At 49.7% G+C, this 49808-nt stretch carries 42 protein-coding genes (1 of these 42 cut by a window edge); 26 read left to right on the top strand and 16 right to left on the bottom strand.

Annotated elements, in window-relative coordinates:
* Nucleotides 1-483: 483 nt before the first annotated feature.
* Entirely contained in the window at nt 484-1011 is a 528-nt protein-coding gene (locus BMX58_RS02060; protein WP_068621552.1) for a type II toxin-antitoxin system HicB family antitoxin, read from the bottom strand.
* Between the two features lie 288 nt (nt 1012-1299).
* Here BMX58_RS02060 and BMX58_RS02055 point away from each other — a divergent pair, with 288 nt between their 5' ends.
* Genes BMX58_RS02055 through BMX58_RS02045 form a run of 3 tightly spaced genes read left to right on the top strand, consistent with a single transcriptional unit; the run spans nt 1300 to nt 6558 of the window.
* Complete coding sequence (locus tag BMX58_RS02055; RefSeq protein ID WP_068621550.1) at nt 1300-3162, top strand: tellurite resistance TerB C-terminal domain-containing protein; 1863 nt, start codon at nt 1300-1302, stop codon at nt 3160-3162.
* Nucleotides 3155-4483 carry an ATP-binding protein gene (locus BMX58_RS02050; protein ID WP_068621547.1) on the top strand — a complete coding sequence of 443 codons (1329 nt, stop codon included), beginning with the start codon at nt 3155-3157 and terminating at the stop codon, nt 4481-4483. Before BMX58_RS02055 ends, BMX58_RS02050 begins: the two co-directional genes overlap by 8 nt.
* Nucleotides 4483-6558 carry a DEAD/DEAH box helicase gene (locus BMX58_RS02045; RefSeq protein ID WP_068621545.1) on the top strand — a complete coding sequence of 692 codons (2076 nt, stop codon included), beginning with the start codon at nt 4483-4485 and terminating at the stop codon, nt 6556-6558. Before BMX58_RS02050 ends, BMX58_RS02045 begins: the two co-directional genes overlap by 1 nt.
* A 459-nt stretch (nt 6559-7017) precedes the next feature.
* Here the strand turns inward: BMX58_RS02045 and BMX58_RS02035 are convergent, their stop codons facing one another.
* The gene (locus BMX58_RS02035; protein ID WP_068621541.1) at nt 7018-7962 is read right to left on the bottom strand and encodes an acetylxylan esterase; all 945 of its coding nucleotides are present in this window, start codon (nt 7960-7962) and stop codon (nt 7018-7020) included.
* Nucleotides 7963-8441: 479 nt separating this feature from the next.
* Between BMX58_RS02035 and BMX58_RS02030 the strand changes: the two genes are divergently transcribed.
* The 8 genes from BMX58_RS02030 (at nt 8442) to BMX58_RS01995 (ending at nt 17760) form a co-directional block, all read left to right on the top strand.
* Nucleotides 8442-9329: a carbohydrate ABC transporter permease gene (locus tag BMX58_RS02030; RefSeq protein WP_068621539.1), complete on the top strand. Its 888-nt coding sequence runs from the start codon at nt 8442-8444 to the stop codon at nt 9327-9329.
* A 24-nt stretch (nt 9330-9353) separates the two neighbouring features.
* On the top strand, nt 9354-10232 hold the full coding sequence (locus tag BMX58_RS02025) for a carbohydrate ABC transporter permease (protein ID WP_068621536.1): 879 nt from the start codon (nt 9354-9356) through the stop codon (nt 10230-10232).
* Between the two features lie 19 nt (nt 10233-10251).
* The gene (locus tag BMX58_RS02020; RefSeq protein WP_068621533.1) at nt 10252-11535 is read left to right on the top strand and encodes an ABC transporter substrate-binding protein; all 1284 of its coding nucleotides are present in this window, start codon (nt 10252-10254) and stop codon (nt 11533-11535) included.
* Between the two features lie 87 nt (nt 11536-11622).
* Entirely contained in the window at nt 11623-12270 is a 648-nt protein-coding gene (locus tag BMX58_RS02015) for a DUF624 domain-containing protein (protein WP_068621531.1), read from the top strand.
* 63 nt (nt 12271-12333) lie between these two features.
* Nucleotides 12334-14559 (top strand): alpha-galactosidase, encoded by a 2226-nt coding sequence (locus tag BMX58_RS02010; RefSeq protein ID WP_068621639.1) that lies wholly within the window; start codon nt 12334-12336, stop codon nt 14557-14559.
* The gene (locus tag BMX58_RS02005) at nt 14556-16016 is read left to right on the top strand and encodes a glycoside hydrolase family 1 protein (RefSeq protein WP_068621529.1); all 1461 of its coding nucleotides are present in this window, start codon (nt 14556-14558) and stop codon (nt 16014-16016) included. Before BMX58_RS02010 ends, BMX58_RS02005 begins: the two co-directional genes overlap by 4 nt.
* A gap of 119 nt (nt 16017-16135) precedes the next feature.
* Nucleotides 16136-16849, top strand: coding sequence for a GntR family transcriptional regulator (locus BMX58_RS02000; protein WP_068621526.1), 714 nt, complete (start codon nt 16136-16138; stop codon nt 16847-16849).
* Nucleotides 16850-16884: 35 nt separating this feature from the next.
* Entirely contained in the window at nt 16885-17760 is an 876-nt protein-coding gene (locus BMX58_RS01995; RefSeq protein WP_068621524.1) for an ROK family protein, read from the top strand.
* 246 nt (nt 17761-18006) lie between these two features.
* On the opposite strand, the gene BMX58_RS01990 is transcribed toward BMX58_RS01995, so the two are convergent.
* Nucleotides 18007-18423, bottom strand: coding sequence for a bis(5'-nucleosyl)-tetraphosphatase (locus BMX58_RS01990; RefSeq protein WP_068621522.1), 417 nt, complete (start codon nt 18421-18423; stop codon nt 18007-18009).
* Nucleotides 18424-18734: 311 nt separating this feature from the next.
* Between BMX58_RS01990 and BMX58_RS01985 the strand changes: the two genes are divergently transcribed.
* Nucleotides 18735-20048 carry a uracil-xanthine permease family protein gene (locus tag BMX58_RS01985; protein ID WP_068621520.1) on the top strand — a complete coding sequence of 438 codons (1314 nt, stop codon included), beginning with the start codon at nt 18735-18737 and terminating at the stop codon, nt 20046-20048.
* Between the two features lie 132 nt (nt 20049-20180).
* Here the strand turns inward: BMX58_RS01985 and BMX58_RS01980 are convergent, their stop codons facing one another.
* Nucleotides 20181-20561, bottom strand: coding sequence for a VOC family protein (locus BMX58_RS01980; protein ID WP_068621517.1), 381 nt, complete (start codon nt 20559-20561; stop codon nt 20181-20183).
* A gap of 151 nt (nt 20562-20712) precedes the next feature.
* Nucleotides 20713-22083 carry a guanine deaminase gene (gene guaD, locus BMX58_RS01975; protein WP_068621515.1) on the bottom strand — a complete coding sequence of 457 codons (1371 nt, stop codon included), beginning with the start codon at nt 22081-22083 and terminating at the stop codon, nt 20713-20715.
* A gap of 139 nt (nt 22084-22222) precedes the next feature.
* On the opposite strand from guaD, the gene BMX58_RS01970 reads away from it, so the two are divergent.
* The 6 genes from BMX58_RS01970 to BMX58_RS01945 all read left to right on the top strand — a co-directional run bounded on the left by BMX58_RS01970 (nt 22223) and on the right by BMX58_RS01945 (nt 29880).
* Nucleotides 22223-22864: a pentapeptide repeat-containing protein gene (locus BMX58_RS01970; RefSeq protein ID WP_068621512.1), complete on the top strand. Its 642-nt coding sequence runs from the start codon at nt 22223-22225 to the stop codon at nt 22862-22864.
* A gap of 31 nt (nt 22865-22895) precedes the next feature.
* A complete protein-coding gene (locus BMX58_RS01965) occupies nt 22896-23552 on the top strand; it encodes a DUF6198 family protein (RefSeq protein ID WP_068621510.1) in 657 nt (218 codons plus the stop codon).
* Nucleotides 23553-23848: 296 nt separating this feature from the next.
* A complete protein-coding gene (gene licT, locus BMX58_RS01960; RefSeq protein WP_068621508.1) occupies nt 23849-24688 on the top strand; it encodes a BglG family transcription antiterminator LicT in 840 nt (279 codons plus the stop codon).
* A 133-nt stretch (nt 24689-24821) separates the two neighbouring features.
* Nucleotides 24822-26780: a beta-glucoside-specific PTS transporter subunit IIABC gene (locus tag BMX58_RS01955; protein ID WP_068621506.1), complete on the top strand. Its 1959-nt coding sequence runs from the start codon at nt 24822-24824 to the stop codon at nt 26778-26780.
* A gap of 260 nt (nt 26781-27040) precedes the next feature.
* Nucleotides 27041-28459: a glycoside hydrolase family 1 protein gene (locus BMX58_RS01950; RefSeq protein WP_068621504.1), complete on the top strand. Its 1419-nt coding sequence runs from the start codon at nt 27041-27043 to the stop codon at nt 28457-28459.
* An 11-nt stretch (nt 28460-28470) separates the two neighbouring features.
* Complete coding sequence (locus BMX58_RS01945; RefSeq protein ID WP_068621501.1) at nt 28471-29880, top strand: 6-phospho-beta-glucosidase; 1410 nt, start codon at nt 28471-28473, stop codon at nt 29878-29880.
* Nucleotides 29881-30040: 160 nt separating this feature from the next.
* Here the strand turns inward: BMX58_RS01945 and pdxT are convergent, their stop codons facing one another.
* Nucleotides 30041-30613, bottom strand: a complete 573-nt coding sequence (gene pdxT / locus BMX58_RS01940; protein ID WP_068621499.1) for a pyridoxal 5'-phosphate synthase glutaminase subunit PdxT — start codon at nt 30611-30613, stop codon at nt 30041-30043.
* A gap of 2 nt (nt 30614-30615) precedes the next feature.
* Nucleotides 30616-31506, bottom strand: a complete 891-nt coding sequence (gene pdxS, locus BMX58_RS01935) for a pyridoxal 5'-phosphate synthase lyase subunit PdxS (protein WP_068621496.1) — start codon at nt 31504-31506, stop codon at nt 30616-30618.
* Between the two features lie 150 nt (nt 31507-31656).
* Here pdxS and BMX58_RS01930 point away from each other — a divergent pair, with 150 nt between their 5' ends.
* The gene (locus BMX58_RS01930) at nt 31657-33078 is read left to right on the top strand and encodes an aminotransferase-like domain-containing protein (protein WP_068621494.1); all 1422 of its coding nucleotides are present in this window, start codon (nt 31657-31659) and stop codon (nt 33076-33078) included.
* 78 nt (nt 33079-33156) lie between these two features.
* Here the strand turns inward: BMX58_RS01930 and BMX58_RS01925 are convergent, their stop codons facing one another.
* From BMX58_RS01925 to BMX58_RS01910, 4 genes are all read right to left on the bottom strand, one after another.
* Nucleotides 33157-33777 carry an HD domain-containing protein gene (locus BMX58_RS01925; RefSeq protein WP_068621491.1) on the bottom strand — a complete coding sequence of 207 codons (621 nt, stop codon included), beginning with the start codon at nt 33775-33777 and terminating at the stop codon, nt 33157-33159.
* A 34-nt stretch (nt 33778-33811) separates the two neighbouring features.
* Nucleotides 33812-34258 (bottom strand): YaiI/YqxD family protein, encoded by a 447-nt coding sequence (locus BMX58_RS01920; RefSeq protein ID WP_068621489.1) that lies wholly within the window; start codon nt 34256-34258, stop codon nt 33812-33814.
* A gap of 320 nt (nt 34259-34578) precedes the next feature.
* Nucleotides 34579-36066, bottom strand: a complete 1488-nt coding sequence (thrC, locus tag BMX58_RS01915; protein ID WP_068621487.1) for a threonine synthase — start codon at nt 36064-36066, stop codon at nt 34579-34581.
* Between the two features lie 180 nt (nt 36067-36246).
* Nucleotides 36247-37428, bottom strand: coding sequence for an acetyl-CoA C-acetyltransferase (locus BMX58_RS01910; protein WP_068621485.1), 1182 nt, complete (start codon nt 37426-37428; stop codon nt 36247-36249).
* Between the two features lie 255 nt (nt 37429-37683).
* Here BMX58_RS01910 and BMX58_RS01905 point away from each other — a divergent pair, with 255 nt between their 5' ends.
* Nucleotides 37684-38862 carry a hydroxymethylglutaryl-CoA synthase gene (locus BMX58_RS01905; RefSeq protein ID WP_068621483.1) on the top strand — a complete coding sequence of 393 codons (1179 nt, stop codon included), beginning with the start codon at nt 37684-37686 and terminating at the stop codon, nt 38860-38862.
* A 311-nt stretch (nt 38863-39173) separates the two neighbouring features.
* On the opposite strand, the gene BMX58_RS01900 is transcribed toward BMX58_RS01905, so the two are convergent.
* Complete coding sequence (locus tag BMX58_RS01900) at nt 39174-40502, bottom strand: hydroxymethylglutaryl-CoA reductase, degradative (RefSeq protein ID WP_275425211.1); 1329 nt, start codon at nt 40500-40502, stop codon at nt 39174-39176.
* A gap of 150 nt (nt 40503-40652) precedes the next feature.
* Here BMX58_RS01900 and BMX58_RS01895 point away from each other — a divergent pair, with 150 nt between their 5' ends.
* From BMX58_RS01895 to BMX58_RS01880, 4 genes are all read left to right on the top strand, one after another.
* Complete coding sequence (locus tag BMX58_RS01895; RefSeq protein WP_420855196.1) at nt 40653-41159, top strand: AI-2E family transporter; 507 nt, start codon at nt 40653-40655, stop codon at nt 41157-41159.
* 218 nt (nt 41160-41377) lie between these two features.
* Nucleotides 41378-41614 carry a FeoA family protein gene (locus BMX58_RS01890; protein ID WP_239420517.1) on the top strand — a complete coding sequence of 79 codons (237 nt, stop codon included), beginning with the start codon at nt 41378-41380 and terminating at the stop codon, nt 41612-41614.
* Nucleotides 41614-43743, top strand: coding sequence for a ferrous iron transport protein B (gene feoB / locus BMX58_RS01885; RefSeq protein WP_068621477.1), 2130 nt, complete (start codon nt 41614-41616; stop codon nt 43741-43743). The genes BMX58_RS01890 and feoB overlap by 1 nt, the downstream gene beginning before the upstream one ends.
* Nucleotides 43744-43762: 19 nt before the next feature.
* Nucleotides 43763-44032, top strand: coding sequence for a hypothetical protein (locus tag BMX58_RS01880; protein ID WP_068621475.1), 270 nt, complete (start codon nt 43763-43765; stop codon nt 44030-44032).
* Nucleotides 44033-44156: 124 nt separating this feature from the next.
* Here BMX58_RS01880 and BMX58_RS01875 read toward each other — a convergent pair whose 3' ends face one another.
* A complete protein-coding gene (locus BMX58_RS01875; RefSeq protein ID WP_068621473.1) occupies nt 44157-45392 on the bottom strand; it encodes a DUF438 domain-containing protein in 1236 nt (411 codons plus the stop codon).
* A 306-nt stretch (nt 45393-45698) separates the two neighbouring features.
* Between BMX58_RS01875 and BMX58_RS01870 the strand changes: the two genes are divergently transcribed.
* Nucleotides 45699-46145, top strand: a complete 447-nt coding sequence (locus BMX58_RS01870) for an SRPBCC family protein (RefSeq protein WP_068621472.1) — start codon at nt 45699-45701, stop codon at nt 46143-46145.
* Between the two features lie 207 nt (nt 46146-46352).
* Entirely contained in the window at nt 46353-46835 is a 483-nt protein-coding gene (locus BMX58_RS01865; RefSeq protein WP_242653618.1) for an NAD(+) diphosphatase, read from the top strand.
* 137 nt (nt 46836-46972) lie between these two features.
* Here BMX58_RS01865 and BMX58_RS01860 read toward each other — a convergent pair whose 3' ends face one another.
* The 3 genes from BMX58_RS01860 to BMX58_RS01850 all read right to left on the bottom strand — a co-directional run.
* Entirely contained in the window at nt 46973-47572 is a 600-nt protein-coding gene (locus BMX58_RS01860) for a 50S ribosomal protein L25 (RefSeq protein ID WP_068621468.1), read from the bottom strand.
* Nucleotides 47573-48066: 494 nt separating this feature from the next.
* Nucleotides 48067-49056, bottom strand: coding sequence for a serine hydrolase (locus BMX58_RS01855; protein ID WP_068621466.1), 990 nt, complete (start codon nt 49054-49056; stop codon nt 48067-48069).
* Nucleotides 49057-49142: 86 nt separating this feature from the next.
* Nucleotides 49143-49808, bottom strand: the 3' portion of a protein-coding gene (locus BMX58_RS01850) for a carbohydrate-binding domain-containing protein (protein ID WP_204243744.1). The gene runs 1194 nt beyond the window's last position; the window shows 666 of its 1860 coding nt (coding positions 1195-1860); the start codon falls outside the window, past its right edge; it ends in the stop codon at nt 49143-49145.

Below are 49808 nucleotides of genomic sequence, written 5' to 3'. Positions count from 1 at the left end.
GGGTCGCACTCCTCGTGAGTGCGTGGATTGAAATCATCGACGTGCTCAATTCACCCACGATTTGATTCAGTCGCACTCCTCGTGAGTGCGTGGATTGAAATCGACAGCTGCGTTGAACGGTGCGCCATCAACGGTAAGTCGCACTCCTCGTGAGTGCGTGGATTGAAATATCCTCACACCCCCGTGCTGCCGAAGCCGTTTGGTCGCACTCCTCGTGAGTGCGTGGATTGAAATTAGCCTATTTTATAAGGCAACTACAGCTATTTTGATTTACATGGGAACATTATTTGTTATTAGATTATGTTCCCATGTGTAGTGCATTCGTATTGTTCTATTACACTCTCCAAAATAAATAAAGACTGGCAACTATCCTTCCCGGATAAAATTGCTAGTCTTTATTTGTAGGGGTATTTCAATCACAATGGCGTTTTTCCAGTTTTCTATTAGTCCATTTAAGGGATAGTTTATAAAAAGCCTCAGCCATTAATCAAACAAATCCTTATCAGATAATGATGTGAATGGATTATGTACTTGGCTGGATTTGATTACCTTTTCAGATGGAATGAGCTCACCAGGTCCTTCTTTAACCCTATTGTTCAGTTGACAACAGAAGAGTTTTTCTTCAAGTTCCCTGTTTATTTTTACAAGTTCTTCGTAGGTGGGGGTGCTGGGTATGACGTTTTCAGATTTGTTGGAGTTAATAATAGAAGTTGGCTCTCCCAATTGTACTTTTTTGGCGGCCGCAACAAGATCGACCATGATGTAACTCACAATCGCTTCGGGATTTTCGGCTTGGACATCTGATAAAGGGGTTGCATTTGGAAGGTTTTTTTCGTCGTAAAGCATTAGCTCCAATGCTTCAGCGCCATTGGACAGAGCATCTGTAATTCCAATGCCTTCAGAAATGGCACCCGCGACATCCGGAAATGTCACTGTGTATATTCCCGGAACATTTTCCCTATCATCAAGAATTGCCGGATAAGCGACGTAATGTGTATGTACCATAGGCATAATCATTTTCCTCCTTAAGATATGCTGAAGTATTCATTTGACCTGAACAAAACTAATAAAAAATTGTCTTGCCAACGGTTGTGATCCTACTGCATTTTACTGTAATTCCTGATTATATACAAATTGTATTTGCATTCAGCGCATTTCTCAAAGCGGGGACTCATCAAAACAATTTTATTTTTCCTATTCATCTTTCTTCAATAGAACACGCGTTCTTGAATATGCTCCCCAATAGACGTATACTTAGGGCATATCCTTTACAGTGATCGGGAAAGGGGGGCGTCCAAAATGTTCGACTTCATAAATAAAATATTCAAAAATAAGCAAATGACCGAAGAGGAAAAGATTTCGATCATCGAATTGGTTCATACGGAGGAGTCTTTCATCAGCCCGAGGGATCTTATCGCGGAGCAGGAACGTCAGAAAAGAGCTCAAACCAAGGCTGCGAAAAAACTATGGATCAGCTACGTTTCTCCGCCCTTGAGAATGAACGATAATTTTACAACCCAAGTGGAGGAGGTAGTCGGTGTACTGTTTGAAATCCTATGCACTGTCGTCGATGTCGAACTGAGGAAAAAGCATAAAAACATCAAGCATGTGAGGTATGAGCGTTACTATTACCGCGTCTCCGTCTTTGACGAAATCCATCGGCTGGCCAGAGAAGTGGTTTTCTCGTTTTACAGACAGGACCATATGCACCCGGATGCCTATTTTTCCTATGATCTGCAGGCTATGTTGCCCCGGGATATCCAAAAAATCCTCGCCCGCGAAGTTGAAGAATACCGCAACTATTTGCCTGTTCCGGATGAGGAGACCAGAAAGCATTTCGGCTTGACGCCGTACGGCACCAAAATCGTCTGGTGGGATCCAGCAGGAGTGATTCGGGATAAGCAGCTCTTTGACAGTAACGAAATGGAATACTTCAATCAACTGTCGAAACGTGTGACGCGGTTTACGGAAGTGCCGGCTGCCATGAACGTATGCTTGTCAAAATACGCTGAGCTTTTGCAGATTGTATTGCGTGATTTGGAGGATGAATCCATCAAATGGAAGATCAAACCAAACAATTATTTCCGGAAATTTTTTCGGTTGCCGCTGGATGACGGCCGTGTCTGGGTGGAAACGTTCCGGCTGCCAACTGATCTGTACATCTTGGCCGAGAACACGGTCCGCCGGGAGGTCGAAGGGCTCCGCGTACTGCCTGAGGAGGAAAGCCTGCAGGCACTGGCGCAATATTTTCCGGATGAAACGTTCCGGAAGCTGGAAGACTGCCTGAGCCAGAAAGTTGAGCTGGAGCTGGATTATCCGACCATATCGGGCTTGCGCAACGTGAACAAGACCGTTTGGCATGAGGCTGCCAATCTGTTCATCAGCCAATCGGTGGAGCAGTTCAGCGGGCTGCTTGAGGAGGTTGCAGAGGATCCGGATCTGAAAAAAATCGCCACGAAGGTGATTAAGCTAAGCGAGGATCCGGACAAGCGCCTGATTTTCATTTCCTTGATGGAAAAGGCGGCTTTGCCGGTATCAAAAGCACTGCAAAAAGAACGGGATGGCTTCATTCATCCAACCAGACAGGCCGATTATCAGCAAGTGCTGCTTGATGCAAATCTTCCTATCGAAAGTTTGCCGGGACTGATAAAAGAATTTACGCAACCGATGCGCAAAGAAATCAAACTGGACAAAGACTTAATCACCGCGTCACATTCTGCCCTGGATACGATCATCGATATGGTCGACACGTATCTGAGCGAGGAGGAAACCAGTGAAGTGCTGGCTTCGGCTGCCAGCCTGAATATTTTTGCTGAGCTGGAGATGACGCTGACTGAGGAGCAGAGCGAAGCAGAAAGTTCGCTCTCCACAGTGGCACCTACTTCGGAAGCTATTATTATAGAAGAGACCGAAATGCCGGACAGCGGGCAGGAGCCTGAGCATATGCGGTTCCTGAAACAACTGGTGGCTAACAACGGAATCGCTTTGGCTGATTTCAAGGAACAGGCAAAAAATAAAGGGAAACTCCATCAGGCCTACCTCACGGAATTGAATGAGGTGCTGTATGAAATATTTGATGATCAGGTGTTGGTGATCAGCCAGCAGCAGGTCATCATCGAAGAGGATTTTGTGGAAGAAATGAGGGAATGGATAGATGGCTGAAAGCAAGCTGAGAAAGAAGGATGCCCAAACGATCATCGCCTCGCTTGAGGCAGGTGTTGTACCTGTAAAAGGGGTACAGCATGTGTTGGTGGGCAGGAGCAATGAAGTCAAGGAAATCATCGATACTTTGCAAAAATTGGAAGAAGGCAACAGCGATCTGCGTTTTTGGGTAGGCGATTTCGGATCGGGGAAAAGCTTTGTTTTGCGTACGATCGAATCGTTGGCGCTGCAAAAGAATTTCGTTGTGTCCACAATCGACTTGACGCCGACGCGCCGGTTCTATGATTCATCCGGTAAAGCCCTGGCGCTGTATAACGAAGTCGTCAATAAGATCGTCATCAAGAATAACCGCGACGGGAATGCGATCGAGACGATCGTGCAGCAATGGATCCAGGTGCTGCTCGAGCAGCTTGCCGTAGAAAACAATCTCACCGTTCCCGTTTTGATGGAGAAGTCCCATTGGAAATTGGTGGAGAATGCCATCCTGAAGACGACGAATTCCTTCTATTCATCGGGGCTATCCTATGAATTCGGGCAGGCGCTGATGAAATATTTCGAAGGGATTGCGGGCGACAATATGTCCCTGCAGATCGAAGCGATTCGCTGGATCCGCGGGGATATCACGACGAAAACGGAAGCTTCCAAAGAATTGGGCATCAAGAACGTCATCAACGACTCCAACTACCTGATTGCCTTGAAAAATCTGGCGGAATTGTTCCTGAAAATCGGCTACAAGGGATTCGTCATCAACTTTGATGAATCCGTCAATCTGTACAAACTGCCCCGTTCGTTGACCCGTGAAAAAAATTACGAGATGATCCTCAATCTGTACAATGAGACGAAAACCAATGAAGCAAAAGGCCTGTTCATCAATTTCGGCGCAACGAAGAACACAGTTTATGACGAACGAAGAGGGTTGGCCAGCTATGGCGCTTTGAAAACACGCTTCGGGAACGAATTGATGAAAAACAAGGACTATGTCAATGTGAACAGTACCGTCATCGATCTGAAGCCGTTGACGCCGGAGGAGATCTTTATCCTTTTGACCAAACTGTTGGAAATTTACAATACGGCCTATCAGACGACGCTGGCGGTGAAGGACAGCGAAATTCAGCAGTATATGGAAGAACAGTTGAACCGGCCGGGTGCTGCGGCATTCCTGACGCCGCGCGCCGTCATCAAGGACTATATCGAAATCCTATCCCTGCTGCGCCAGAACCCGGACTATTCATTCAGCCAGATTCTTGCGGATCGCTTCGGCAGAAAGGCGCCCGCCGTGGTGAAGGATGCAGATGACCATGATGAAATAGAGGTTTACTGATGCAAGCATTCGACAGTCTCAAGAGAGACATCCAGCAGTACATCTATGATAAGGGCTGGCCAAGCCTGACGCGCATCCAAAACGCTGCCATCAAACAGGCTGCCGCTACCGATCACAACCTGATTCTGTCCGCTCCGACGGCATCCGGGAAAACGGAAGCGGCATTCATCCCGGCGCTGAACAGCGTGGAAGATTGGGAATCGGGGCTGAAGGTGCTGTACATCTCGCCGCTGAAAGCTCTGATTAATGACCAGTTCCAGCGCATCAGCGAACTCAGTGAATATTTGGATATTCCGATCACGCGCTGGCATGGCGAAGTGTCCCAGGCGCAGAAAAGAAAAGTTGTGAATCAGCCCAAAGGCGTTCTGTTGATCACCCCGGAATCGATCGAAGGCATGCTGGTGAACCGTCCGGGGGAAGCTCAGCACCTGTTCAAAGGGGTGGAATGGATCATCATCGATGAGTTGCACAGTTTTCTGGGGACCGAACGGGGAATCCACCTCCAGTCGCTGCTGCAGCGGATCAGCCAATTCATGCAAGCGCCACGTTTTATCGCGATGAGCGCCACCTTGAACAAGAAGGATTTCGGCTATGCCAAAGCTTTCTTCGGCAGTCCCCGGGATACGGACATTCTCGTGGACCGCGATAAAAATGACCTGCTGATCACGATAGACTACACGAGCGGTGAGGCGGGCCCGTTCGTCGCAAGGGAATCCCTAGAGGCAATCTATCAGTATTCCAAAACGGAAACGATGCTGATTTTCCCTAATTCCCGCAACCGGGTGGAAGAGATCACCCACAAATTGGATAAGATGGCAAAAAAAGAGAATGCGCCCATCCGCTATTTTGCCCATCACTCGTCGGTGGACAAGCTTTTACGGGAGGAAGTTGAATTTTTTGCCAAAAACAATGAGGATCAGCTGTTCACGATCACCTGCACCTCCACCTTGGAATTGGGGATTGACATCGGATCCGTGGACAGCGTGGTGCAGTACGGCTCCCCACCCTCCACTTCTTCGCTGAGCCAGAGACTGGGACGCAGCGGCCGCAGAACCCATCAAAGCATCCTGCACATCGTGGAGGATGACTCCTGGGAAATGCTGCAGACCTATGCCGCACTGGATTTGCTGGAACGGGGTGAATTGGATGCGACGGAAATGATCGAGACACCCTACAATGCGTTGGCGCATCAAGTGATGGCGATCCTTTTCCAGAAGGTCAGTATACCGCTGGCGCAATTGTTGCAGCTGAACAAAACTTTTCCAGTCTGGAGAGCGATTACGGATGAAGATTTGACGCTGTTGATTGACTACATGGTGGAACAGGATTTCATCGAAATCATGGATGAAGAGGCGATTGTCGGCTTGGAAGGGGAGCGTCTGCTGCGCTCCAAGGATTTCTACGCACTGTTTTTCACGACCAGCGATTTTTCTGTCCATTACCAGCATGAGCGCATCGGCAGTCTTCCGTTCACGCCCGATATCCAAATCGAAAGCAAAATATTGCTGGCAGGCAGGGTGTGGATCGTGAAGGATATCGATGTCAAGGCAAAACGCATCCTGGTGGAAAAGACGAAAGAAGGCAGGCCGCCGAAATTCATCAGCGACGAAGGCTTCGTTTCCAATGAAGTGCGCGAAAATATGGAGAAGCTGTTGCGGACGGGAGACTATCGGGAGCTGAACCATGATCAGATCATCCGTGATTTTGATTTTCTGAAGAGTGAACTTTATTATGATCAGGGCAATTATTGGTATGAGGATAACCAGACGAACATCGGCATCGTGACATTCAAGGGGACTAAGTTCAATATCGCGTTGTTGCTGCTCATCAAGAGCATCGCCGCTGAGGGAGAAAAATATCAACTGCACGACAAGCACTCCCTGATCACCGGCCCCGACATCAAGAGGATGATGGAACGGCTCTCTGGAGGTGATGTTTCGCTTGATACTGTCGCAGCTTATCTGGAGAAAAACGAAAAGGCCATCGAAGAGTTGACGGCCCATCAAAAATTCATGCAATTGGTTCCCACAAGCTTGAAAATCAAGTGGATCCTGAACAATTTCTTTACGGTTTGAATGTGGATGCAACTGGCCGCATGGGCTGTGCTCCTGCGAGCGAGGCGTTGCCGGAGTTGGGCATACGTTTGAGGTTGGCTTCTCCGATTACCAAGGCTTCGTCGGAGGTGCGGCCGAAAGTTACCGATGAACTCCGGTGAGCAGCGCTTCACCGGAGCAGGGGTTTGTTTGGAGTTGTTAGGATCCAGTCACATCAAATAAATCAACAAAAATCCGCCAACCTGATAATTCAGTGTCTGGCGGTTTTTTGTCTTGCTCCTGCGAGCGGAGGCTTCGCCGGAGTTGGGTATATATTTGAAGCTGCCTTCTCCGATGACCAAAGCTTCGTCGGAGGTGCGGCTGAAAGTTACCGATGAACTCCGGCGAAGCGGGGCCTCACCGGAGCAGAGGACCCAATCCCCCATTCTCAAAAGCTCTGCTCCGGTGGGTGGGCACCACTGAACAGTTATTGTCAATCTCTTAATCCACAAAATAACCCCGCAACTCATCGCTGACTTTCGGCAGGTACTCATGTCCGTATTCCGGCAGCTCAATCAGCTGCTTTTTTGCGTTGATCTTGTTGTAAGTAGCCATCTGCGTGATTGGAGGGACGACGGCATCCTGTAGGCCGACGACCCAGCAGACTTCGGCTTGGATGCGCGGTGCGAAATGCTGGATGTCGATGTATTCCAGCGTATCGAAGACTTCCTTTTCACGCTTATGCAGTGGGTCGCGGAACTGGAACCAGTATGGAATTTCTTCGAATGCGGAAGTCTGGGCGCCGAGCGCATAGGCTTTGCGGTAATCGGAAAGGAACGGGTAGGTGACGTAGATCCGGTAAAGATCCGGAACCAATCCGGCGCAGGCAATCGTCAGGCCGCCGCCTTGGGAAGCGCCTTGCGCATAAATCTTGGTTTCATCCACAAAATCAAGCGACTTCAAAATGCGTGCTGCGTGGGCTGTATCCAGAAAAACTTGTCGATAATAGAGGTTTTCTTTGCCTTCTTCCAAACCGCGCATGATAAGTCCTTTCATGACGCCTCCTTTTGTCTTCGTGCAGTCCTCGGATAGACCACCTTGGCCCCTGGCATCCATCGCCAATACGACAAAACCTTCCGCCACCCAACCGACTTTGTCCTGGAAATCCCCCGAATCGCCATGGTAGCCGTGGAATTGCAGCATGCCCTTTAATTTTTTGCCTGCTGTGAATTTCGGTGTCACTAGCTGACAATGCACTTCAGCTCCACCGACACCGATGAACGTCAGATGATAGAAGACTGCAACTTGTGAGGGGATAGACTCTATCTCCAATTTGTACGCAAGCGGCAGACCCTCCATTTCCTGCAAACCATCTTCCCAAAATGCATCGAAATCCTGTGGGCGTATCCCGCTTCCTGAATAGTTTTTCCAATCAAAGTGTTTCATTCGTATTTCTCCTCGTTTCTTATTTTTACAACCTTTCAGTACATGTACAGAAATTTTGGACACATCATTGCTTTACAAAGAGCAGCGTATAGGGAATAATAATGGTACCGCATACATATAAATATATACATTATAAAAAGCATGTCAATACATAGTTAAAAAAAGATATGATTATATGTTTACTTTTAAAAGTATATATGTTAAAGTGTATTTGTGGTTGAGATCAAATGAAAAACAGGCTGCGGCGACAGCTTACTGTGCATGAGCGGAAGGAAGATTTAAGGAGAGGAGCGGAAATAAGATTCGACCATCAGTATCGAATGCAATGAGTAATAAAGACATGCTTTCTTGAAAAAGCACAATTTGGCAATCAAGCAAATTGTAAAGGGTATCATTTATAGGATGTTATGCATGCAATCGTAAAAGCCGCAGTATTTACGATGGTTGGCATTCGTCAGCGAGTGAGAAAGGAGTACAGAATGTTAAGCAAAAATAGAACGAAATTATTTTACATGTTTACTTTCCCATGGATTGCAGGCTTCATCCTGCTGACAGCGGGGCCCATGCTTTATTCGCTTTATCTTTCCTTTACCAACTCTACCGGTTTTGGATCTCCGCAATGGATCGGCTTGGAGAATTATCAAAAAATGTTCACGGAGGATCCTCTGTTTTGGAAATCTATGGGGAACACCTTGTTCTACACGTTGCTGAGCGTACCATTGAGTCTAGTGACCGGTTATTTGTTGGCGGTGTTGTTGAACGCGAAGGTCAAGATGATCGGTATTTTCCGGACGATTTTCTATCTGCCTTCGATTGTTCCGACAGTTGCTACGTCACTGCTTTGGACGCTTATCTTCCAACCTAACTTCGGAATTGCAAACGCTGTCTTGGACTTCTTTGGACTGCCTACTTCGATGTGGTTATTAAGCGAACAGATGGTCAAGCCTACTTTGGTGATCATGAGTTTATGGGGAATCGGCGGGGGGATGGTCATTTACTTAGCTAGCCTACAAGAAGTGCCTGTTACGCTTTATGAAGCGGCCGAATTGGATGGCGCGAGTACTTGGAACAAATTCTGGAACATTACGGTTCCAATCACTTCACCGGTTATATTCTTTCAACTGATCATGGGCCTGATCGGATCGCTCCAAGTATTTACCCAAGCTTACGTTGTCAGCAGCGGTACAGGCGGCCCCAATTACCAGTCGATGTTCTACGTGTTTTATTTGTACCAACAGGGATTCCGTTTCTTCAATCAAGGTTACGGATCTGCACTGGCATGGGTTCTGTTCATTATCGTCCTTGTACTGACAGTGTTCATTTTTAAATTTGTCGGTAAGCAAGTTTATTATGAAGCAGGGGACTAATCATAAAAGAAAGGAGAATTTGAAATGGAGATACCGCAAGAGGCATTAAAGACAAACAAGAAATTGAGAAGCAAGAAAAAAGCAAATAAATTGAACAGACTGCTGATATACTCACTCTTGGTCTCACTTTCATTATTGTTTATATTCCCGTTCCTTTGGATGATTTTCACAGCATTCAAACCGGAAAATGAAGCGATGGCGTTTCCTCCAAGCTTGCTTCCTAAAATTTGGGACTGGGATAATTATAAGGAAGTATTCGAAGTCGTTCCATTCGCAACGTTTTATAAAAACTCCTTGTTGGTTGCGGGGCTAGGAACATTCGGTACGGTGGTTTCCAGTTCACTGGTAGCCTACGGATTTGCCCGCATAAAGGCTAAAGGGAAAGGGATTTGGTTCGCTTTGCTTTTATCCACGTTGATGTTACCGCCTCAAGTAACAATGATTCCAGTGTACGTGATTTGGTCTAAGTTGGGCTTTGTGGATACGCTGGTGCCGTTGGTATTGCCGGCTTTTCTGGGTAATTCTTATTATATTTTCTTGTTGCGGCAGTTTTTCCGTACAATCCCAAAAGAGGTTGAAGAGTCGGCTTACCTGGATGGGGCCAACACGTTTCAGATTTATTGGAAGCTGATCCTTCCAATGTCGCGTGCTTCCATCATAACGGTCACTTTGTTGAGCTTCATGGGATTTTGGAATGATTTCATGACGCCGCTGATTTATCTGCACAGCATGGAAAAATACACGTTGGCGATTGGGGTCATGCAATTCCAAGGAGCGCTGACGGTATACTGGGGACCGATGATGGCTGCAAGTACGTTGATGTTGGTACCCTTGATCATCATTTTCTTTACTGGACAAAAATATTTTGTACAAGGTATTGCGACGCAAGGAAATAAAGGATAATTATAGGAGGGAAATAAAAATGAAATTTGGGAAAAAAGCATTATATTCGATGGCAGTTATTGGTGCGACGTTATTGGCTGCGTGCGGTAGCGGAGCTGCAACGGATTCTTCTGGTCAAACTGCCAATGGTGAAGATACGATTACGTTAAAAATCATGACATGGAACAACAATCCGGAAGGAACAAAGAAAGAACAAGAAATTCTTGATGCCTTCACAAAAGAACATCCGAATGTAAAAATCGAACAAATATCTGCTACATACGCTGAGTACAATGAACGAGTATTGACAATGGCTGCGGGCGGAAATCTCCCTGACTTGCTGTGGGTTCAGCCCTCTGGATTCGGTGGTTTCGTTGAAAATGGTTTATTAACGGATTTGACCGATAAAGTTGCTGCGTTGGATACGGAAGAATTTCAGCCGGGTGTATTGGAATTGGGACAGGTTGATGGCGCACAATATGCAATGACGCGCGATCGCTCTACTGTCCAAATCGGTTACAACAAAGATATGTTTGATGAAGCAGGAATTCCTTATCCGGAAGATGATTGGACAATGGATGAGTTCCTTGAGATTTCAAAAAAACTGACGGTCAAAGAGGGTGAGCGGACTGTACAATTCGGGATAGAGAACTTCTATCTGAAAGAGCTGCTGACTGCATATGGCACAAGCATGCTTGATCCAGTGACAGCCGCTGTAAAATTGGACGATCCACAAACCATTGAAGCAATCGCCTTCAGCCAATCTTTAGTCAATGAGTATAATGTACAGCCTACTGGAGCACAACAAGAAGGGCTTTCGAACTTGTTCCTTTCCGGAGTTGCCGCGATGCGGATGACGGGGCCATGGGATTGGATTGAGTATGAAAAAAATGCTGACTTTGAATTCGATGTTGTACCATTGCCTGTAGGAAGCGATAAAGGAACGCAATCTCCTGCAGCTTATCTGCCGATCAGTATCAATGCTGATACGGAATATCCGGAAGAAGCTTGGGAATTGCTTGAATTCTTGACTTACGGCGGTGGACAAGACATCCAAGCAGAAATCGCATCAGCTGTGCCGGTTGTAAACAGAGCTGCCGATGACGTATTGTCTCTTGCTGGTGCACCTGATAATGCTCAATCACTTGTGAACCAACTGAGTGACGGAAGCATTATTTTGAACACACCTTACCATCCGGCTGTATCGGAAGTTGAGTCAAAAATAACTGCTCTGATCGAAACGTTGAATTTGAACAATACGCCTGTGGAACAGCCACTGAAAAAACTTGCTGAAGATTTGCGCAAGGAATTCAAATTGGATTAAGCGCAGATTTATCCGGATTGTTTGGGAGACTGGAAGCGCCGACGTGCTTTCAGTCTTTTTACATCATTTCTGACAGGAGGAATCACCATGCAACAAAATGCGAACAAAATGGACGTTTTCGTGCATAGGATTTACTTGTTGACCGACTTCCTTTATGAAGTGATCAAAAACAGCTTCTTTTTCTGGCTATATTTGATCAAAGGCGCCGGTATTTTTACATTGTATGCAGCTGTCGATGCTTTACTCGCGGTAAGTTCCGATGTTTTGGTAAATGAACGAAAACACACTTTTGAAAATTTTAAGCGTAATTACAAGAATAATGATCGACGAAGATTTCTTTCTGTTTTTCTCTTTTTTCTTATGCTGTATCTGTTCATCATTCCCTTTCTGCCGGCGCCAAAATTGATTGAAGAAACATTGTGGCAAGGAATCACCCATCTATTCTTATTAATGGAGGGAGGGACGTTCCTGATGTTGTTTACCCGCGAATCTTTTGAAAGAGCGTTTAGCAATTTGGAATGGTCGATACCTTTACAGGTCTACATGCTGGTAAAAGGCATGGGCTGGACAGTCCTGTTGTCAATGGGAGTATGGTTGGTTCTCTGGTTCAGTCTGCAGAACGGTATATTCCTCTTCGGTTTTGCACCAGGAATTTTGGGGATATCCAGTGTTTGGACCGTTTCAAAAATAAAGATCCGTATGGCTAAAAATCTGCAAAAAGTATCCGGACATTAAGAAATCGCCAGAAAATGATAATAGAGGTGCCCTGTGAATAAATATGTTTATGTTAATAAAGGAATGAATGAATTCCATCTTACGAACGGTAAAATCAGTTATATTTTCCGAGTGATGGAACAAACGAATGTAATGGAGCAATTATATGCCGGAAAGGCCATCCGGCATCGGGATGCATTCGGTTATCTGATTGAACGCGAAATCCGCCCCTCAAATAATCAAGTTACCGGGGATCATACGACTTCTCTTGAACATGTTAAACAAGAAATGCCGGTGTTTGGGACGACCGATTTCCGCTATCCTGCCTTGGAAGTACGTTATCCGGATGGTGATCGCATCAGTCAGTTCGAATATCAATCTTTCCGGGTCGAGGAGGGAAAACGCAAGTTGTCGGGACTGCCGACTACTTTTGCCGGATCGGCAGAAGCCACGACACTGGAGATCATTTTGAAGGACCGCTACTCGGAATTGTATTTGACACTTGCTTATACGATATTCCATGAACATGCAGCCATAACACGGCATGCTGTCATTGAAAATCGTGGGAAAGAAACCTATACTTTGGAACGTCTGATGAGTCTGAACCTTGATCTGCCGACGGATGGATATGATTTCATTCACTTGCACGGTGCTTGGGCCAGAGAAGCGCAAATCGAAAGAAAACCGCTCTTGACCGGCGTGCAGCAGGTATCGAGTACACGTGGAGCCAGCAGTCATGTACACAATCCATTTTTTGCTTTGGCTAAGGAAACCACTACCGAGAAGCAAGGCGAGGCATTTGGATTCAGCCTACTCTACAGCGGCAATTTTCTTGCACAAGTAGAAGTGGATGCTTATCATGTCACGCGTGCGATGCTAGGAATAAATCCGCATCAATTCGAGTGGGAACTGACCCCAGGGACAATCTTTACAGCGCCGGAAGCGGTGATGGTATACAGCGAGCACGGACTGAATGGGATGAGTCACACATTCCACAATCTGTACCGGGAACATCTGATCAGCCCTAAATGGTCCGGAAGTAAACGGCCAATCTTAATCAATAATTGGGAAGCAACTTACTTTGAATTCGATGAAGAAAAAATTCTGGAACTGGCAGCCGATGCGAAAAATTTAGGAATCGAATTGTTTGTATTGGATGACGGATGGTTCGGTAAACGAGACAACGATGCTAGTTCCTTGGGGGACTGGACGGTGGATAAGGCCAAGTTACCGAATGGTGTGGCTGGATTGGCTGAAAAGATACGCGAAATGGGACTGCAATTTGGACTCTGGTTCGAACCGGAAATGGTTTCGGAGAGGACTCCGATTGACGAATCGCATCCGGATTGGAAGATAGGCCATCCGAATAAGAATATTTCCCATGGACGTAACCAGTATGTTCTTGATTTTTCACGTCAGGAAGTTGTAGAAAATATTTTTGCCCAGATGGATGCAATCCTTTCATGTGGGCTGATAGATTATGTAAAGTGGGACATGAACCGCTATATTTCCGAAGCTTTTTCGCAAGCCCTGCCGGTAAGTAAACAAGGGGAAGTGTTGCACCGCTATATTCTGGGCGTCTATGACCTTTACGAAAAACTTCTTGCCAGTTATCCTGAATTGCTGATTGAGTCTTGCGCGGGTGGAGGCGGTCGTTTTGACCCAGGTCTGCTGTACTTTGCTCCTCAAACTTGGGCGAGCGACGACACGGATGCAGTGGAGCGCCTGAAAATTCAATACGGCACTTCCCTTGTGTATCCGTTGGCTTCGATCGGCAGCCATGTTTCGGAAGTTCCCAACCATCAAGTGGGACGTGTCACTTCATTGAAGATGCGCGGAGATGTGGCTACTTTTGGTACATTTGGTTATGAACTGGACAGTACGAAACTATCCGAAGAAGATAAAGCAATCATCCGGGAGCAAATCGTTCAGGTGAAAAGATGGCAGACACTGATTCACAAAGGGGATTTCTATCGTCTGATGAGTCCGTTTGATGGCAACACAACAGCTTGGATGGTTGTTTCGAAAGACAAGTCCGAAGCGTTGGTAGGTGTGTACCACGTATTGGCGAAACCAAATCCGGCATATGAACGCGTTCTGTTGGAGGGACTTGATGCCCATGCACTTTATCGGATAGAGGGGGAGGAAGCCCCCCGCTACGGAGATGATCTGATGCAAATTGGCCTTCTTTCAGGTGGAAACTATATCGGACGTGCTCAGGATTACTGGAGCCGGGAAATGTCAGGAGATTTTTCAAGTCGACTGTATCATTTGCAAACAATAAACAACAGTGAGGATGAAAAGAAATGAAAATAGATTTTCCAGAGCAATTCTGGTGGGGCGCAGCGACATCTGGTCCGCAGAGCGAAGGTCGATTCAATAAGAAACACGCCAATGTGTTTGATCATTGGTTTGAGATAGAACCGGATGCCTTCTACGATCAGGTCGGACCGGATGTGGCTTCCAATTTCTATAACAGCTACAAGGAAGATATTGCCTTGATGAAAGAAATCGGATTGAATTCGTTTCGGACTTCGATTCAATGGACGCGTCTGATTGATGATTTCGAGGAAGCGACTGTCAATGAAGATGCCGTTCGTTTCTACAATGCAGTCATTGATGAATGTTTACTCCAAGGCATCAGGCCTGTCATCAATCTTTTCCATTTTGATATGCCAATAGCGTTGCAGAAAAAATATGGCGGTTGGGAATCGAAACACGTAGTTGAACTTTACGTGAAGTTCGCCTCCAAATGTTTCCAACTTTTCGGTGATCGGGTGACCGAATGGTTCACTTTCAATGAGCCACTTGTCATTGTTGACGGCGCGTACTTGTATCAGTTCCATTATCCAAAACTTGTGGACGGCAGAAAGGCCGTTCAAGTGGCGTACAATATCGCTTTGGCTTCCGCAAAAGCAGTCAAAGCATACAGAAAGATAAATACACATGTTGACGGAAAAATCGGCATCATTTTGAATCTGACACCTTCTTATCCGGCTTCGGATGATCCAGCGGACTTGTCTGCTGCAAGGTTTGCTGATCTATGGATGAACGAAATGTTTTTGGATGCAGCTGTCAAGGGACAGTTCCCTAAGGAGTTGACTGATACGTTCCAGAAGGATGGTGTCTTGTGGGATGCGTCCGAGGCTGAACTTTATCAGATTGCGGAGAACACGATTGATTTGCTCGGTGTGAATTTTTATCATCCTAATCGGGTCCAACGTCCGGATGTTTCAGCTGACAGTTTGGCGGTCGACTGGCTGCCAACCAAGTATTTCGATGGTTTCGCAATGCCGGGGCGCCGCATGAATGTGGACAAGGGATGGGAGATATATCCGCAAGCTTTGTATGATATCGCTTTGAATATCCGTGATAATTACGGGAATATCCCTTGGTTCGTGTCGGAAAACGGGATGGGCGTTTCCAAGGAAGAACGATATTTGAACGAGGACGGCATTATCGAGGATGACTACCGGATCCAATTTATCCAAGAGCATCTATACTGGTTGGCGAAGGGAATGGCAGAAGGCTCCAATTGTTTTGGTTTCCATTTATGGACTCCAATCGACTGTTGGTCTTGGATGAATGCTTACCGTAACCGCTATGGTTTCATCTCTACCAATATCCATACTCAAGTGAAGACAATCAAAAAGTCCGGCCGTTGGTTCCGTAAGGTAGTCGAGGAGAATCAGCTGGAAGTTCCGGATACAATCGTTGCTAAATGGGCGAAACAGGTGAGTGAAGAACCAATGGAAATCGTTTTATGAGATTCAAGTCATTGCCAGTGGGGCATATTTTCGATATACTAAAAATATAGACTTTTTGTTGAGGCAGCTGCTTTTTTTGGCATTTCTCACGAAAGCTGTCAACGAGAGGGGTAAAAAGTATGCAAAAATATGTCATCATTTCAAATGATATCAGAAATAAAATTTTGAATGGCGAATATGTAGCGAATCAGCAAATCCCTTTTGAAAAGGATTTGTGTGTCCATTATAATGCGAGTAAAATGACGGTAAAAAAAGCCTTGGATATGTTGGTGTCGGAAGGTTTGATCATCAAAAGGCGCGGTTCCGGTACCTTCGTCAAGGATCTGAGTGCGGATGCCATCAACCGCATCACTTTGGCGAACCAATTCCGCGGAACGACTTCTCTGTACCCAGATAAAAAGGTTTATAGCAAAGTGTTGAATTTCTCCATCGAGAAGGTTCCGGAACTGGCTGCCAATAAGCTGAATATCGCGTCCGACAGTTTCGTTTATGACATCCACCGGGTTCGTTATGTGGATGATAAGCCGACTGTGATGGAGAAGATATATATGCCGATTGACCTCATTCCGAATTTAAAGGAGAAAAATATCAAGGGATCCATTTATGGCTATATCAAAGAAGAGCTTCATCTGAACATTCAAAGCGCTCATCGGACGATTTCTGTCCGCAAAGCGACAGATTTTGAAGCTGAGGAACTGGGTATGGAAAAAGGTGATCCGGTAGCGGTGGCGGAACAAGTAGGTTATCTGGATACCGGTAGCGCATTTGAATTCTCCACATCTATTCATCGCTATGATAACTTTTCCGCGGAGTTTGTTCTTACAAGTAATTGAACAAAAAACAAGCTGAGTGAACGGAGCGTGTGTGTATGAGTATAGTTGTATTTGATATTGGCGGTTCCTCAGTGAAATACGGATCATGGCAAGGGGATGTCTTGGTAGGAAAAGGCTCTTTTGAGACTCCGAAAAGCTGGGATGCAATGAAAAATGAGATGAAGTCAGTATTTGATGGTTTTGCGGCAACCGACTCGATTGAGGGTGTCGCTATCAGTTCACCCGGTGCTGTCGACAGCGTTGCGGGAATCATCGGAGGTATCAGCGCGGTTCCGTACCTCCATCGTTTCCCGATCAAAGCAGAATGGGAAAATTTATTCGGAGTCCCGGTCTCCGTGGAGAACGACGCGAACTGCGCGGCTTTGGCCGAAGTATGGTTGGGCGCGGCGAAGGATGTGCAACATGCTTTGTTCATCGTCATCGGATCCGGCATCGGCGGTGCGGTGATCGTGAATCGCCAATTGTTCAAGGGGAAAAATCTTTTCGGGGGCGAGTTCGGCTACATGCTGCTGGACGGGGAGAACACGCTGAGCAGATTGGGCAGCCCTGTCCAAGTCGCCGAACGCTATGGAAAGGCGATGGGTTTGCCGGACGGAGTGGCTGACGGGAAGTATCTGTTCGAAAGAGCAACAGAAGGAGAACCATTGGCTGTACAGTTTGTGGATGGCATGATCGATGCCTTGGCGCGTGGTATTTATAATCTCTCAGTCAGCTTCAATCCGGACCGTGTTATCATCGGAGGCGGCGTTTCCGTCCGTGAAGACTTGATTGCGCGCATCCGGGAGCGGACAGCTTACCATCTGAATGAGCATGGTGCGGAAGCGGTCGATCCGGACATCCAAGTCTGCGCCTTCCGGAATGACGCGAACCTGATTGGCGCTGTTGCCCACTTTCGGCAGACGGCAGGTTAGTAAGCGTTGCTGTAGCTGTTGCGATTCGGCTGTTCGGTGACTTTAACTCCGGTGAAGCTGTCCCTGGACGGAGAAGGGGCTTCGAATTCCGCCGTCCTCCGGTGGCGTCGAGCTCTCCGTAGGAAGATACCGAAAAGCAGCAAGAACTCCGGCCAGGCCGTCGTTCACCGGAGAACCGTACATTATTTTGAATTTTGACAGAATGGCCGCCTCGAATTTTTCGAGGCGGCCATTCTTTGCGAACGCTTAGTTTTTCATGCCTTCGATGAAATCGATGGCGGACTGCAGAATGTTTTTGTCGTTGTCGTATGTGATGGCCTGCAATGCTTCGTTGAACGGCATCCAGGCGAAGTCGGTGACCTCGGCATCCTGCTTTTCGATGGTTTCCGTGTGGGCGAAAGCGATGAAGTAGATGACTTCTTTGATTACGCCGGGAGCCGGCGAGTAGCTGACGGATTTCCGGAAGGTAGTGCTTAGATCGGTGCTCAAGCCGGTTTCTTCCTTGATTTCCCTCAATGCCGTTTCGACTTCCGTTTCGCCTTCCTCAACGTGGCCTTTCGGGAATGCCCAATGGCCGCCGTTTTCATGTTTGATCAATAGTACTTTTCGGTTCGTGTTATCAGGGGAAAGCACGATGGCTCCGCAGGATTTTTCTGATTTCATAGTTTAGGCTCCATTCATTTGTTATGTTTCATATAGTATAACAAAAAATCGGACTGCATCGCACCCGTATCTGACGCTGATCTATAAAGCACAATTCGTTATTTCAATACAAATCTCCAAAAAATATCCGAAACGTTCGCTTTTAACTCCATTTAAGCCCGAAAATGTGAATATTCTAATAATGAAAGCCCTTATAATTCGGTTTTTCCACTTTACAATTGTGCGTGATATCGATATAATTTTATTTGTCGTTGAAAAACGAATTATAATTTGTTTTGCAATCATTAATGTTCGTTATCAGGAGGAGAAACATGGAAGAGAAAGTACATACAGGCCTGACTTACGGTGTGGAAGACAAACCGGATTTAGGCACGACAATTGTTTTAGGGTTTCAGAACGTCATCACCGCTTTTGGCGGTTTAGTGGCAGTACCGCTTATCATTGCCGGAATTGCAGGTTTCGGGGTTGAGGATACTGCTTATATGGTCAGCGCGGCGCTTTTGGCTTCGGGTATCGTTTCAATTATTCAATCAAAAGGTTTCGGTCCGAAATGGTTCCGCGTCGGAGCAGGCTTGCCGACGATTATGGGAACTGACTTTGCTTTTGTGGCACCGGCTGCTTCCGTCATCGGTGCGGGCGGCATCACTGCCTACTTCGGCGGTACGATGCTTGGAGCCTTACTGGAAGTCGGTTTGAGTTATTTCGTAAAACCGTTATTGAAATTTTTCCCGCCGGTCGTGACCGGATCGGTTATCTCCCTGATGGGGATGACGCTGATGTCCGTTGCGATGGGCTGGGCAGGCGGCGGTTTCGGATCTGAGGACTTCGGTAATCCAATGAATATCGGTATCGCAGTGCTTGTGTTCCTTGTCATCGCTTTGATCAACCATTATGGGCCAAGCAAAATTGCGCCTGCCGCTGTTTTGATCGGTGCCGCAATCGGTTATGTCGTCTGCATTCCTTTGGGCATGGTCGACTTCGGCCAAGTCGTTGCCGCTGACTGGTTCGCGTTTCCGCAATTCTTCAAATTCGGGGTGCCTGATTTCAAGCTTGAATACGCGATTCCTTTCGTATCCGGCTATCTCGTAACCGTCATCGAAACAGTCGGCGTTATGCAGACATTGGGTGCCGTTACCGAAACGAAACTGACTGATGAAAGAATCGCTGCTGGTGTCCGTGCGGATGGTTTCGGCTCGTTCATCGCGCCATTCATCGGTTCCGGTCCTGCCGCAACCTTCAGCCAAAATGCCGGTTTGATTCCGTTGACCCGCAATGCTTCCCGTAAAGTAGCCATCATGGGCGGTATCATCATGATCGTGATGAGCCTGTTCCCTAAATTTTCTACCTTGATTTCGATCATGCCGCAACCTGTTTTGGGTGGTGCCGGCATCTTGATGTTCGGTACGGTTGCCGCTGCCGGTGTGCAATCATTGTCACGCGTTGAATTCAACAACCGCAACATGATCATCGTCGCTTCTGCTTTGGGTGTCGGTCTGGGTGTTTCCTTTGTTCCGGATACTGTGGCACAATTGCCGGGCATCCTGAGCGGCTTGTTCTCATCCGGTATTTCTGCAGGTACGATCGTTGCGTTGGTGTTGAACATCATTTTGAAAGAAAAAGACTAAAACATATGCTGCTTGAGCAGCTTGAATGAAAAGAAACACGTAAGCATCCGCTTGGTTGCTTGCGTGTTTCTTTTTGGATAAATGGAAGCATATTGAATAGACGGTATGCTTTCATTTAAGATATTCGAAAAATTATTTTGCGCGCTTTACTTCGATGCGGTAGCCATCGGGGTCCGTCACAAAGAAATAGGTGGGTGTGCCGCCTGAAAGGCCTTTTAGCTCACCGGTTTCGTAAGCAGAAGCTTTGCAAATTTCATGCATTTTTTCTAAGTCACTGACGGTCACGCCCAAATGACTGAAGCCATTTCCTACATTGTACGGCTCGGCATCGTAATTGTAAGTGAGTTCAATTTGTACAGAAGAACCGGGAGAATTCAGATAAATTAAATCAAATTTATCTTCAGGGAATTTTCTGTGGCTGGCAACTTCAAAATCAAACAGACCAGTATAGAAGTTTAAAGTAGCATCAATATCCCTGACGCGCAGGCAAATCTCAACGAGTTTTTGGTTCACAATATCATCCTCCAATATTTACTTATTTTCATTCTAACATGAATAAGGCATATAGGCATTTTATTCACCCGAAAGAATCGGACAACCGCGCTAACCGCGCATAAATAAACCCGGATGATCATCAGATATCCGGGTTTTTAATCATTATTTCTTATATCCTTTTATGCACGCATTCGCCCTGGACCCAAACTTCGCGGATGTTTTCCGGACGGCTCAAGAAGAGAATCTTGTGCAGCAGATCCTCCATCGAGAGCCCACTGTCAAAAATCGGCAGTCTCGTGTTCGGCGCGTTGACGTCGATCACTTGGACGTCCCAAACATAATTTTCCTCCAGCTGTCCGATCGGCAGGCTCAAACTTTTCCCTCCGCCGGCAGTCGCATAGTAGAAGGCCTCATTGGCACCAATGCGCGAATGCGGCAGGCCGCGTTCCGGAGGCTCGAGTGACGGATCGACGCCTTCCTCAAGCATCCGCGAGGAGATGACAGCCTGTCTGATGTTGTCGAACAGGCTGGGCGAAAAACCGCCGGAGATGTCCGTACCCAAACCGATGTCGATCCCTTTTTGAGTGAAACGGGCCGCGGGAAGCACACCGTTCGAGAAACAGACATTCGAAATCGGACAATGCGCGATTGCGGTCCCGGTTTCGGCAAACAGATCGGCATCCTCGTCCGAAAGGAAGACGGCATGCGCCATGACCGCTTTATCCTGCAAAAGCCCCATCTCATGGAGCGCAAACGTGTCGCTCTTGTGCATCCGCTCGAGGACATAATTGTGTTCCCAATCGCTTTCGCTGCAATGCGATTGGATATACGTGCCGTATTTTTTCGCCAATTCGCCGAGACCCGTCAACGCTTCATCGGTGCAGCTCGGGATGAAGCGCGGCGTCACGACCGGGTATACGCCTTGTTTTGTTGACTTGTTCAATTCCTGAACGCGTTGGATGAACTCTTCCGTGTCCGCCAATGCGGCTTTAGTGCTCTCATCGCGGTAATAAGCCGGGTTCTGTTCCTTGTCGTCCATGACCACTTTCCCGACCAAACCGCGCTGGCCTTTGTCGGCGCAAATCTGGGCCAGGAGATAGCTGGCCTCCTTATGGATGGTCGCGAAATAGAGCGCGGTCGTCGTTCCGTTCGCCAACAAGGTCGTGACGAGATCCTGGTAGACTTTGCGGGCGAAATCCAGGTCGGCGTATTTCGATTCCAGCGGGAACGTGTAGGTGCCCAGCCAATCCTGCAAAGGGATGTCCATCGCGGTGCCGGCCTGTGCCCATTGCGGCGCATGGATGTGCAGATCGATGAAACCGGGCAGAAAATACTGGCCCTCCGCGAGCGCGCGGAATCGCTCCGTATCGCGGTAGGCCTCCAAAATGCGGCTGTAATCAGCATCCTGCGGCTTCAGGATGCGCCGGATTACGCCTTCCACATCCAGACAAAACAGACAATCTTCCCACACGCTCACTTCCTGCGGCGTCCCGCTGGTGAAGGCAGTCCCCCGAAACACTTTGTCATATGCATGGTCCATCTCAATTCCTCCCGTCCTCTTTCCTTGTTTCCATTATAACACCCCGGATGAAAAGGGATAATTTCCAAGCAATCATATCTAGGCGCCGTTTTTTCGGGTATACTGAAAGTAAGAAAGCCCCAAGGAAGGAATGAAGCAGATGCCGGTCAAAATCATCGAACCCGTTTTGCCAAACGAATTGCCTGAGAAAAATTTCGCCGACAGTTTCGATCCGGATGAACCTTATATTGAACAAGCCGTCTTCAAAAATGCAACCATCGATCTGGGTGCCGGAAGAGGAGTGGAGTTCACCGAAGTCAGATTCCAGAACGTGACTTTCAGCGAAGCGACGGTGACGCAATTGTACCTGCGGGATGTCGTCTTCGAAAGCTGCGATTTCGCCAATGTCCAGCTCGATGAAGTGACGATGAAACGGGTACGCTTCGTGAATTGCCGACTAATCGGCACATCCATGACCGAAGGCTTCTTTGAGGACGTGCTTTTCCGCGAATGCAACCTGCAGCTGGCGGCTTTGGGATTCAGCAAACAGAAGAATGTCCATTATGAAAATTGCCGCCTGAATGAGGCCGATTTTTATACGTGCAAACTGAAGAAAGTCGCGTTTTCGGAGTGCGAGCTGTCCGGAATCAATTTCACGGGAACACCGTTGAAGGGAATCGACATCAGCAGCTGCCGTTTCGAACGCATCAGCGTCACTCTTGAGGATCTGAAGGGCGCGATCGTCAGTGGGGAACAGGCGCTGGCCTTTGTCGTGATGCTCGGGCTGGTAATCAAGAAGTAAAGAAATGTGAAAGATAAATAAGGAGGCAGATATGGAGAAAAAAGTTTTGGCAAGCGAACTGGCTTTGGCGATGGGTGTGATGTGCAACGCCATCGCCGTGTCGTTGATGATCAAGAGCGAATTGGGGGTATCGACGCTTTCGTCCGTGCCGGTCGTGTTGAACGAAATGTTTGCGCACGTGACGATCGGCAGTTGGAATTTTGCTTTCCAAGTCGTCCTCGTGCTGGTGATGGCCCTGATCACGCGGAAGTTTTTGGGCTATGTCTTTTCGATTGTGTTGGCTTTGCTGTTCGGGTACTTGCTGGATTTCTTCGAGTTGCTTTTTTCCGGCATCGCCGCGAACATCCCGCTGCGGATCGTCTTCTTTTTTGCCGGATTTTTCCTGTTGGCGCTGGGGATCAGCCTGATGCTGAATTGCCGGTTGCCGGCGCTCCCGTTCGATCTTTTCGTTCGGGAAATGTCCGAACATTTCGGACTGAGCGTGAAGCAGATGAAAACGGGATTCGATGTCGCCTGCGTTGTGCTGAGTGTTGTCTTTTCGGTGTTGTTCCTGGAAGGTATCGCCGGAGTCGGCCTCGGCACCGTGTTCGCGATGCTGTTCACCGGCACGGTGACGCAACATTTTGCGGAGCGATTGAACAGGCGCTTCATTTTCCAGAAAATGCTGACGCCTAAAGAACAGGCATAGTGTTGGGGCTGCCTCATAGCGGGGCAGCTTTATTGCCGCAGAATGTTGCTTCTCTTCACATTAGCAATAAAGCGAATGACATTTGTTTTCAAAGAAATGCTGTTCCAACAACGTGATTAATGAAAATGATTTTTTTCATGGAAAGGGCTTGCATCTTGTTATTGGAAGTGCTAACATGTTGTTCATAGGATTGTTACTGGTTGTGCAGGCAAAACCTAAATTGATACGAGATGATGTGCACATCATTTGGTGTTAGTTTAGGTTTTTTTTAATGGAAGGGGGAATGGGGAGAAACGATGAAAATCGGAAAAGTCTATAACAACAACGTGGTCTTGGCAGAGGCCGGAGACGCATCCGAAGTCATTGTGATGGGGAAAGGGATCGGCTTCCAGAAAAGAACGGGAGACGCGATCGACAAGTCTTTGATTGAGAAGACTTTCGTCATCCAGGAAAATGATTCAGCAGATCAATTAAAGGCCATTTATCAGGATTTACCGCAAGAAGAATCAGATGCCATTTTTAAGATCATCCAAGAAGCCGAGACGAGGCTGAATCATATCTTCCAAGCAAACGTCTACCTGACGCTTGCCGACCATATCCATTACGCCATCCAGCGGACAAAGGAAGGAATCGTATTGACCAATCCTTTGGCCTTCGAAGTGAAGAAGTTCTATCGACGGGAATACGAGCTCGGCAAAATTGGGCTGGAACTCATCGCGGAGCATACCGGTGTCATGATGGCACCCGATGAAGCGACGTCCATCGCGCTTCATTTCGTGAATGCGCAGAAGGAAGGGCAAATGATCGAAGAGACGATGAAAGTGACCCGGATCGTTCAGGACATCCTGAACATCGTCCGCTTGCATTTCGGAGTTGCCTTTGATGAAGAATCGATCTCCTATAATCGTTTCTATACCCATCTGCAGTACTTTGCGCAGCGGGTCGTCATGGGAGAAGTTTTCCAGACGGCCCCGGACACATTCCTGTTGGAACAAGTGAAGGCAAACTATCCGGCTGCCTACAAATGTGCCAACAAAATCTCGACCTATGTCGGAAGCGCCCATCATTTCCAAGTCGGGACCGACGAAATTGTTTACCTCACGATCCATATCCATCGGGTTGTGCAGCAAAAGTGAATACCTAAGATGCTCTCAAGAGGATTGTTACTGGTAAAGCAGGCAAAACCTAAGTAGACAGCAGCGGAAGAAATTCCCATGCTCTCTATTTAGGTTTTTTTTATAAAAAATAATAGAAATAGAGGGATAAAACATGAAGTATGAAGAATTAGCAAAAGACATTTTGGCTCATGTGGGCGGCAAAGAAAACGTCCGCAGCCTGGCACACTGCATCACGCGTCTGCGTTTCAAATTGGTTGACGAAAGCAAAGCGGACACGGAATACCTGAAAAAACTTGAAGGCATTGTTACAGTCATCCAAAGCGGCGGACAGTATCAAGTCGTCATCGGCAACCACGTACCTGACGTCTACGCAGCAGTCAACGCTGTCGGCGGCTTGAACGGCGGCGGTGAAGTGGAAGCTGAAGACGAAGGCCCGAAAGGCAGCCTGTTCAACCAGTTCATCGATATGATTTCGAAAATTTTCCAACCGATCCTGGGGCCTTTGGCTGCTACGGGGATGCTGAAAGGTGTGGCAGCACTTTTGGTGGCTGCAGGCATGTCGACTACTGACGGGGCCTATGTCCTGATTCAAGCAGCAGGTGACGGATTCTTCAACTTCCTACCGATCTTCCTTGCTTTCACAGCCAGCAAACACTTCAAAATGAACAGTTTTACGGCGATGGCAGTCGCAACTGCAATGGTTTATCCAGGCATGGTCAATCCAGCAGGCGTTGAACCGCTGTACACTTTGTTCGCCGGCAGCATTTTCGAATCGCCGATCTACATGACTTTCTTCGGCTTACCGGTCATCATGATGAGCTACGCTTCATCAGTTGTGCCGATTCTGTTGGCTGTTTTCCTTGGTTCAAAAGTAGAAAGTTTCTTGAAAAAAGTCATTCCGGATGTCGTGAAATTATTCATGATGCCTTTCGCGACTTTGTTGATCGTTGTTCCATTGACTATCTTGTTTGTCGGACCGATCTCCACATGGGCTGCAACATTGCTCGGTGCAGGCGTATCCTGGATCTATAACTTGAGCCCGATCGTTGCAGGAGCTGTATTGGGTGGTGGCTGGCAAGTATTCGTCATGTTCGGTTTGCATTGGGGCTTGGTTCCGATCGCAATCAATAACTTGGCGACACAAGGCTTTGACCAGTTATTGGCTACTGTATTAGGTGTTTCATTCGCACAAACCGGTGCAGTATTGGCTATTTTGTTGAAAACGAAAGAAGCAAAAGTAAAACAATTGAGTATTCCGGCTTTCATTTCCGGCTTGTTCGGGGTAACTGAGCCTGCTATCTACGGTATCACTTTACCGATGAAACGTCCGTTCCAATTGAGCTGTATTGCTGGTGCCATCTCCGGTATCGTGGCAGGTATCTTCAAATTGACGAGCTACCGTATGGGCGGCTTGGGTGTCTTCTCATTCCCTAGCTACTTGGAAGCAGATGGATCAATGACTTTCAACTTCTGGGCTTCGATCATCGTATGTGCAGTAGGACTTGTTGCTGGATTCATCCTTGTGTTCTTCTCAAAAATTCCGGTTCTTTACGGAGAAACTGAAACAGCAGCAACTGCAACAAATACAGCAACAACTTTAAACACAAACTCTGTAGTCGTTGAAGCAATGAAAAAAGACTTGAGCGCAGCTGCTGAAAAAGATTTGGTCGCAAGCCCAATGATCGGCGAAATGGTTGTCTTGTCAGATGTTCCGGATGAAGCTTTTGCGACTGGCGCACTTGGTAAAGGGATCGCAATCCGCCCGACTGTCGGCGAAGTTTATGCTCCGGCAAATGCAACTGTAACCCTATTGTTCCCGACGCAACATGCAATCGGCTTGACGACTGAAAACGGAACGGAAATCCTGATCCACGTCGGAATGGATACGGTCCAATTGGATGGTAAAGGCTTCACGAGCCATGTGCAACAAGGCGATAAAGTCGTAGCTGGCCAATTGCTGTTGGAATTCGATATCGACTTTATCCAAAAAGCAGGCTATGAAATCATCACACCGATCATCGTAACAAACAGCAATGACTACTTAGATGTCATCACGACGAAAGAAGCAACTTTGACTGACGGCGATTATCTGCTGACAGTCATCGCATAAACAATTGTAGTTAAAGTAACCCAGGTATTCGGGAAATCAAAGTAAAATGCAAGCAATATTCCCGGATAAAAACCAGATATCCGGGGAAAAAACCTAGACCGCAAGCCATATCCCCGAGTAAAAACCAGATATTCGGGAATTTGGTTTGTGGTCTCAGGCGCCCGAACCCATTTGGGATGAGTCTTCACCATTCAGGGCTGTCCCGCAATGAGTCAGACCCGTGCATAAAATAGAACCAGAAAAAGAATAGGAGCGATCACATGCAAACAGTATTTCCAAAAGGATTTTTATGGGGTGGCGCAACAGCCGCAAACCAATACGAAGGTGCTTATAATGTTGACGGAAAGGGACTGTCCGTTCAGGATGTAACCCCTCAAGGCGGATTTGGGCCGATCACTGACGGACCTACACCTGACAACATGAAATTGGAAGGGATCGACTTCTACCACCGTTATAAAGAAGATATCGCCTTGTTTGCGGAAATGGGCTTCAAAACCTACCGTACATCGATCGCGTGGACACGCATCTTCCCGAATGGCGATGAAGCTGAGCCGAACGAAGCTGGCTTGCAGTTCTACGATGACCTGTTCGATGAATTGGCAAAATACGGCATCGAGCCGCTGATCACTTTGTCCCACTATGAAACACCGCTTCACCTTGCCCGCGAATACGACGGTTGGGTCAACCGCAAAATGATCGGCTTCTACGAAAACTACGTGCGCACGGTCTTCACGCGCTACAAAGACAAAGTCAAATACTGGTTGACGTTCAATGAAATCAACTCAATCATCCACGCACCATTCATGAGCGGCGGGATCGCGACGGCTCCTGAAAAATTATCCAAATCTGACTTGTATCAAGCTTGCCACCATGAGTTGGTAGCCAGCGCTTTGGCAACAAAAATCGGCCACGAAATCAATCCGGACTTCAAGATCGGCTGCATGGTCATCGCAATGCCGACTTATCCATTGACTTCCCATCCTGACGATATCATCGCGGTGATGGAAGCGGATCGCCAAAACTTCTTCTTCTCGGATGTGCATGTACGCGGCACGTACCCTGGCTATATGAAACGCTATTTCCGTGAGCACGGCATCGAGCTGAACATCACGCCGGAAGACGAAGAAATCCTGAAAAACACAGTCGATTTCGTTTCCTTCAGCTACTACATGAGTTCGACTGAAACGGCTGATCCTGAGAAGAGAAAAGCAGGCGAAGGCAATATCTTGGGCGGCATTCATAATCCGTACTTGGAGGCTTCCGAGTGGGGCTGGCAGATCGATCCAAAAGGCTTGCGGGTTATCCTGAACACCTTCTGGGATCGTTACCAAAAACCATTGTTTATCGTCGAAAACGGCTTGGGTGCTGTCGATCAACTGGTTGAAGGCGAAGACGGCCAATTGACTGTCAACGACGACTACCGCATCAATTACCTGAACGACCACCTGGTGCAGGTTGCTGAAGCAATCGCAGACGGTGTCGACCTGATGGGCTACACAACTTGGGGCTGTATCGATTTGGTCAGCGCTTCGACTGCAGAATTGAAAAAACGTTACGGCTTCATTTATGTCGACCGTCATGATGACGGATCCGGCACACTGAACCGTTACAAGAAAAAATCATTCAACTGGTACAAAGAAGTCATCGCTACAAACGGCGCATCTTTGGTGAAGAAATAGGGGGAAATGTCATGTCAGCAGGTAAAGGATTTCCGGAAGGTTTCTTCTGGGGCGGCGCCACTGCCGCCAATCAATTTGAAGGCGGTTGGGATGCCGACGGAAAAGGTCCGTCGGTCATCGACCAACTGACCTGCTCACGCGATTTTTCGGAGCGCTTCGCCGGTGTCGGTGATTACTATCCTTCGCATCTCGGCATCGATTTCTACCACCGCTACAAGGAGGATATCGCTTTGTTCGCTGAAATGGGCTTCCGGATGTTCCGGATGTCGATCGCTTGGACACGGATTTTCCCGCAAGGCGACGAGCTGGAACCGAACGAAGCCGGTTTGGCCTTTTACGATGCTGTCTTCGATGAATTGGCGAAATATGGCATCGAACCATTGGTGACAATTTCGCATTTCGAAATGCCGCAATATCTGGTCGACCACTACGGTGGCTGGAGAAACCGCAAACTGATCGGTTTTTTTGAAAGATACGCAAAAACATTATTTGAGCGTTACCAAGGGAAAGTCAACTATTGGCTGACCTTCAATGAAATCAACATGGCGACTTTCCTGCCGCAGATTTCGATCGGTTCAAAAGCCGAAGCGGGCGAAAGCCAGGAAGAAGTCATGTATCAAGCCTTGCATCACCAATTCGTCGCCAGTGCCTTGGTAACGAAAGCGGCGCGGGCAATCGATCCCGACAACCGCATCGGCTGCATGATCGCCTATGCGCCGGCCTATCCGTTGTCGGCAAGACCGGAAGACGTCTGGGCAGCGCAACGAAAAGAAGAAGAAAAATTGTTCTTCTCGGATGTCCATGCCCGAGGGTACTACCCGCCGAGCAAACTGGCTTACTTTGCTGCCAAAGGAATAGACGTCATCTTCGAGCAGGGCGACGAGGAAATCCTGGCCGCGCATACGGTCGACTTTATCTCCTTCAGCTATTACGCTTCCAGCGCGGCCAGCTTTGCGCAATCCGGCGTGCCGGGCGAAGGCAATGCCTTGATGGGCGAGAAGAACCCGTATTTGGCTGAATCCGAGTGGGGCTGGCAAGTCGATCCGTTGGGTCTGCGCGTTGCCTTGAACACGTTCCATTCCCGTTACCAACTGCCACTGATGGTGGTCGAAAACGGCTTGGGCGCTGTGGATGAGATCGTCGACGGCAAAATCCACGACAATTACCGCATCTCCTACCTCCGTGACCACGTCAAAGCGATGCGCGATGCGATCGTCTTGGACGGCGTCGATCTGGTCGCCTATACGTCTTGGGGCTGCATCGATCTGGTTTCGGCCGGGACAGGCGAGATGGCCAAGCGTTACGGCTTCATCCATGTGGACCGCCACAATGACGGTTCCGGAACATTGGACCGACTGAAGAAGGATTCCTTCTACTGGTACCAAAAAGCCATCGCCAGCAACGGCGAGGATTTGGACTGAACAACAGAATAGGCAATCCCCTGTTCCACAGCACGCTGATGCTGTGTTACAGGGGATTTTTTTCGTGGCTTATTGCTGCTCGGGTTGCGATTGTCCGATACCGAAAAGAAATCGGACAACCTCAGCCCCGATAAGGGGGAAGTTGTCCGATCAAACCTGTTTATCCGATTTTCTTCAAAAAATACGAGAACACCGAAAGGTCATCCGTCAATTCCGGATGGAAAGCGGTGACCAGCACGCGGTCGTTTTCGGCCGCTACAATCTTTCCGTCGATGCTGGCCAACGCCCGCACGCCCTCGCCGCTGGTGCGGATGTAAGGGGCGCGGATGAAGACGGCTTCGACCGGTTCCGGCAGATCGCCAAAAGGCAGCAGCGCTTCGAAACTGTCGATTTGGCGCCCAAAGCCGTTGCGTTCGACCTCGATATCGATGAAGCCGAGCCGCAATTCATCAGGAGCGTGGCTGCGGTCGGCACTGCAGAGGATCAGCCCGGCGCAGGTACCGAAAACCGCTTTGCCTGAAGCGAAAAAGGCCCGTAACGGTTCCTCAAGACCCTGTTCGCGGATCAGGCGGCCGATCGCCGTCGATTCGCCGCCGGGGATGATCAATCCGTCCAGCCCGTCCAGATCGGCTGGCGTTTTCACGGCTGCGGCAGCGACGCCCAATCTGTTTAGTGCCTGCAGGTGCTCGGTGACGGCACCCTGCAAGGCCAATACGCCAATTTTTTTTGCCATGCTTACCAGCCTCTTTCCTGCATGCGCTCGGAGGCGTTCAGGGTGCCGATGTCGATCCCTTTCATCGGCTCGCCCAGACCTTTGGACAATTCAGCCAAGAGGGCATAGTCTTCGTAATTGGTTGTCGCGCGGACGATGGCGCGGGCGAATTTTTCCGGGTTCTCTGCTTTGAAGATGCCCGAGCCCACGAAGACGCCGTCCGCACCCAAGCTCATCATCAAGGCCGCGTCAGCGGGAGTAGCGACACCGCCGGCAGCAAAGTTCACGATCGGCAATTTCCCGAGCGCTTTGATTTCCTTGACCAGTTCGTAAGGGGCGCCGATTTCCTTGGCGAATGTCATCAGTTCGTCATCTGCTTTCGTGATCAACAGGCGGATTTGGCTGTTGACTTTGCGCATATGGCGGACGGCCTCCACGATATTGCCGGTTCCCGGCTCGCCTTTTGTACGCAACATCGCTGCGCCTTCACCGATGCGGCGCAAGGCCTCACCGAGATCACGACAACCGCAGACGAAAGGAACGGTGTAGTCGGATTTCAATAAATGGAATTCCTCATCGGCAGGGGTCAGCACTTCGCTCTCGTCGATATAATCGACTCCCATCGCTTCCAGGATGCGTGCCTCGGTGATGTGGCCGATGCGTGCCTTCGCCATGACGGGGATGCTGACTGCGTTCATCACTTCCTCGACGATGGTTGGGTCCGCCATCCGGGCAACCCCACCGGCTGCGCGGATGTCCGAAGGTACGCGCTCCAAAGCCATGACCGCTACGGCACCAGCCGCCTCGGCGATGCGCGCCTGCTCCGCGTTCACGACGTCCATGATGACGCCGCCTTTTTGCATCTGCGCCATCCCGCGTTTTACTTTTTCCGAACCGATGATTTTTGTTGTCATAATTGTTCCTCCTTGGGTTAGATGATAAATGGATTAAAGAATGGTTAAATCATAATCCCTTTTGCAAAAAACACCTACATCCAATTGGATTGTTTCCGAGCCATCCAATTTGGTGTATAATGGGTGAAAAGCTGCTGGGAGGGTAATGGAATGACGGAATGGAGACTGAATCAGGATAGGAGCATGCCTCTCTATCAACAGTTGATGCAACTGATTGAAGAGAAGATAAAAGCCGGAGATTTGGTGCCCGGAAGGCCTTTGCCGGCGGAACGCAAACTGGCGGAGGCACTGCAGGTCAACCGATCGACCGTCATCCGCGCGTTGGAAGAGCTGACGATGCAGGGGATCCTCATCCGCAAAAGAGGCAGCGGTACATTCGTGAACCCGAACAAGTGGGGAATGCAGACAAGGCCCATCATCAATTGGCGGACTTCTTTGACGCCGGAAAACCTTTCGGTGGACACACCTTACCAAAGGAACGTCAAACAGCTGACAGCGCAGCACCGCTCGCGCGAAATTCTGGATTTGGGGAATGGGGATCTGCCGAAGGATCTCCTGCCGGAACTGAAAATACCGGATATTTCACTGGGCGAAATGCTGCACGGGGAAGCGACATTCATCAAAGAGAACCGGGGGATCAAAGCGACGCGCGAAAGTGTCCAAAAGCATCTTCTGGATGCATATGGGATGACAGTTCCGCTTGAGGAAATCTTCATCACCTCAGGCACCCAACAATCCTTGTTTTTGATCACGCAAGGGCTGCTGAAGCCGGGCGATGCGATCGGTATCGAGGCGCCCTCCTATTTCTATTCCTTGCGGTTGTTTCAGGCGGCCGGCCTGCGGATCGTTCCGATTCCGATGGATGGCGAGGGGATGACCGTCAAAGGGCTGCAGGAAGCTTCCTTGCAGTATCCTCTGAAGATGATCTTTCTGAATCCGATTTTCCAGAATCCGACGGGCACGGTCATGAGTCCGGAGCGGAAACAGGCGATCCTTGATTATTGTTTGCTGAAGCGCATCCCGATTGTGGAAGATGATGCTTACGGCAGTTTTGTTTTTGATGAAACGGTCGATAACCGCCCCTTGAAGTGCTTGGACAAACGACAACAGGTCCTTTATTTGGGCTCCCTATCCAAATTTGCCGGTCAGCATATCCGCATCGGCTGGATGGTTGGGCCAGCCGCGATTATCCGGGAATTGGCCGATATCCGCGATCAGATCGACTCCGGCCTGAGTTTTTTGCCGCAGTTGTTGGCGGAGCATTATTTGAAGAGTGAAATGGCTGCCCATCTTCCTGTCATTGTCACTGCTTTGAAGGAACGTGCCGAAAGATTGCAGGTGTGGCTCAAAAATCGGTACGGGTCCGAAATCTGCTTCGAACCGGTCAAAGGCGGTTTCCACCTTTATTGTCACTTCCCAAATAAGACCGATACCGAAATGGATGCTTTGCTTGAGGAATTGCTTGAGGAAAAAGTTGTGGTGAAGGAAGGCGTTCAATTCGGCGACCGGAAAAATGCGGTCCGTTTCAGTTTCGGCCATTTTGTTGAACGGAAGCCGACTGCCTTCGAATGAGCAAGATAGTTTGCAAAAGAAAAGACTGGTTCAAAGCAGGATGGATTTCCTGCTTCGAACCAGTCTTTTTACGTTTTTTCAGTGGCCGTCCCACTCGGAATGGAAGTCCTTCAAAAACTGTTCCATCCGCTCATGGCGGGCCAATGCTTTTCCTTTGCCGGTTTCCGTGTGCATGCCGTCCTTCAGCAGGAGCAGTTTTTCATGGAAGTGTCCGATCGTATCGTTGCCCGTTTCCTCGCTGTGCTCCGGATCGTAGAGCGGCCGCTCCTTGTGCCCGCCATACGCAAAGGCACGGGCAATGCCGATCGCACCGATGGCATCCAGACGGTCGGCGTCCTGGACAATCCGGCCTTCGATCGTTTCCAAAACATGCTTATTTTTCCCTTGCTTGAAGGAAAGATTGTTGACGATGTAAATGACCTGCTCGATGACGGTATCGTTGAGCTCGAAGGGTCTGAGGATATCGGTGATGATGGTTTCGCGGTCGGCATCGGTGTAGCCGAATTTATGGTCGGCGACATCATGCAAAAGGGCAGCCAAGCCGATGATCAGGCGATCGCCTTTTCCTTCGGCTTCGGCGATATCCATGGACGTGTTGTAGACCCGCAGCGTATGCCACCAATCATGTCCCGTCGCTTCGTTCCTCAGCCTGTCCGCGACAATGTGCTTGATGTCTTCGATGATGATTTCATTGCGCATGTCGATGCACCTCTTTCCTGATTCTATTGGGTTCCTATCGGTTTTCTTGCAGCTTGGAAACAAGCAGTTTCCTGAATTTGTGCCGATCTGCGTCCGTGAATGGCTTGGGACCTTTTGTGCGTTTGCCGCTTTTGCGGACCATCGCGCTCATGTAGCGGTCCTCCAGCAGCCGTTCCATATTGCTGTTGTCGTAGGCGAAGCCCTTGTGATGGAGGACGGTGAGCCCCTTCGGCAAAGCCAGCGATGCCAAACCGTAGTCCTGCGTGACCAGCAGATCGCCCCGGTGCGCGAGCTGGATGATCTTGAAATCGGCCGCATCCGCTCCTGAATCGACGTAGACCGTTTTCACGCCGGGCGGGAGCGGCGCGTTGGAAAAGTGGGCGAAGCTTGTGACGATCGTGACCGGTATTTCGCGTTTGACCGCTTCTTCGATGATGATGTCCTTGACGGGACAAGCATCCCCGTCGATCAGTATGTTCATATGGCGCCTCGATTCTGTTTCTTTCTGACTCCATTTTACCAAAAAACTGCACAGATTTCTCTATGACGTGTGTGCCTTGAGAGAAAAAGGAAAAGAATATTACCGGCAACACCGGCCAAGAGCGGTTGACCGGTGTTCCAAGTGAAATATAGCAGCCAACTCCGGCCAAAATTGGTTGGTTGAAGGAGAGTGCATTTTTGGATCCTCATCTCCGGTGAAGACTGATTTCACCGGAGAACAGAACGAAATAGTCCAAAACGCAAAAAAGCCGACAATCGGAAAATTCCGGATCGTCGGCTCGTTTTTTTAAACATTTAAAATCAATTCAAGCCCAAAATAGTTTCGACGCTCTTCTGCATGTCGTCAGCAGCCACAACGGTGTTGTGGCGTACTTCCGCATGCAGCAATTCTTCGATTGCCGGAGGGAAGGCGACACCGCTCAATTCTTTCAGGCGGTCCAGCATTTCTTCCATAGAAGCATCCGCAAACTCAGGATCGATGGCATCCAGGACAGCCTGCGGGAATTTGTACGGGCTCGCTGTCGAAGCGATGACGATCGGTGTGTGATCGTCGGTTTCGGCCACGTAAGTGTTGGCCACGTGGGCAGCAACAGCCGTATGTGGATCGATGACATAGCCGTCAGCGTGGTAAAGCGCAGCGATCTGTGCTGTCACTTCTTCTTCCTTCGCATAGTCCGCGTAGAAGTCCTTCGCTTTTTCCCGCATCGCTTCCGTCACTTCGTAGCGGCCGATTTCCTTCAGGTCATTCATGAAAGCTTGGACGGCTTCCGTGCTTTCGTCGGCCATCAGGTACAACAGGCGCTCCAGGTTGCTGGAGACCAGGATGTCCATCGATGGGGATGTTGTCAAAATGAAGTCGCGGTTGCGGTCATAGGCGCCGGTCTCGAAGAAATCGACCAGGACTTTGTTTTCGTTTGATGCGATGATCAGTTTTTGGATCGGCAAGCCCATTTGTTTCGCGAAATAAGCAGCCAAGATATTCCCGAAGTTGCCGGTAGGGACAACGACGTTCATCGGTTCGCCGGCAGCGATTGCGCCTTGTTTCACCATTTGACCGTAAGCGTAGACGTAGTAGACCACTTGCGGGATCAGACGGCCAATGTTGATGGAGTTGGCAGAAGAGAACTGGAAGCCTGCTTCATCCAAGCGCGCCGCCAAATCAGCATTGCCGAACATGTTTTTGACGTTCGTTTGGGCGTCATCGAAGTTTCCGTCGATGGCGACGACAGAAGTGTTCGCGCCTTTTTGCGTCACCATCTGTTTTTCCTGGATGGCGCTGACGCCGTTCTTAGGATAGAAGACGATGATGCGCGTATTCGGCACATCCGCAAATCCGTCAAGCGCCGCTTTTCCGGTGTCGCCGGAAGTTGCTGTCAGGATCACGATTTCTTTCGTGCTGCCGTTCTTTTTGGCGGAAGTCGTCATCAAGTAAGGTAGGATCGAAAGAGCCATATCCTTGAAGGCGATTGTCGGGCCATGGAATAATTCCAAGTAGTGGTTTCCGCCGGCTTTCACCAATGGGACGATGCTGGCGTCGTCAAATTTGTCATCGTAGGCTGCGTTTACGCAATGTTTCAGTTCTTCCTCAGTGAAGTCGTCGAAAAATTTCTGCATCACTTCATAAGCTAATTCTTGATAAGTCATGTCGGCCAGGCGGTCCAATGCGATGTCCAAAGCCGGAATGTGATCGGGTACGTACAATCCGCCGTCTGGCGCTATCCCTTGTAATATTGCTTGTGAAGCCGTCAGTGTTTTTTCTGCATTTCGTGTGCTGTGATAGGTCGTCACGGATTCAGTCTCCTCTACATTATTCTCATTTTTAAAATTAAAAATTTCTCATAAAGAGTATGCCACATTTTTGTTGAAAACTCAACAGCATATCGAGGCAATAACCGTTCCGAAGCGCTTTTTTCTGAAAAAAATCCCCGAGTTGATGGGGATCAAATGCCGGGGAAGGTTCTGTGCTGCTTAAGCTCTTTCGATAACCATCGCGATGCCCATTCCGCCGCCGATGCACATGGAGGCTAGTCCGATGTTCAGCTCGGTGCGCTCCAACGCATGCAGCAGTGTCACCAAGATCCGGGATCCGGAAGCGCCGATCGGATGCCCCAAAGCGATGGCGCCGCCGCTGATGTTCACCTTTTCCTCGGGCAAACCCAAGTCCCTGGATACGGCGATGCTCTGGGAGGCGAAGGCTTCGTTCAATTCGAAGAGGTCGATGTTCTCCGCACGCAGCCCGGTCTTGCTGAGCACCTGTTTGATGGCATAGTAAGGCGCGTAGCCCATGATGGCGGGATCAATCCCAGTTTCGGCATAGCCTTTGATGGTGGCCAGATAAGGGATGCCTTTCGCTTCGGCCTCCGACTTTGCCATCAGCACCAAAGCCGCCGCTCCGTCATTGATGCCGGATGAGTTCCCGGGTGTTACCGTGCCGTTCTTTTGGAAGGCTGGCCTTAATTTACTTAGCTTTTCGTTGGTGGCATCTTTGCGGATGTATTCGTCCTCGGCGACGATTGTCTGTTGGTTCTTGCGGTCCGTAAGGATAACAGGCGCGATTTCTTGCTTAAAATAGCCCGCATCTTGCGCAACGGCCGCTTTTTGTTGCGAGCGCAACGCGAAAGCATCCTGTTCCTCGCGGCTCACTTGGAATCTTTCCGCCACCGTTTCGGCCGTGATGCCCATGTGCTGCTGATCGAAGGCATCCGTCAGCCCGTCATGCACAAGACTGTCGATGGCGCTGATATCGCCGAGTTTGCTGCCCCAGCGTTGGTTCGGCAGCAGATAAGGGGCCTGCGACATGCTCTCGGTCCCGCCGACGATGACAATTTTGGCATCGCCGAGTCGGATGGTTTGGCTGCCGAGGATGACCGACTTCAAACCCGATCCGCAGACTTCATTGATCGTCATGGCCGTTTTTTCGTAGGGTATTCCAGCCGCAACTGCGATTTGACGAGCTGTATTCTGACCGACGCCGGCCTGCAGCACGTTCCCGAAAATGACCGAATCGACGGCATCCGGAGAAAGGCCAGCCCGCTTTAGGGCCGCTTCAGTTGCCGTTCTTCCCAAATCCACGGCTGTACAATTTTTGAGGCTGCCTCCGAATGAACCGATGGGGGTTCTCGCAGCGCTGACAATTACGATTTCTTCCATTTAAGCTCTCCTTTTTGTCTTTATTTTTATAAGTTATTTCATCGAGACGGTGTTTTTCCTATTTTACGATACCCAGCGCACTTAATCATATAAGAATTCGTAAAGAATTACAAATGGACCGCAATTTTTGGATAAGGGTTTTGTAAGATATCTTTAATTCGGCAGGCCCAAGGTTGTTTTTTTTAGCGGTCTGGTCTATCATTTGTGAAGAGAGACATCAAATATGTTATATATGAAGAATAAGGGGTAGTTGACGTGAAGATTGGGATAGATAAGATTGGCTTTTATGCGCCACACTTTTTTGTGGATATGGAAAAGTTGGCGGAGGCCAGGGGAGTGGACCCTGCCAAGTATACGATCGGTATCGGACAGGAAAAAATGGCTATCGCGCCCATCACACAGGATGCGGTGACGCTGGCTGCCAACGCCGCATTGCGCATCGTGGATAAGGAAGACTTGGAGAAAATCGATCTGATCATTTTCGGAACTGAATCCGGAATAGACAACTCAAAATCAGGAGCCGTCTACGTGCACGACCTGTTGGGGATCCAGGAACATGCCCGCTGCATCGAACTGAAGCAGGCGTGCTACGCGGCGACTGCCGGTATCCAATTGGCGAAAGGACATGTCGCCCTGAATCCGGAGAGCCGGGTATTGGTGCTCGGCTCGGACATTTCCCGCTACGGAATCGGCACGGCCGGTGAAGTGACGCAAGGCGCCGGCGCGGTGGCGATGATTATCAGCGCGGAACCGCGCATCCTCGCGCTGGAGAATGAAAGCAGCTATCTGACTGCCGATGTGATGGATTTTTGGAGACCCATCTATTCGGAAATGGCTTTTGTCGACGGAAAATATTCGAATGAGCAATACATCTCGTTCTTCATAAATGCTTGGGAAGATTTCAGAGCGAAATATGGCGCCACATTGGCGGACTTCGAAGCCATCTGTTTCCATCTGCCTTACACGAAGATGGGCATGAAGGCGCTGCGCGAAGTGCTGGACCAAGGTTCCGAAGCGGACCGCGAACGGCTGACGGCGCATTACCAAACCAGCACAGTCTACAACAGGATCGTCGGCAACATCTATACGGGTTCCCTGTACCTGAGCCTGCTGTCCCTGCTGGAGCTTTCTGACGACCTGAAGGCAGGCGACAAACTCGGCCTCTTCAGCTACGGGTCCGGAGCGGTCGGTGAGTTCTTCACGGGCACGTTGCGGGAAGGCTTCAAAGCGGTTTTGGCCGCTGCCGAACACGGTAAAATGTTCGCCAGCCGCAAAGAAGTTACGGTCAGAGAATACGAAGAGCTCTTTTCGCATGTTTTGCCGGTCGATGGTTCCGGCATCGGACTGGATGTGAAGGCGGATCCCGCAGTCATCTGCATTGAAGGGATGGAAGACCACAAACGTATCTATTTGAACAAAACAGACAGATGGTAAATAAAAAACAGCCCGCAGGCAACCGGAATACCGGCTGACTGCGGGCTGTTTTGTGTTGATGTGGTTTCGGTGATCGTTCAGTTATGCGTCCGATCGCTCGCGTGAGTGTTTGTCGGAGGAAATGGGGATTCAGCCTCGCCAGCTCCGGCGAGCGAGTTTTCGCCGGATGAAACCGATATTTGGCTTTGCCAACTCCTGTGAGCGTCTCTTCACCTGAGAACAGCGCAAGCTGACAGTCCCCAACTCCGATGAAGCCAGTCTTCACCGGAGCAGGCGGTTATTCCGGCCACATGGGTCATCAAACCGGCTTCTTACTCTTCCCGGATTTGTGCCAGCAGCGCCTGCGCGGTCGCCAGATTCATGTTTTTTTCGGTTTTCAGCTGCTGCGAGAGTTGTTCGATTTCGTCCCCAACTGCTCCGGCGCTGATTGCCAACGAGCGCGAATGCAGACCCATGTGGCCTTTTTGGATGCCTTCCGTCACAAGCGCTCTGATGGCGGAGAAGTTCTGCGCCAACCCGACCGAAACGATGATGGCTTCCAGTTCGGCGGCGGAGCGGTAGCCGAGGATTTCCTTCGTCATTTTCGCGGCGGGGTGGAAGTTGATCGAGCCGCCGACAGCGCCGACCGGCAACGGCAGCGTCAAACTGCCGAGCAGATCGCCGTTTTCCGCTTTTTTCCAGCTGCTCAAAGAACGGTATTGACCGCTGCGGGCAGCATAGGCATGCGCACCGGCGGAAATGGCCCGCCAATCGTTGCCCGACGCCAGCACGATGGCATCGATGCCGTTCATGATGCCTTTGTTGTTGGTGACGGCGCGATAGGGATCGACGTAGGCGAACTGGAAAGCCTCAATCAGACGGTCGCGCACCTCTTCACCAGTCCAAGTGCCTTTTGCCAAAAGAGCGGCGGGAATCCGGCACTCGGCGGTAGCCAAACAGTCGGTCGCGTAATTGGACAGAATCCCCATCAAGGCCTCGCCGCCGGTCAGATTCTCCAGGTAAGGGATGACGCCTTCCATCATCGTGTTGATGATGTTGGCACCCATCGCTTCCAAAGTCTCGACATGGAGATGTACGACGACAAACTCCGGCGTGCTTTCGCGTTCATCGGGGGGGATGACCCGGACGCTGACGCGGCGGGCGCCGCCGCCGCGCTTCACGATGGAAGGATGGGCAGCGTTGGCCGCCTGCAGGATCTGTTCCTGATTCGAAAGAATCAACTGTCCAGCTGCGGCGCTGTCCGCGATATTTTTCAAGGCGACTTGCCCGATCATGACGCGTTCCTGGATGGTCGTCCGGAAACCGCCTGCCTTGGCGATCAGTTTCGCGCCGGCACTGGCCGCAGCGATGACGGAGGGTTCCTCGATGGCCATCGGGACGGCATAGTCTTTTCCGTCAATCAAAAAGTTCAAGGCCACGCCGTAGGGCAAGTCGTACGTGCTCAATTGGTTTTCGATCATGTTGTCGGCGATTTCCTGCGGCAACCGCAATCCTGCCTGCAGGTCGGCTGTTGCTTTTTCATCCAGGATGCCGGCTGCCTTTAAGGCACGGATCCTCTCGGCTGGGGTTTTATCGTAAAATTTCTGAAGATGATTGGATTCCATTATAAGCTCCATTTCCCAAGTGTTATGACGTGAAATCAAGGTCTGTTTCCTATATCATTTTATCATAGAAGATTCACGGTGGCATCAGTCGTCATCCGCGTTGCATCAAGTACGAAAGAATCCGACTAACGGCCGATGCCGCAAAGGCGCACGGATGTGTATAATGGGTCCATCAACAGAAAGAGAGTGATCGCATTGGAAACAATCAGCTATTATATAAAGGAAATCATCAATGCAACCGGAAAAGGGTTGAAGGGGTATCTCATATCGGCCATCAAGCTAGCCGCCATCAGTTTTGCCTTATTGTGTGTCGGCTTCTTGTATTTCGGCATCGATTTTTGGTTTCTGAAGGCGTTGGCCATTGCGGTGTTCGATCTGATCCCGATTCTGGGGAGCGGGATGGTGATGATCCCCTGGGCCGTCATCCATCTGTTGTTGGGGAACACAACGTTGGCTTGGCAAATCGGTCTGCTGTACGTCATTTTGGTGGTCATCCGTCAGATCGCCGAACCGTTCATCACGGGCAAGGAGATCGGAATCCGTCCGCTGTATACGTTTCTGGCGACCGTCGTCTGCATCTTGTTGTTCGGCCCGATCGGAGCGGTCCTTGGAGCCGTAGCGGCAGTCGTCATCAAAGCCGTTTTGGAAGTATCGAGCGTCAGCCGCAACGATTACGAAAAATATCGTCGTTGAAAAAGGACAATATTTCACAAGCCTGGGAGAAGGGGATTTCTTCCGGGCTTTTTTGACGCTAATGCGGCATCCGCTCATTTTCAACATGAAAAAAAATAAGTAAAAATGCACGAATTGTCTTGACCGGAAAGGCTCTATGCCTTAAGCTATGACTTAATGAGAATAGTTCTCAATTAGGAGCGGAAAATGATGAGCAACGAAGGATTGGAGGGATGATTTTGACGAACGTAAGGGATTTGCCTATCGGCGTGACTGCCATTGTGAACAAGATAACAGGACAAGGTGCCACCCGCAGAAGACTCATGGATATGGGCATCACAAAGGGGACGGCCATCTATGTCAGAAAAGTCGCTCCCTTGGGTGATCCGATCCAAGTGATGGTGCGGGGATATGAGTTGTCGATCCGCAAAAAAGATGCCGAGATAATCGAAGTGAACTTCGGGGAGGAAAAATGATGGGGAAAACCATAGCGCTTGTCGGAAATCCCAACAGCGGGAAAACGACTCTATTCAACCATTTGACAGGCTCCACCCAACGCGTCGGCAACTGGCCGGGAGTGACGGTCGAACAAAAATCCGGCACCTTGCTGCATGATGGCGAAACGCAAGTCATCGATCTGCCGGGCATCTATTCGCTTTCCCCTTATACGATTGAGGAAATCGTCACCCGCGATTATTTGACGCTGGATCCGCCTGATCTGATCATCAATATCGTCGATGCCTCGAATTTGGAGCGGAATCTTTACCTGACCACCCAATTGATGGAATTGCAATTGCCGATCGTTGTCGTTCTCAACATGATGGACATCATCGAGAAGAGGGGCGACCATCTGGATGTCGCCGGCTTGTCGCGCTCGTTCGGCTTGCCGTTCGTCACAATTTCCGCGCTGAAGGAAAGCGGAGTGGATCAGTTATACAAAGCCATCGCTGAACCGATAGCCGTTGCCGAACCGATTGCCTACAGCATCGTCGTAAAAAGCATTCTCGATACGATCGAGGAAATCATCGCTCCGTTGGTTCCGAAAAAATTGCGGTGCTATTACAGCATCAAACTTTTCGAAAGGGACGGACAAACCTCCGGAAAACTTGCCATTCCAGAGGACGGTCTGGCTGTTATGGATGGCTTGCTTGGCCGTTATGAAAAGGAATTGGATGACGATTCCGAGGCGATCCTGATCAACGAACGCTATAAATTCGTTACTAAAATTACGCGCCAATTTCTTGTGAAAAATGCCGACCAACCTTCTTTCTCGGTCATGATTGATCACATCGTTACGAACCGTTGGCTTGGGCTGCCGATATTTGTCCTGATCATGTACGCAGTCTACTACTTTGCCATCACGACAGTCGGGACATGGGGGACCGATTGGGTCAACGATGTGTTGTTTGGAAGCGTCGTGCCTGATGCCGTCCAAAGTTACTTCGACAGCATCGATATCCATCCGGCTGTCAGCAGCCTTGTGATTGATGGCGCCATCGGAGGTGTCGGCGCAGTTCTGGGCTTCCTGCCGCAGATGGCTGCCTTGTTCCTCTGCCTGACCTTGTTGGAGGACAGCGGCTATATGGCCCGGGTCGCTTTTGTGATGGACAGGGTTTTCCGCGGCTTCGGGCTATCGGGAAAATCCTTCATCCCGCTGCTGATCGGCTCCGGCTGTTCCGTGCCGGGCATCCAGGCTTCCCGCACGATTGAGAATCTGCAGGACCGCCGCATGACAATCCTGACCACTTCCTTCATCCCATGCGGTGCGAAACTCCCGGTCATCGCCCTGATCGCCAACGCCATCTTCGGCGGCGCATCCTGGATCGCTTTGTCGATGTACTTGCTGGGGATTGCGGCGGTCATCTTTTCCGGCGTGTTGCTGCGGAAAACGGCCATCTTTTCCGGTGAGGCATCGCCGTTCGTCATGGAGTTGCCGATGTACCACTGGCCGCAATGGAAGAGCATTTTCCGCGCGGTGGGTGCCCGCTGCATGGCATTCGTGAAAAATGCAGGAACCGTCATTTTCCTGAGCGCAAGTTTGATTTGGTTCCTTTCTTCCTTCAACTGGCACATGCGGATGACCGTTGAAAGCGACCAAAGCATCCTCGCTCAAATCGGCGGTGCAGTTGCTGTCTTCTTTGCGCCATTGGGCTTCGGCTCTTGGCAAGCGACGGTGGCGACCATCCAAGGGTTGATCGCGAAGGAAAATATCGTCGGGACACTGGGCGTGCTGATGGGTGCGACCGGTTCGGAAGCTGAGGTGGCAACCGCCTTCAGTACATTGTTCAACCCGGTCAGCGCGGTATCGTTCCTTGTCTTCAATATGATCTGCATGCCTTGCTTCGCGGCTGTCGGAGCGATGCGCACCGAATTCGGCAGCGCCAAATGGACGCTTTTCGGCGTGCTGTATCAGACCACTTTGGCTTACGTGCTGGCGTTCATCATCAATCAAATCGGTTCCGTGATCGTATTGGGGGCCCCTTTCGGGACTGGAGCAGCCTTGGCGACCGCCGCTGCAGCCATTTTGTTGTTCATAGTCTTGCGTCCCGCGCCTGAAAAAGCTTCCTCTTTATGGGGAAGCCTGGCGAAACCGATGGTCAAATAGGAAGAGGAGGAATGTTGGGATGAATCTGCAATCCTGGATTGTGTTGCTGCTTTTTTTGAGTCTGATGGGGTATATCCTTTTCCGCCAAATCCGGCTGATTGCGAGCGGCAGAAAGAAATGCAATGCCTGCACGGTGAAAGCCTGTCCGATGAACGAACCGACTGTACCAAGTGCAAAGGATGCCGACTGTCCTATCACCGGTTCCACGCTGATGGTGCAGATCCGGACTCCGCAAGAGGGCGCGGTGCGGGAGAATCACTGCCCGACTTCACAAGTGATCAAAGAGTAGCCTGAATAACCGAAAAAGCCGATGCATCCTCTGACTGATGCGTCGGCATTTTTTATGAGAATTCGTCAATATTGCGCGTATCCTCCGGTGAAGGCCACATTCCCCGGAGTTCAGAAATCATTCTTCAGTCGGCCAACTTGCGTTTCGAGCCCGTAAGATCCCGGACGGATTTGGCGTCCTGCACATACTCCAGAGTGCCCAGATAGACGCCGTTTTCATCCCGGAGAGCGAGATAAGTCACGACGACGAACTTCCCGAATTCCTCGTACCACATCATTTCCTTGTCTTTCTTTCCCGATTTCAGGTCCGCGACCAGCTGCTTCATGATCGCGACGCTTTTCGGCGGATGGCAGTTCTCGGCGTGCCGTCCCAAGGCGGATTTCGTCCGCATGAATATTTTTTCATCCGGTCCGCTGTTGTAGTATTTCACGGTCTCTTCCGCATCGATGAATGTGAGTTCCAGCGGTAAAGCATTCAGCAGACTTTCCAGCTCCTTCATGGTGAGGTAGCCGGTGCCGAAAGCAAGATTTCCTTCCGGGACTGCGCCCAGCTTTTCCGTTGGTTCCGGACCGACACGCTCCGGTTTCCATTCCGCCTCCGGATGGACGATGCAATATCCGATTTCCGCCGATTCATCCGCAACCTTCAGCCAGTCGGCTTCGGTGAAAGCATCGGAAATCATCGGCAACAGGATGTCTTCCTCCTTGATGAACATTTCCTGCATTTCCTGGCGCAGCGCTTCGAAAACGACTGGGATGCTATCGAGTTGCCCGGTTTCGACCATCCGTCTGAGCTTCTTGTACTGTCCGCGGATTTCATCATCCACGCCCCACATCACTTTCGGCGGGGCGGTCATGCCATAGCGCTCCATGATCGGGAAAATGGCATATTCTTTGCGTGCGTAATGTTTGTCGAAACCCCAGAGAAGCTCCAATTGTTTCAAAAGCCCTGCTTTGAGCTCCGGGCCAGGCTGCCCCAGATAGTTTTCCAAAAGTCGGGCGATGCGGTCGAGCGTCGCTTCGATGGCCACGTTCTCTTCCTTCAGCACCCGGATCGGATGGCCCGGTTTTTCGCTCTCGCTGGAGATTGCCTGTTCATAGGCAACGGCATCCGCGAACAGGGCGGCATGGATGCTGCAAAGCCGTTGGATATCCTCGACTGCGAGGCCTTGTTCGATCAGCCTCCGTTCCATCATCGAAATTTCCAGAGCGCTGACAGTCGCGAAATGCTCCTTGAATTCCTTTTTGATCTGTTCGTAATCTTCACCTGCATGAAGACGCAGGATCAGATCCTTCAATAATCCTTGCCGGCGCTCCATCTCTTCTTCGCGAGCGCCTTTGCTGTTCGATCCGCCCATCATGATCCCCTCGCTTTTTCAGTAGTGTTGGTTCCTATCCTTATCTGTCATCTCCATTGTAATGCGAACGCTTACTCTGGACAAACGGGAAGATCCGGGCAGTGGGAAATTCTTGCAGATGTCAGTAGAAAAACGAGAGCACATTTTTGAATATTGCCTAAATGGGCGTATAACAAAGGGGAACAAGTAAACTGTCCAAATTTTTTGATGGGAATGCAATCGCAAAGTTTCTTTTTTTGTCCTTCCTGCTAGCTCATTATCAACGAAGCAACCAGTCACTGTATGGATCATGAGAGGAGAGAATCACTAATGGCTACTTTTGAAAAAACCATCTTCATCAACGCCCCTGTCGAAAAGGTCTACGAATACACGATCAATCCTGAGAATTGGTCACACTTCTACAATGGACTTTCCGAGCCAGAAAGCATCAGCGGAAAAGGCGAGGTGGGCACGATCGTCAAATCGAGTTATGCCATGATGGGCATCCATTTCCCGATCACCATCGAAGTAACGGAATGCAAACGTACCGATGATGGCGGCGCCATCTGGAGCGGAGACATCACCGGGAGTTTCCCGACCAAGCAAACCAGCCGTTACGTCGCAAAGGATGGAGGAACGGAGCTGACATTCGATATCGACAGCGTTCCGCCTGAAACCTTATTCACCAAGATCCTCGATAAACTGGTGACGGACAAAATGGAAGAGAACTCCACACAACACACTCTGGAAAACATCAAAGCAATCTGCGAATCCTGAAAACAACCCAGAAGAACCGGCCGCTCGTCATTCGAACGGCCGGCTCTGTCTTTTTGGCCAAGATTCTCAATAATGAATTGAAAACGGAAAGTACATGCTATAATCAAACTTATTTCCCGGGAATTGAAGCGCGAATATCGAAAGGCATCAGCAATTTTGGGATCGGAACCGGGCGGACTGGACCAGCTGTTGGAATAGGAGTACAAAATGATGAATTATTGCATGGAATGCGGCACAGAACTAGAAGGAAAATATCTGGAGAATGAGGGGATGATTCTCTATTGCAAAGGCTGCGAGGGGTATCGATTCCCGGTATTCAACACGGCCGTGAGCATGATCATCTTGAATCAGGAACAGAACAAAATTTTGTTGATCAAGCAGTACGGCGGAACGGATTTCATCCTCTGCGCAGGTTATGTGAACAAAGGCGAAAATGCGGAGCAGGCGGCAGCCCGTGAAATTGCCGAAGAGCTCGGACTTGAAGCGGTCGGATTGCGCTACAACAAAAGCGAATATTTTGGGAAAAACAATACGCTGATGCTCAATTTCGTCTGTACCGTCGGGAGCGAGAGCCTCGATCGCATGACGGATGAAGTCGATCAGGCCGAGTGGTTTGCCAGAGAAGCGGCGCGGTTGCACATCAAAAAAGGCAGCTTGGCGCAGCGGTTTCTGGAAAACTATTTGGAATGACGCGCAGATAAGGATCCGCAAGCAGTTTGTCCGAAGAGCTGTGGTTGTGGGAACCAAAAAAATTCTCGGTTCTGGATGTCCAGAACCGAGAATTTTTTGTATGCACAGGAAGCATCCTCACGCTGGAGTTCAGAAGGCTATTCCATGACGGCTTCGCTTTCGCTGACGGGTTCTTCTTCCGCTGTTTCCGTCTCTTCGAATATTGGGGCTGCGACTACCGCAACTGCTTCTTCAGGATCCGTAAGCACAGTGATGCCGGAATCGACTTGGATATCGGCAACTGCCACGCTATCGCCGATGGTCAGGCCGCTGACAGCAATCTGGAATTCAGTAGGTACATGGGCAGCGTCCGTTTCGATTTCCAACTCATTCAATGTCTGGGTCAGAACGCCTTCTTTGACGGCTTCACTGCCGACCAAGTGGATCGGAACGCTCATCGTCAGTTTTTGGCCTTTTGTGATGGCCTGCAGTTCTATGTTTTGGATCTGGTTCTTCAGTGCGGATTGCTGGATATTCTTGACGATGACTTGCATCGTTTTGCCTCCAGTCATGGCGGCTTCGAATACCGCATTTTTTCCTAACTGTTTGAGCACTTCGTCAAAATCTTTGGCGTCAAGCAACACGGGAGTGGCTTCAACATCTTTTCCATAGATGACTGCCGTCAGTTTCTTGTCCAATCGTGCATGCTTCGATGCAGATGAGCCGACCCTATCGCGTTTCTCTACTTGTAGTTTCATGTATGTTCCTCCTGGTTGGTTTACTTGTACTGCTTCGACTTGAACTGAGTATAATAAATATAACGTCAGCAAATGGATAGTACTTCTATACCTTACCGCAAATCGGGAATGATTGCCAACGATAAGCCTTTAGAAGCTGGCATGATCCGGAGTGGATACGTGGATCGACAGGCTTCTTCCGCTGCTCTGCTCCGGTGAACGGAGGCTTCGCCGGAGTTCACCCAGCATTCTGATTGCGTTCTCCGACGAGCGTGGCTTCGTCGGAATTGAGGCCCAAAATTACCGGTCTCATCCGGTGAGCGGGTGCCCCACCGGAGCTGCGGATGGACAACATTACGCTCCTCCGACTAGCGTTCACCCGCCACCCTGACAAAGAGGGCGAAGCTCCGTAAGCTGCACAAGAACAGGAAGAGGCCGGGACAAAATCCCGGCCTCTTTTCTGCATCCGAACATAGCTTACGTAAACGCGTTCCTTCCCGCTCTCTTCCTGTTTCTTATTGCGCATATAGATAAGTCATTACAGCAGCCCCGAGGCTTTCGAAGACAGGTGTCGCGTCATTGGTCGCATCCTGCCAGCCGTCCGTCAATACGGCCACGATGTAGGTCTGGCCGTCCAGCGTCAGGATGCCGGCATCATGGGAGACCGAGTCAAGCAGGCCGGTTTTATGGGCAAAAGCGACGCCTTCATCCAGTCCGGTGTTGAGGGCGTAGACCAATTGCTGATCAGCCAGTAGCCCAAGAAAGTAGGTGGTGCTGGATTCCGAAAGCAGCTCCCCGTCCAACAGGCGTTCCAACAAGAAAGCCACTTCAGCGGGAGTTGTTTCCAAGTCACCGTTGTAATAGATGCCATCGGATTCCAGATAGGGATTGAAGCTCGTGGAAACGAAGCCTTGCTCATGGATGAAGGTTTCAATATTGTCCCAGCCGATCAGATGCGCGAGTTCCTTGGCGGTTTCGTTGTCTGAAACAGTGATGGTGCTCGTCAGGTAATCGTCTATGGTCGCGCCGTCGTCAGCCATTTGGTCCTCCAAGGAAAGCGTGCCGGCATCGACTTGGGTCAGGATAGCGTAAGTCAAAAACAGTTTGTAGAGGCTCGCACTGGTGAAGATGCGCGATGGATCGGAAGTGATTGCTTCGCCCGTCTGCTCATTGATGAGGACAAAACCGATTTGTCCGGGGTAAGTCAGATTCAATTCATCCACTTTTGACGCCAAATCTTCTCCTGAAGGCTTTAAGATCGTGCTGGACTGAAGAATCTCGTTCGCTTCAGCGATACTGTTTCCATCAGTATCCTGGCCTTCCTCGATCTCGTATGCAAGGTCGGTCGCCAGAGTCTGGGCCGATGCAGCACTTTCTCCATCCTTGCTGATGGCCAGGTCCCATAAAAGGATAGTGACGCATCCTGCAAGGAGTAGGGTGGAAAGGAGCAACGCGTATTTCTTTTTCAGTTTTCTTTTCTTTTTTAGTTTTCTTCTCTTTTTCATTTTCAGATTCCTCGTCTATAGCTAAAGAATGGTGCTCATGTGAGCAGAAGCCAGGAACGGAAGAGGGGATTTTCCGGTCAGGCATTTTATTTGACGGACGCACCGGATACGGGCATTGAGTTGCCGCCCATGCCGCCACCCATTTGGCCGCCGCTCGCTTCAGTCGTGGCGCTCACCTCAACGGTCGACGAGCCGCCGCTGAAGGCGGAAGCTTCATAGATTCCGGTAGCGGTTTCGCCTGTAACGGTGCCTCCGGTCGTGATGGTGTACGCAGAGCCGTTGACCAGGTCAGGACTGGAGAACACTAGCGACTGTGCCGTCGTGGAAGCTTCAAACGTCAGGATCACTTCGCCGTCCGGGCCGGTGATCTGGATGGCTTCATCCGCAGCCAACGGCAGGGAAGAAGTGAACAGGAAGCTTTGTGCGGAGGTCGAAGAAGGGCTCATCGCCATTCCGGAGCTTCCGACACCGATCAGCGTGCCGCCGTTCATGTTGAAGGTGCTGTCGTAGTCCAGCGTGCCGTTCATGCTGTCAGTCGGTCCGTTGACGACCACGGTACCATCGTTCATTTCGATGCTGCCATTGCTGTCGAGGCCGTCACCGCTCGCATTCACGACCAGCGTACCGCCGTTGATGGTCAAGAGGCCCGCCCCTTCGGCAGTGGATGCGAAAGTATTTTCGCCGGGGCGTCCGCTGACGGCTGAAGCATCGTTCCCGCCTGCAGTGTTGACGCCGTCGTCCGTTGCCGTCAA

The sequence above is a fragment of the Trichococcus ilyis genome, assembly GCF_900109135.1.
Classification (GTDB): Bacteria; Bacillota; Bacilli; order Lactobacillales; family Aerococcaceae; genus Trichococcus; species Trichococcus ilyis.
Note: the sequence above shows the minus strand (reverse complement) of the source record. Positions and strands in the feature narration are given on the sequence as shown.

Excerpts from the sequence above, each read along its gene's own strand:
- BMX58_RS02060 (WP_068621552.1), bottom strand. The coding sequence starts at position 1,011 with ATGCCTATGGTACATACACATTACGTCGCTTATCCGGCAATTCTTGAT.
- BMX58_RS02055 (WP_068621550.1), top strand. The coding sequence starts at position 1,300 with ATGTTCGACTTCATAAATAAAATATTCAAAAATAAGCAAATGACCGAA.
- BMX58_RS02050 (WP_068621547.1), top strand. The coding sequence starts at position 3,155 with ATGGCTGAAAGCAAGCTGAGAAAGAAGGATGCCCAAACGATCATCGCC.
- BMX58_RS02045 (WP_068621545.1), top strand. The coding sequence starts at position 4,483 with ATGCAAGCATTCGACAGTCTCAAGAGAGACATCCAGCAGTACATCTAT.
- BMX58_RS02035 (WP_068621541.1), bottom strand. The coding sequence starts at position 7,962 with ATGAAACACTTTGATTGGAAAAACTATTCAGGAAGCGGGATACGCCCA.
- BMX58_RS02030 (WP_068621539.1), top strand. The coding sequence starts at position 8,442 with ATGTTAAGCAAAAATAGAACGAAATTATTTTACATGTTTACTTTCCCA.
- BMX58_RS02025 (WP_068621536.1), top strand. The coding sequence starts at position 9,354 with ATGGAGATACCGCAAGAGGCATTAAAGACAAACAAGAAATTGAGAAGC.
- BMX58_RS02020 (WP_068621533.1), top strand. The coding sequence starts at position 10,252 with ATGAAATTTGGGAAAAAAGCATTATATTCGATGGCAGTTATTGGTGCG.
- BMX58_RS02015 (WP_068621531.1), top strand. The coding sequence starts at position 11,623 with ATGCAACAAAATGCGAACAAAATGGACGTTTTCGTGCATAGGATTTAC.
- BMX58_RS02010 (WP_068621639.1), top strand. The coding sequence starts at position 12,334 with ATGAATGAATTCCATCTTACGAACGGTAAAATCAGTTATATTTTCCGA.
- BMX58_RS02005 (WP_068621529.1), top strand. The coding sequence starts at position 14,556 with ATGAAAATAGATTTTCCAGAGCAATTCTGGTGGGGCGCAGCGACATCT.
- BMX58_RS02000 (WP_068621526.1), top strand. The coding sequence starts at position 16,136 with ATGCAAAAATATGTCATCATTTCAAATGATATCAGAAATAAAATTTTG.
- BMX58_RS01995 (WP_068621524.1), top strand. The coding sequence starts at position 16,885 with ATGAGTATAGTTGTATTTGATATTGGCGGTTCCTCAGTGAAATACGGA.
- BMX58_RS01990 (WP_068621522.1), bottom strand. The coding sequence starts at position 18,423 with ATGAAATCAGAAAAATCCTGCGGAGCCATCGTGCTTTCCCCTGATAAC.
- BMX58_RS01985 (WP_068621520.1), top strand. The coding sequence starts at position 18,735 with ATGGAAGAGAAAGTACATACAGGCCTGACTTACGGTGTGGAAGACAAA.
- guaD (WP_068621515.1), bottom strand. The coding sequence starts at position 22,083 with ATGGACCATGCATATGACAAAGTGTTTCGGGGGACTGCCTTCACCAGC.
- BMX58_RS01970 (WP_068621512.1), top strand. The coding sequence starts at position 22,223 with ATGCCGGTCAAAATCATCGAACCCGTTTTGCCAAACGAATTGCCTGAG.
- BMX58_RS01965 (WP_068621510.1), top strand. The coding sequence starts at position 22,896 with ATGGAGAAAAAAGTTTTGGCAAGCGAACTGGCTTTGGCGATGGGTGTG.
- licT (WP_068621508.1), top strand. The coding sequence starts at position 23,849 with ATGAAAATCGGAAAAGTCTATAACAACAACGTGGTCTTGGCAGAGGCC.
- BMX58_RS01955 (WP_068621506.1), top strand. The coding sequence starts at position 24,822 with ATGAAGTATGAAGAATTAGCAAAAGACATTTTGGCTCATGTGGGCGGC.
- BMX58_RS01950 (WP_068621504.1), top strand. The coding sequence starts at position 27,041 with ATGCAAACAGTATTTCCAAAAGGATTTTTATGGGGTGGCGCAACAGCC.
- BMX58_RS01945 (WP_068621501.1), top strand. The coding sequence starts at position 28,471 with ATGTCAGCAGGTAAAGGATTTCCGGAAGGTTTCTTCTGGGGCGGCGCC.
- pdxT (WP_068621499.1), bottom strand. The coding sequence starts at position 30,613 with ATGGCAAAAAAAATTGGCGTATTGGCCTTGCAGGGTGCCGTCACCGAG.
- pdxS (WP_068621496.1), bottom strand. The coding sequence starts at position 31,506 with ATGACAACAAAAATCATCGGTTCGGAAAAAGTAAAACGCGGGATGGCG.
- BMX58_RS01930 (WP_068621494.1), top strand. The coding sequence starts at position 31,657 with ATGACGGAATGGAGACTGAATCAGGATAGGAGCATGCCTCTCTATCAA.
- BMX58_RS01925 (WP_068621491.1), bottom strand. The coding sequence starts at position 33,777 with ATGCGCAATGAAATCATCATCGAAGACATCAAGCACATTGTCGCGGAC.
- BMX58_RS01920 (WP_068621489.1), bottom strand. The coding sequence starts at position 34,258 with ATGAACATACTGATCGACGGGGATGCTTGTCCCGTCAAGGACATCATC.
- BMX58_RS01910 (WP_068621485.1), bottom strand. The coding sequence starts at position 37,428 with ATGGAAGAAATCGTAATTGTCAGCGCTGCGAGAACCCCCATCGGTTCA.
- feoB (WP_068621477.1), top strand. The coding sequence starts at position 41,614 with ATGGGGAAAACCATAGCGCTTGTCGGAAATCCCAACAGCGGGAAAACG.
- BMX58_RS01880 (WP_068621475.1), top strand. The coding sequence starts at position 43,763 with ATGAATCTGCAATCCTGGATTGTGTTGCTGCTTTTTTTGAGTCTGATG.
- BMX58_RS01875 (WP_068621473.1), bottom strand. The coding sequence starts at position 45,392 with ATGATGGGCGGATCGAACAGCAAAGGCGCTCGCGAAGAAGAGATGGAG.
- BMX58_RS01870 (WP_068621472.1), top strand. The coding sequence starts at position 45,699 with ATGGCTACTTTTGAAAAAACCATCTTCATCAACGCCCCTGTCGAAAAG.
- BMX58_RS01865 (WP_242653618.1), top strand. The coding sequence starts at position 46,353 with ATGATGAATTATTGCATGGAATGCGGCACAGAACTAGAAGGAAAATAT.
- BMX58_RS01860 (WP_068621468.1), bottom strand. The coding sequence starts at position 47,572 with ATGAAACTACAAGTAGAGAAACGCGATAGGGTCGGCTCATCTGCATCG.
- BMX58_RS01855 (WP_068621466.1), bottom strand. The coding sequence starts at position 49,056 with ATGAAAAAGAGAAGAAAACTAAAAAAGAAAAGAAAACTGAAAAAGAAA.